This is a genomic window from Sulfurimonas sp. (assembly GCF_041583195.1).
Classification (GTDB): domain Bacteria; phylum Campylobacterota; class Campylobacteria; order Campylobacterales; family Sulfurimonadaceae; genus Sulfurimonas.
This window is the reverse complement of record NZ_JBFHGL010000006.1, coordinates 57,672-115,342: the sequence shown is the minus strand read 5'-3', so window position 1 is coordinate 115,342 and position 57,671 is coordinate 57,672. Positions and strand designations below refer to the sequence as shown.

At 30.8% G+C, this 57,671-nt stretch carries 64 protein-coding genes (1 of these 64 only partly in view); 35 read left to right on the top strand and 29 right to left on the bottom strand.

Features of this window, described 5'->3' with window-relative positions; all coding sequences use genetic code 11:
- Positions 1 to 53: 53 nt before the first annotated feature.
- A complete protein-coding gene (locus tag ABZA65_RS07385) occupies positions 54 to 398 on the bottom strand; it encodes a hypothetical protein (RefSeq protein ID WP_373072208.1) in 345 nt (114 codons plus the stop codon).
- Positions 399 to 537: 139 nt separating this feature from the next.
- On the opposite strand from ABZA65_RS07385, the gene ABZA65_RS07380 reads away from it, so the two are divergent.
- Positions 538 to 1,458, top strand: a complete 921-nt coding sequence (locus ABZA65_RS07380; RefSeq protein WP_373072206.1) for a histone deacetylase — start codon at positions 538 to 540, stop codon at positions 1,456 to 1,458.
- Positions 1,459 to 1,464: 6 nt separating this feature from the next.
- Here the strand turns inward: ABZA65_RS07380 and ABZA65_RS07375 are convergent, their stop codons facing one another.
- The 6 genes from ABZA65_RS07375 to ABZA65_RS07350 are packed head-to-tail and all read right to left on the bottom strand — an operon-like array spanning position 1,465 to position 8,744.
- Positions 1,465 to 2,130 carry an ankyrin repeat domain-containing protein gene (locus ABZA65_RS07375; RefSeq protein WP_373072204.1) on the bottom strand — a complete coding sequence of 222 codons (666 nt, stop codon included), beginning with the start codon at positions 2,128 to 2,130 and terminating at the stop codon, positions 1,465 to 1,467.
- 9 nt (positions 2,131 to 2,139) lie between these two features.
- A complete protein-coding gene (locus ABZA65_RS07370; RefSeq protein WP_373072203.1) occupies positions 2,140 to 3,066 on the bottom strand; it encodes a 5'-nucleotidase in 927 nt (308 codons plus the stop codon).
- 19 nt (positions 3,067 to 3,085) lie between these two features.
- On the bottom strand, positions 3,086 to 3,535 hold the full coding sequence (locus ABZA65_RS07365) for a hypothetical protein (protein ID WP_373072202.1): 450 nt from the start codon (positions 3,533 to 3,535) through the stop codon (positions 3,086 to 3,088).
- A gap of 55 nt (positions 3,536 to 3,590) precedes the next feature.
- Positions 3,591 to 4,919 (bottom strand): McrC family protein, encoded by a 1,329-nt coding sequence (locus ABZA65_RS07360; RefSeq protein WP_373072200.1) that lies wholly within the window; start codon positions 4,917 to 4,919, stop codon positions 3,591 to 3,593.
- A complete protein-coding gene (locus tag ABZA65_RS07355) occupies positions 4,909 to 7,269 on the bottom strand; it encodes a DUF4357 domain-containing protein (protein WP_373072198.1) in 2,361 nt (786 codons plus the stop codon). The genes ABZA65_RS07360 and ABZA65_RS07355 overlap by 11 nt, the downstream gene beginning before the upstream one ends.
- A complete protein-coding gene (locus tag ABZA65_RS07350) occupies positions 7,266 to 8,744 on the bottom strand; it encodes a DUF2779 domain-containing protein (protein WP_373072196.1) in 1,479 nt (492 codons plus the stop codon). Before ABZA65_RS07350 ends, ABZA65_RS07355 begins: the two co-directional genes overlap by 4 nt.
- A gap of 209 nt (positions 8,745 to 8,953) precedes the next feature.
- Between ABZA65_RS07350 and ABZA65_RS07345 the strand changes: the two genes are divergently transcribed.
- Positions 8,954 to 9,874, top strand: coding sequence for a helix-turn-helix transcriptional regulator (locus ABZA65_RS07345; RefSeq protein WP_373072194.1), 921 nt, complete (start codon positions 8,954 to 8,956; stop codon positions 9,872 to 9,874).
- Here ABZA65_RS07345 and ABZA65_RS07340 read toward each other — a convergent pair.
- Positions 9,871 to 10,347, bottom strand: a complete 477-nt coding sequence (locus ABZA65_RS07340) for a TM2 domain-containing protein (protein WP_373072192.1) — start codon at positions 10,345 to 10,347, stop codon at positions 9,871 to 9,873. The genes ABZA65_RS07345 and ABZA65_RS07340 overlap by 4 nt on opposite strands.
- 262 nt (positions 10,348 to 10,609) lie before the next feature.
- On the opposite strand from ABZA65_RS07340, the gene ABZA65_RS07335 reads away from it, so the two are divergent.
- Positions 10,610 to 11,077: a hypothetical protein gene (locus ABZA65_RS07335; protein WP_373072190.1), complete on the top strand. Its 468-nt coding sequence runs from the start codon at positions 10,610 to 10,612 to the stop codon at positions 11,075 to 11,077.
- A gap of 1 nt (position 11,078) precedes the next feature.
- Here ABZA65_RS07335 and ABZA65_RS07330 read toward each other — a convergent pair whose 3' ends face one another.
- On the bottom strand, positions 11,079 to 11,537 hold the full coding sequence (locus ABZA65_RS07330) for a hypothetical protein (RefSeq protein ID WP_373072188.1): 459 nt from the start codon (positions 11,535 to 11,537) through the stop codon (positions 11,079 to 11,081).
- Positions 11,534 to 11,842: a leucine-rich repeat domain-containing protein gene (locus ABZA65_RS07325; protein ID WP_373072186.1), complete on the bottom strand. Its 309-nt coding sequence runs from the start codon at positions 11,840 to 11,842 to the stop codon at positions 11,534 to 11,536. Before ABZA65_RS07325 ends, ABZA65_RS07330 begins: the two co-directional genes overlap by 4 nt.
- A 108-nt stretch (positions 11,843 to 11,950) precedes the next feature.
- Here ABZA65_RS07325 and ABZA65_RS07320 point away from each other — a divergent pair, with 108 nt between their 5' ends.
- The 20 genes from ABZA65_RS07320 to hcp all read left to right on the top strand — a co-directional run bounded on the left by ABZA65_RS07320 (position 11,951) and on the right by hcp (position 28,833).
- Positions 11,951 to 12,865, top strand: a complete 915-nt coding sequence (locus tag ABZA65_RS07320; protein ID WP_373072184.1) for a helix-turn-helix transcriptional regulator — start codon at positions 11,951 to 11,953, stop codon at positions 12,863 to 12,865.
- Positions 12,866 to 12,875: 10 nt separating this feature from the next.
- Positions 12,876 to 13,568, top strand: a complete 693-nt coding sequence (locus tag ABZA65_RS07315; protein ID WP_373072182.1) for a hypothetical protein — start codon at positions 12,876 to 12,878, stop codon at positions 13,566 to 13,568.
- A 62-nt stretch (positions 13,569 to 13,630) separates the two neighbouring features.
- A complete protein-coding gene (locus ABZA65_RS07310; RefSeq protein WP_373072180.1) occupies positions 13,631 to 13,888 on the top strand; it encodes a hypothetical protein in 258 nt (85 codons plus the stop codon).
- Positions 13,889 to 13,890: 2 nt separating this feature from the next.
- Positions 13,891 to 14,268 (top strand): hypothetical protein, encoded by a 378-nt coding sequence (locus ABZA65_RS07305; protein WP_373072178.1) that lies wholly within the window; start codon positions 13,891 to 13,893, stop codon positions 14,266 to 14,268.
- Positions 14,269 to 14,350: 82 nt separating this feature from the next.
- Positions 14,351 to 14,689, top strand: a complete 339-nt coding sequence (locus ABZA65_RS07300) for a hypothetical protein (protein WP_373072176.1) — start codon at positions 14,351 to 14,353, stop codon at positions 14,687 to 14,689.
- A 3-nt stretch (positions 14,690 to 14,692) separates the two neighbouring features.
- On the top strand, positions 14,693 to 15,088 hold the full coding sequence (locus tag ABZA65_RS07295) for a DnaB-like helicase C-terminal domain-containing protein (protein WP_373072174.1): 396 nt from the start codon (positions 14,693 to 14,695) through the stop codon (positions 15,086 to 15,088).
- Between the two features lie 524 nt (positions 15,089 to 15,612).
- Positions 15,613 to 17,586, top strand: a complete 1,974-nt coding sequence (locus ABZA65_RS07290) for a fused protease/ribonucleoside-triphosphate reductase (protein ID WP_373072172.1) — start codon at positions 15,613 to 15,615, stop codon at positions 17,584 to 17,586.
- Positions 17,587 to 17,644: 58 nt separating this feature from the next.
- On the top strand, positions 17,645 to 18,622 hold the full coding sequence (gene moaA / locus ABZA65_RS07285; protein ID WP_373072170.1) for a GTP 3',8-cyclase MoaA: 978 nt from the start codon (positions 17,645 to 17,647) through the stop codon (positions 18,620 to 18,622).
- 185 nt (positions 18,623 to 18,807) lie between these two features.
- Positions 18,808 to 21,618, top strand: a complete 2,811-nt coding sequence (napA, locus tag ABZA65_RS07280; RefSeq protein WP_373072168.1) for a nitrate reductase catalytic subunit NapA — start codon at positions 18,808 to 18,810, stop codon at positions 21,616 to 21,618.
- A gap of 50 nt (positions 21,619 to 21,668) precedes the next feature.
- Entirely contained in the window at positions 21,669 to 22,463 is a 795-nt protein-coding gene (napG, locus tag ABZA65_RS07275) for a ferredoxin-type protein NapG (RefSeq protein WP_373072166.1), read from the top strand.
- Positions 22,456 to 23,271 (top strand): quinol dehydrogenase ferredoxin subunit NapH, encoded by an 816-nt coding sequence (napH, locus tag ABZA65_RS07270; RefSeq protein ID WP_373072164.1) that lies wholly within the window; start codon positions 22,456 to 22,458, stop codon positions 23,269 to 23,271. The genes napG and napH overlap by 8 nt, the downstream gene beginning before the upstream one ends.
- Before the next feature lies 1 nt (position 23,272).
- Positions 23,273 to 23,917 carry a nitrate reductase cytochrome c-type subunit gene (locus ABZA65_RS07265; RefSeq protein ID WP_373072162.1) on the top strand — a complete coding sequence of 215 codons (645 nt, stop codon included), beginning with the start codon at positions 23,273 to 23,275 and terminating at the stop codon, positions 23,915 to 23,917.
- Between the two features lie 4 nt (positions 23,918 to 23,921).
- Positions 23,922 to 24,395, top strand: a complete 474-nt coding sequence (locus tag ABZA65_RS07260; RefSeq protein ID WP_373072160.1) for a ferredoxin-type protein NapF — start codon at positions 23,922 to 23,924, stop codon at positions 24,393 to 24,395.
- A 9-nt stretch (positions 24,396 to 24,404) separates the two neighbouring features.
- Positions 24,405 to 24,725, top strand: coding sequence for a hypothetical protein (locus ABZA65_RS07255; RefSeq protein WP_373072158.1), 321 nt, complete (start codon positions 24,405 to 24,407; stop codon positions 24,723 to 24,725).
- Complete coding sequence (locus ABZA65_RS07250) at positions 24,718 to 25,668, top strand: WD40 repeat domain-containing protein (protein ID WP_373072156.1); 951 nt, start codon at positions 24,718 to 24,720, stop codon at positions 25,666 to 25,668. The genes ABZA65_RS07255 and ABZA65_RS07250 overlap by 8 nt, the downstream gene beginning before the upstream one ends.
- A 2-nt stretch (positions 25,669 to 25,670) precedes the next feature.
- Positions 25,671 to 26,054, top strand: coding sequence for a chaperone NapD (locus tag ABZA65_RS07245; protein WP_373072154.1), 384 nt, complete (start codon positions 25,671 to 25,673; stop codon positions 26,052 to 26,054).
- Position 26,055: 1 nt separating this feature from the next.
- A complete protein-coding gene (locus ABZA65_RS07240; protein WP_373072152.1) occupies positions 26,056 to 26,502 on the top strand; it encodes a PAS domain-containing protein in 447 nt (148 codons plus the stop codon).
- Positions 26,503 to 26,514: 12 nt separating this feature from the next.
- Positions 26,515 to 26,757, top strand: coding sequence for a hypothetical protein (locus tag ABZA65_RS07235; protein ID WP_373072150.1), 243 nt, complete (start codon positions 26,515 to 26,517; stop codon positions 26,755 to 26,757).
- Between the two features lie 43 nt (positions 26,758 to 26,800).
- On the top strand, positions 26,801 to 27,436 hold the full coding sequence (locus ABZA65_RS07230) for a Crp/Fnr family transcriptional regulator (RefSeq protein WP_373072148.1): 636 nt from the start codon (positions 26,801 to 26,803) through the stop codon (positions 27,434 to 27,436).
- 71 nt (positions 27,437 to 27,507) lie between these two features.
- Complete coding sequence (gene hcp / locus ABZA65_RS07225; RefSeq protein ID WP_373072146.1) at positions 27,508 to 28,833, top strand: hydroxylamine reductase; 1,326 nt, start codon at positions 27,508 to 27,510, stop codon at positions 28,831 to 28,833.
- Between the two features lie 33 nt (positions 28,834 to 28,866).
- Here hcp and ABZA65_RS07220 read toward each other — a convergent pair whose 3' ends face one another.
- The 10 genes from ABZA65_RS07220 to ABZA65_RS07175 form a co-directional block, all read right to left on the bottom strand.
- Positions 28,867 to 29,850 (bottom strand): type IV pili methyl-accepting chemotaxis transducer N-terminal domain-containing protein, encoded by a 984-nt coding sequence (locus ABZA65_RS07220; protein WP_373072144.1) that lies wholly within the window; start codon positions 29,848 to 29,850, stop codon positions 28,867 to 28,869.
- Between the two features lies 1 nt (position 29,851).
- Positions 29,852 to 30,511, bottom strand: coding sequence for a Crp/Fnr family transcriptional regulator (locus ABZA65_RS07215; RefSeq protein WP_373072142.1), 660 nt, complete (start codon positions 30,509 to 30,511; stop codon positions 29,852 to 29,854).
- A 13-nt stretch (positions 30,512 to 30,524) separates the two neighbouring features.
- Complete coding sequence (locus ABZA65_RS07210; protein WP_373072140.1) at positions 30,525 to 30,902, bottom strand: winged helix-turn-helix domain-containing protein; 378 nt, start codon at positions 30,900 to 30,902, stop codon at positions 30,525 to 30,527.
- Positions 30,903 to 30,944: 42 nt separating this feature from the next.
- Positions 30,945 to 31,292: a nitrous oxide-stimulated promoter family protein gene (locus ABZA65_RS07205; RefSeq protein WP_373072138.1), complete on the bottom strand. Its 348-nt coding sequence runs from the start codon at positions 31,290 to 31,292 to the stop codon at positions 30,945 to 30,947.
- 12 nt (positions 31,293 to 31,304) lie between these two features.
- On the bottom strand, positions 31,305 to 31,724 hold the full coding sequence (locus ABZA65_RS07200) for a hypothetical protein (protein ID WP_373072136.1): 420 nt from the start codon (positions 31,722 to 31,724) through the stop codon (positions 31,305 to 31,307).
- On the bottom strand, positions 31,721 to 32,032 hold the full coding sequence (locus ABZA65_RS07195; RefSeq protein WP_373072134.1) for a metal-sulfur cluster assembly factor: 312 nt from the start codon (positions 32,030 to 32,032) through the stop codon (positions 31,721 to 31,723). Before ABZA65_RS07195 ends, ABZA65_RS07200 begins: the two co-directional genes overlap by 4 nt.
- Positions 32,025 to 33,272: a hypothetical protein gene (locus ABZA65_RS07190; RefSeq protein ID WP_373072132.1), complete on the bottom strand. Its 1,248-nt coding sequence runs from the start codon at positions 33,270 to 33,272 to the stop codon at positions 32,025 to 32,027. The genes ABZA65_RS07195 and ABZA65_RS07190 overlap by 8 nt, the downstream gene beginning before the upstream one ends.
- Before the next feature lie 3 nt (positions 33,273 to 33,275).
- Positions 33,276 to 33,614 (bottom strand): DUF2249 domain-containing protein, encoded by a 339-nt coding sequence (locus ABZA65_RS07185; RefSeq protein WP_373072130.1) that lies wholly within the window; start codon positions 33,612 to 33,614, stop codon positions 33,276 to 33,278.
- Between the two features lie 60 nt (positions 33,615 to 33,674).
- Positions 33,675 to 34,847, bottom strand: coding sequence for an NnrS family protein (locus ABZA65_RS07180; RefSeq protein WP_373072249.1), 1,173 nt, complete (start codon positions 34,845 to 34,847; stop codon positions 33,675 to 33,677).
- Positions 34,848 to 35,026: 179 nt separating this feature from the next.
- Complete coding sequence (locus ABZA65_RS07175; protein ID WP_373072128.1) at positions 35,027 to 35,365, bottom strand: cytochrome C; 339 nt, start codon at positions 35,363 to 35,365, stop codon at positions 35,027 to 35,029.
- 126 nt (positions 35,366 to 35,491) lie between these two features.
- Here ABZA65_RS07175 and ABZA65_RS07170 point away from each other — a divergent pair, with 126 nt between their 5' ends.
- Together ABZA65_RS07170 and ABZA65_RS07165 are read left to right on the top strand one after the other, a co-directional pair.
- Entirely contained in the window at positions 35,492 to 35,785 is a 294-nt protein-coding gene (locus ABZA65_RS07170; protein WP_373072126.1) for a cytochrome c, read from the top strand.
- Between the two features lie 140 nt (positions 35,786 to 35,925).
- Positions 35,926 to 36,339: a hypothetical protein gene (locus ABZA65_RS07165; RefSeq protein ID WP_373072124.1), complete on the top strand. Its 414-nt coding sequence runs from the start codon at positions 35,926 to 35,928 to the stop codon at positions 36,337 to 36,339.
- 176 nt (positions 36,340 to 36,515) lie between these two features.
- On the opposite strand, the gene ABZA65_RS07160 is transcribed toward ABZA65_RS07165, so the two are convergent.
- Together ABZA65_RS07160 and ABZA65_RS07155 are read right to left on the bottom strand one after the other, a co-directional pair.
- A complete protein-coding gene (locus ABZA65_RS07160) occupies positions 36,516 to 36,866 on the bottom strand; it encodes a hypothetical protein (RefSeq protein ID WP_373072123.1) in 351 nt (116 codons plus the stop codon).
- A gap of 323 nt (positions 36,867 to 37,189) precedes the next feature.
- Entirely contained in the window at positions 37,190 to 37,699 is a 510-nt protein-coding gene (locus ABZA65_RS07155) for a hypothetical protein (RefSeq protein ID WP_373072121.1), read from the bottom strand.
- A gap of 829 nt (positions 37,700 to 38,528) precedes the next feature.
- Here ABZA65_RS07155 and ABZA65_RS07150 point away from each other — a divergent pair.
- The 5 genes from ABZA65_RS07150 to ABZA65_RS07130 all read left to right on the top strand — a co-directional run bounded on the left by ABZA65_RS07150 (position 38,529) and on the right by ABZA65_RS07130 (position 43,352).
- Entirely contained in the window at positions 38,529 to 39,119 is a 591-nt protein-coding gene (locus ABZA65_RS07150; protein WP_373072119.1) for a TetR/AcrR family transcriptional regulator, read from the top strand.
- Positions 39,120 to 39,195: 76 nt separating this feature from the next.
- Positions 39,196 to 39,945 carry a hypothetical protein gene (locus ABZA65_RS07145; protein WP_373072117.1) on the top strand — a complete coding sequence of 250 codons (750 nt, stop codon included), beginning with the start codon at positions 39,196 to 39,198 and terminating at the stop codon, positions 39,943 to 39,945.
- 467 nt (positions 39,946 to 40,412) lie between these two features.
- Entirely contained in the window at positions 40,413 to 40,721 is a 309-nt protein-coding gene (locus ABZA65_RS07140) for a DNA-binding protein (RefSeq protein ID WP_373072115.1), read from the top strand.
- Between the two features lie 82 nt (positions 40,722 to 40,803).
- Positions 40,804 to 41,892 carry a tyrosine-type recombinase/integrase gene (locus ABZA65_RS07135; RefSeq protein ID WP_373072113.1) on the top strand — a complete coding sequence of 363 codons (1,089 nt, stop codon included), beginning with the start codon at positions 40,804 to 40,806 and terminating at the stop codon, positions 41,890 to 41,892.
- A gap of 290 nt (positions 41,893 to 42,182) precedes the next feature.
- Positions 42,183 to 43,352: a tyrosine-type recombinase/integrase gene (locus ABZA65_RS07130; RefSeq protein ID WP_373072111.1), complete on the top strand. Its 1,170-nt coding sequence runs from the start codon at positions 42,183 to 42,185 to the stop codon at positions 43,350 to 43,352.
- A gap of 7 nt (positions 43,353 to 43,359) precedes the next feature.
- Here ABZA65_RS07130 and ABZA65_RS07125 read toward each other — a convergent pair whose 3' ends face one another.
- On the bottom strand, positions 43,360 to 43,956 hold the full coding sequence (locus ABZA65_RS07125; protein WP_373072109.1) for a phosphoribosyltransferase: 597 nt from the start codon (positions 43,954 to 43,956) through the stop codon (positions 43,360 to 43,362).
- Positions 43,956 to 44,804 (bottom strand): DNA-processing protein DprA, encoded by an 849-nt coding sequence (locus ABZA65_RS07120; protein WP_373072107.1) that lies wholly within the window; start codon positions 44,802 to 44,804, stop codon positions 43,956 to 43,958. The genes ABZA65_RS07125 and ABZA65_RS07120 overlap by 1 nt, the downstream gene beginning before the upstream one ends.
- Positions 44,805 to 45,571: 767 nt before the next feature.
- On the opposite strand from ABZA65_RS07120, the gene ABZA65_RS07115 reads away from it, so the two are divergent.
- Positions 45,572 to 45,793 (top strand): hypothetical protein, encoded by a 222-nt coding sequence (locus ABZA65_RS07115; RefSeq protein ID WP_373072105.1) that lies wholly within the window; start codon positions 45,572 to 45,574, stop codon positions 45,791 to 45,793.
- A 199-nt stretch (positions 45,794 to 45,992) separates the two neighbouring features.
- On the opposite strand, the gene ABZA65_RS07110 is transcribed toward ABZA65_RS07115, so the two are convergent.
- From ABZA65_RS07110 to ABZA65_RS07090, 5 genes are all read right to left on the bottom strand, one after another.
- A complete protein-coding gene (locus tag ABZA65_RS07110) occupies positions 45,993 to 46,610 on the bottom strand; it encodes a hypothetical protein (protein ID WP_373072103.1) in 618 nt (205 codons plus the stop codon).
- Positions 46,611 to 46,659: 49 nt separating this feature from the next.
- Complete coding sequence (locus tag ABZA65_RS07105; protein ID WP_373072101.1) at positions 46,660 to 47,058, bottom strand: hypothetical protein; 399 nt, start codon at positions 47,056 to 47,058, stop codon at positions 46,660 to 46,662.
- Positions 47,059 to 47,061: 3 nt separating this feature from the next.
- Complete coding sequence (locus ABZA65_RS07100) at positions 47,062 to 48,561, bottom strand: GNAT family N-acetyltransferase (protein WP_373072099.1); 1,500 nt, start codon at positions 48,559 to 48,561, stop codon at positions 47,062 to 47,064.
- The gene (locus ABZA65_RS07095) at positions 48,558 to 49,781 is read right to left on the bottom strand and encodes a hypothetical protein (RefSeq protein ID WP_373072097.1); all 1,224 of its coding nucleotides are present in this window, start codon (positions 49,779 to 49,781) and stop codon (positions 48,558 to 48,560) included. The genes ABZA65_RS07100 and ABZA65_RS07095 overlap by 4 nt, the downstream gene beginning before the upstream one ends.
- Before the next feature lie 267 nt (positions 49,782 to 50,048).
- Positions 50,049 to 51,176 carry a hypothetical protein gene (locus tag ABZA65_RS07090; protein ID WP_373072095.1) on the bottom strand — a complete coding sequence of 376 codons (1,128 nt, stop codon included), beginning with the start codon at positions 51,174 to 51,176 and terminating at the stop codon, positions 50,049 to 50,051.
- A gap of 128 nt (positions 51,177 to 51,304) precedes the next feature.
- Between ABZA65_RS07090 and ABZA65_RS07085 the strand changes: the two genes are divergently transcribed.
- The 4 genes in view from ABZA65_RS07085 to ABZA65_RS07070 are tightly spaced (at most 18 nt apart) and all read left to right on the top strand, a layout consistent with a single transcriptional unit that may run on beyond the window.
- Complete coding sequence (locus ABZA65_RS07085; RefSeq protein ID WP_373072093.1) at positions 51,305 to 52,864, top strand: type I restriction-modification system subunit M; 1,560 nt, start codon at positions 51,305 to 51,307, stop codon at positions 52,862 to 52,864.
- A gap of 9 nt (positions 52,865 to 52,873) precedes the next feature.
- Positions 52,874 to 54,073: a restriction endonuclease subunit S gene (locus tag ABZA65_RS07080; protein WP_373072091.1), complete on the top strand. Its 1,200-nt coding sequence runs from the start codon at positions 52,874 to 52,876 to the stop codon at positions 54,071 to 54,073.
- A gap of 18 nt (positions 54,074 to 54,091) precedes the next feature.
- A complete protein-coding gene (locus ABZA65_RS07075) occupies positions 54,092 to 55,114 on the top strand; it encodes a hypothetical protein (protein ID WP_373072089.1) in 1,023 nt (340 codons plus the stop codon).
- Positions 55,115 to 55,116: 2 nt separating this feature from the next.
- A protein-coding gene (locus ABZA65_RS07070) for a type I restriction endonuclease subunit R (RefSeq protein ID WP_373072087.1) crosses the window boundary here: on the top strand, positions 55,117 to 57,671 show its 5' portion. Its footprint extends 307 nt past the window's final position; only the first 2,555 of its 2,862 coding nucleotides appear in the window; it begins with the start codon at positions 55,117 to 55,119; the stop codon falls past the right edge of the window.

Below are 57,671 nucleotides of genomic sequence, written 5' to 3'. Positions count from 1 at the left end.
GTATTTACTTAGAGTAATATACTCTAAGTATTACAGAAACAACTATAGAAAATTTAGTCATTTTTCACTGGTGTACAAACTGCAAAGTCTGCACTATTTTGATTCCAAATAAGTTTTACAGGTTTATCAGATGCCGAGTCAACTCTTACAATTATATTTCTATTTGAATCTGTATCCTTAACAGTTAGTGTATCAATATAACCAATTCCTTTATCATTTTCAAACTTAGTGGTTTTAACGTTTAAAATGGGTAAACTATCATTTATCTTATTTTCTTTTATTGTAATGCTAAATGGAACTTTACCATTACAAATGTATGAACCTTCATATCTAGGCATATCATTACAGCCAACTAATAAGATTGTAGCTAGTACGCTTGAAGCTATTATTTTTTTCATTTTTTCTCCTTTAATAGTTAGAAGAATTTTATTTACATAACCTGACAACTTTATGTCTGCTTTATATCATTTAACTTGACAGACATAAAGCTGTCAGGTTATGTTTTATACTTATATTATTAGTTATAAAAGGAGATATATGCGACAAACAGCATTCATATATGACGAGATGTATTTAAATCACAATACAGGTGAAAATCATCCTGAAAATGTAAATAGACTTAAATCAATTCTTAATGCAATAAAGCCAATAAAAAATAACTTATTGATCATAAAGCCAGATAAAGCACCTGTTGAGACATTAGAACTTGTTCATTCTAAAAAGCACATATATATGATTGAAGAAAAATGCAAAAAAACTGAAGAGATAGATATTGATACACAAGTGTCAAAAGAATCTTTTGATGCTGCTTTAATGGCAGTTTGTGCAGGTATTAAAGCAATAGAATTAATAAGAGAAAATAAAATAAAAAATGCTTTTTGTGCAGTTAGACCACCTGGACATCACGCAAATAGAAATAAAAGTATGGGATTTTGTTTATTTAACAATATTGCTATAGCAGCACGTTACGCACAGTCAGTAGGATATAGCAAAGTAATAATTATTGACTTTGATGCACATCATGGCAATGGTACACAAGACATTTTTTATGAAGATGATACAGTATTCTATTTTAGTACACATGAATATCTTTCTTTCCCGGGTAGTGGAAAATCAAATACTTCCGGTAAAGGACTTGGAAAAGGTTACACACGAAATTTCCCACTCAAAAGTGATACTACGGATGAAGATCTAATAGGCATTTACAAAAATAACTTAACAGAAGAGGTAAAAAGATTTCAACCACATATTATTTTAGTATCCGCAGGTTATGATTTACATATTGACGATCCTCTGACATTCTTACAAATAAGCGATTATGGAATCAAAGAGATAGTTGAAATAATTATCAATATTTCAAATGTTCCAAAAGTTTTTATGCTTGAAGGTGGTTATAATTTAGATGTATTAGGAAAATGTGTGTACAACACACTAAAAATTATGTGCACAGAAAGATAGAAGGTGTTAATTAAAAATATATCCTTTAGTTTTAGCTATATCCATGGGATTATTTCCCATTCTTGTTTCTATATGTAGGTTGGCACCGTTTTTTATTAAAAGATTTGCAATAGCTATATTATCATATTCAATAGCCAAATATAAAGGTGTCCAACCAAGATTATCTTGTAGATCCAATATAGCCCCATTTGCTATTAATATTTTTACGATATTAACGTATCCAAAATTTACAGCAACAAATAAAGGTGTTTTATTGTCTTTATATCTCTCATTTATATTTATATTATTTTTTATCAATTTGTTTAATAAATCTATATTGTTTTGCTCGATTGCAAAATACAATATAGATTTGGAATCTGAACCTTGTATATTTATATCTGCACCATTTTTGATTAATATATCTACTATTTCATTACAGTATCTATCTTTACTAGCAATAAGTAATGGTGAGTACCCACCGTTATCTACACCATTTACACCAGCTCCAGTATCTAAAAGATAAATAGTTTTTTCAATATCCTCAAAGCAAACTGCATAATGTAATAAAGTCCAGCCATATTTTGTTTGAATATCAATCAAATTGTTATCTATATAGTGCTGAATTTTCTTTTGAAAACCTACATTATCATCAATAATTCCAAATGCTTCATCTATATCTAAATAAGGTTTCATTTTGCATCTTTATGACTGCTTATTTTCATGCGAAATAATATTTTTGTTAAGAACTTTAGCACTAGGTACAACTTTGGAGGAAAGAGTTAGATGAGTATCTTGATCATCAAAAAAAATATCAGCTCCAAAAGCTTCTAAAATTTCATACTTATCACTTCCACCTAAGAAGAAGGACTCATCGATCCTTACGCCCCAAACATTAAGTGTTTTTATCACTCTCTCATGAGTAGGTGCACTTCTGGCTGTTACTAATGCTGTTCTAATAGGGGATTTTTCAGTAGGAAACTTTTCTTGCATACTTGCTATAACTAAAAGTAGTTTAGCAAATGGTCCCATTTTAAGAGGGTTATCACGGTTTTGTTTTTCATGTTCTATAAAGGCTTCTAAACCATTTTCTTTAAATATTAATTCTGACTCTTCACTAAAAAGTACTGAATCACCATCAAAAGCTATACGAACTTGTTCACCTAGGCTGTTATGTACATTATCATTAGAGTGTAATATCTTAGCGGCTGCTACACCACTCTCTATAGCATTTAGTACATCGTTATCATCTGCACTTAAAAACAGATCTACTTTAAATGCTTTTAGATAATTAGAGATACTATTTCCACTTGTCCAACCTGAGCGCACTATATCTAAACCAAGTTCATTTATAGCATTGGTTATACGTAAACTTGTCGCAGCATTGTTTTTTGAGAGAATGATTACTTCTACTTGACGCTCTTTTGTATCAAAATATTGATTGATATTTAGTAAGTTTTTTACAAGCCTATATCCTGTCCCTTTTTTTAATGGTTTAGATTCGTTTTCAAGTTGATATTTATAATACTCATCAAGACCTTTTTCTTCAAAAACTTTATTTTCCTCTTCCAAGTTAAACAAAGCTCTCGAACTTACTGCTACCACCAACTTGTCATGTAATGTGTATCCCATATCTATTAATTCTCCTTAGCTAAAACTCAGAATCGACCATCTCTTCTCTATCTTTATGGAATTTTTGCGCTTCTTCGTACTCTATTACCCACAAAACGGCATTGTTTTTTACTGGATCTTGATATGGATCTCCATACTTTTCTGCCAATGCATTATACACATCACTTCCTATATTAGTGTCAATTACATAACTACCTAAATATGGATACATTAGATAATTTGCACTAGCTAAATCAAATACTTGTTCAATAACTGTATCAGGAAACTCTGTAGACATAAAATCCAAAAAATTCTTTTGTTCTTCTAAATCAGTATATTCTTTTTTCAAGTATTTATTTAATTCATTGGGATTAAGTTTTTTGTTAAAGGCGTGAACATCATTATAGATAGTGTTAAATACTATCCACATAGTAGTTTTTTTTCTAACATTCGTAACATATTCGTCAATAGTTTTTAATAACTGAGCCATATATTTCCTTTAGTATATGTAGATAAAATTGATTATATATAATTTTTAGACAGCTTTATGTCTGGTTAATGAAACTTAGAATATTATACTTTTTATTATTAGTTTTATCATTTTCAAAAAATCTAGGCTTATCTAGTGATATATCAAAAAATAAAACATTTAAATGAAGTTCTTTTGTTAGTTTTTCAGAGCTATTAAAATTGTCAGAAAAGTATTTGTAGGAATTTCCATTTTCAATACCATCGTAAGGGTATATGAGATACATATAGTTACAATTATCATACTTTGTACCATATGCATAGAGCTGGTACATATCAGCTTGAGAGATCCCTTGATGGGTTTTGTCTTCACTTAGTAGTTTCCACTTTGTATCTGCGATTATTCCCCCGTCATTGATAACAATATCTGGTTTGAGTTGAAACTTCTTCTCTTTCCCATCCAAATAGGCTAAATGATGAGTTTTATCTTGGGCAGTAATACTATTAAAATTTCCATATCTCCTTAAGTAATCATATACATAACTCTCAAAAAGTAGATTCATATCAAACAGTAAAGCAAATGCAACATCGTTTCCTTTGTAAGGAGAAAAGGAGTTCTCTATCAAAAATGTCTTACACCATAAAAGCACTTGTTCGTAGTCTTTCATTTGACGGTTAAGTTTCACTTTGCTAAAACCTATTTTTACATCTCTACAAATAGATATTTCATCAAACACGAATAAAAATTCCCGTATGCGTTGTTGATTACGATTTGATTTAGACTTTTTATAGAGATAGTCCAATGTAGTTTTGATAAGACGGTTTTCAACTCTGTCACTCAAAAACTCTTGGTAGTCTACAAAAAAACGCTCTTTATGCACAGTATTATATTTGATCTGTTGCCCTATAAGCAACTTACCTTTTAAGAACTTGAGGTTTTCCTCTTTTGAGATATAATCGCTTTTTATCCCTTTTTGAATCAGCTTTGACAACTCTTCCAAAAACATAGTGATAAATATTTCCAACAATGGCATCTTTGAAGATTTCATATTTGCCATATTGAAGTTTTTAAAAGGAGAGTTTTTAAGAGTTTTCAGCATACGGATTAATATCTCCTTAGCTTTGTCTTCTTTTGTTTTCTCTTCCGACTTTTTATCGTCTTTTAAACTTGAAATCTTCGGCAAAATCTCTATAGTCGTACCATCTTTAGTTTGGATGACACCTACATAGTTTTGAGCTTGAAGAACTTTGCCATATCCTTTTTTTGTTGTAATCTTCAGATATTGTGCAGTTGCTTCATTCTCTAAAACAAACTTTTCTATTGCTTCAAAAGCATCGGGTTTGATATAGTTGTGTTTATCTTCTTCTTTTTTATATTGAAGAAATCCGAATTCTTTAATTGTCATTGGCTTTAGAGAACTCTTTAATTTTGCTATAGGCTTTTACTGAAAAAGGCTTATTAATAATATAATTGTTTTGTTCATCTTCTATCTCTTCGTGATCAAAGCCAAACAGTATTTTTTCCTCTGTTTTTATATTTTTTATAAACTTGTCATCATCAGAAGCTTTTTGGTCTGGATGGTCGCCTAAAACTATCTGTATTTTTTCCCAATCATCGTAAAAATATTCTTGAAGTAATGGAATAATTTTATTTCTAAAAATATTATCTAGCTCTGCTTTCGCCTCATCTCCATCTTTCCCTTTTAAGCTCATAAAATAAGCATGTCCAATAGTATGATCTCGATCATATAAGTATTCTATGCGTTTGTTGATAGTTTCGAGAAGACTTTTAATATTGATATCTCCAATATTGCCTATATCATCAAGAGTTGTAGAATCAGGCATCATCTCAGTAAACTCAAATCTTCTTCTAAGTGCTGTATCCATAAGAGCAATACTTCTATCAGCCGTATTCATAGTCCCTATGATATAAAGATTTGAAGGTACACCAAAAGGGTCATTTGAATATGGAAGTTTTACATGTAAAGCTTCTTCTGCACCAATTCTTTTACTTGGTTCAATCAGAGTGATTAGTTCTCCAAAAATCTTAGAGATATTTCCACGGTTTATTTCGTCTATTATTAAAATGTAGTTTTTGATTTCTTTAGTATCTTTACGATCTAATAAATCATTTTCAATTACAACTTCTTTCCAATCTATCAAACCATTAGACATTCTACCAAGTATTACAGAAGATGCAGCGCTTAAACTTTGAAAAATATAATCATCATCTAAAATATAGAATTCACTTTCTTCTTTTAATTTTGCTTCTTCTAAAACTTTAGTTTTTAATTCATGATAGTTGTAATTTTTGAAAGAATCAGCTTCCCCTTTTCTAATTTTTGAACCTTTCAATACTTTAAATGTATTCTCATCTTCTTGAATCAGTTCTGCTTGAATATTTAAAGATTTAGCATTTAATATAAATTTCTTTTTCTGTTTTGTCTCATCAGTATTTTTTGTCAAATAATTTTTATATGCTTTATCTGATAATTGTTTAAAGATACCATCAACAATATCATAAATCATATCATTGCCGTTTTCATTACCTTCTTTCCCTGCAGGTATTGCTTTTATTCCTTCAACAAACTCTTCATATCCATAACTTTGATGAAACGTGACAAATTCAATTTGTGTTCCTACAAAATGCTCAAAGATCCCTTTTAAAAGTTGTCTTTTATATTGTTCATCTTCTTCTTTTAATGCATCTTGATAAGTTATTTTTAATTTTGAATCAAAATCAAAATCATAAAATTCAAGATTTTTTTGACCTTCTTTTTCAAAAATAATCTCTAGTGCTTTATTAATTGTATTATATGTTTTACCTGTACCTGGAGGTCCGTAGAGGATTTGGTTTAAGGGTTGTGTTGTATCTTTTGGCATACTTGAATTTCCTTTATTGTCTTTTGTATTTTTTCTACTTGTAGATATGTCTAAATCATCTAGAGTAATACCAAAACTTGGTTTTAAAATTTTTTCTTCAAACTCCAAATAATCTTTTTCTGGAACTTCTATAAACGTTGAATTATCAGATGGTGCCCACCATTTTCCTGCATAATTTATTTGTCTACTTTTTGCTTCATGAATTTTTTCATATTTTCTTCCAAAATAATCATGTCTTAATTCATCTGTATCAAATACTTCATTATCTATAAACTTTCCTATCAATTCAATTTCATTTGAATTTTTCAGTAAGAAGAAATAGTCTCCAGTGTTTGCCTCTTTAAAATGTTCTGCTTGTGTTTTTTTACTTTGTGCTTTAGCTTTTGTATTTTTTCCTATTGTAGCAATATTTTTTGCTAAAGCTTCATTATATTTATCCCCTAGATCACTATGAGCAAGCTTCCATATTTTAACTTTTTTTACAGCTTCTAATCTGCTTCTTATTAGGTTTTCTATTTTTGTTCCATCATATGTTTTTAAGAGTTCCTCTAATTCTTGCTTATTAATTGTATTTTTAATTTGATATTCTGTTTTTTTGTCACCAGCATTTTGTCCATCATGTTCAACTAAACTATTTAAAATATCTTTTTCTTCACCTTTTCCAAATCTTTGCGACCATAAATGATCAAACGATAAACCACCTCTTTCAAAACTACCATACTGAGATAATTCTTCAATAATATCATCTCTTGAAACTGGTTCATTATATTTTACTAAAATACTTAAAATCGGCAGTTCTAAACATGCAATATTAATATCTTTTTGATAGACTTTGTCTAACCAATTTTTCAAATTCTCAATTATTCCGCTCATTTACTAGTCTCCTTTAATTTATCCAATACTTTAACCATTGCTAAAGTATCTAACTTACAATACTCCAGTAATGCATTTCTATATTCACTCTTCTGCGTATCATCCATTTTTGAAAGTCTTGCAAATGTCTGCATAGCTTCACCACCATTATGAACCAAACTTAGTTCTTTATAGGCTTTTTCCATATCTGGAACTAATGCAGGAAGCACTTTTTTTATAGAGTAGCCTCCTCTCATAGATGGTGTGTAGTAATCTTTCTTTTGAAATGGTGTCATTAAGTCTTGTATATTGTCATGTATGCACATAAGATGATGTGCAAAATCATCAAACTGTTCAGCTAGTTTTCTAATCACACCTTTTTCAAATCCCATGTTATAAGCTAGTACTGTCACATCAGTAGGTATATCTTCTACTAACTTTTTTGCAAGTTCATATCTTGGATCAAATCCATCTTTAGCTAAATGTTCTTTATGTTCTAAGTTACCGTCTTCATGTTGGACATGAACTGAGTATTGAAACGGTATTTGCATAAAAGGACTTATACCTTTCCATTCAGGAATAGCCTGTTGAAATGTTTCAAAATCAAGATGATATATAGGATAAGTTAATCCACCTAGAAAGTCTTTTATAGCTTCATTATTTATTATGGTCTTATTATTAACTTCTGATTCTATTTGGACTTGTTGAGCTGTAGAAAAGCTAGATATGTCAGCTATGTCTGTAAAGTTTATAATCCCTTGATTATATAGTTCAAACTTTTTCTTTGCATTTAGTCTAGAAATATTAAAGATACTATATTTTGGTATATGAGACCAGCAATAAGCTATTGCATCACAATCGTAAGGATTAGAACAATGTACGCCTATCTCTTTTTCAGGCTCATTTTCTTTATCATCTAAAAATGTTTTAAAGGTTCTTAGATATGTTGGTATATCTTCTTGAAGTTCTAAAACTTCTTCTGTTATATCTGCTATTGTAAAAAGTTTATCTATTTCTAACTCTTCGTCTCTAACATACTTATTGTTTATATGTATAATTGATACTTTTTTTACTTTAAAACCAAGTCCTTTTAAAACATAGTATTGAATACTTGCATCATGTTTGTACACATCTTTTACATCTGTTGAGCTTTTAACCTCATATATCTCTACACTATCATCATCGTTAATGTGTAATATATCTACTGCTACAAAAATATCATCATAATTGAAAGATGCTTCATAAATATTGTTAACACCATCATCTATTAAAGTTTTTGTAGTGTTTATCATTCCATCATAATCGGATGGATTAAACTCAATCTCTATACCGTTTGGGAAAAGTTGACAAGCCAAAGCTCCAACTTCATTACCTCTCTCAAAAATAGCTTCTGCACTAGAGTCTGGAGGAGTTAATATCTCTTTATTATATTTTTTCAGCCATAGAGACTTAACACATTGTAAACCTCTTGTATATAGTGACTTAGATAATCTCATTAATACTTCCTTATTACTTAAATATGTTATCAAATATTATCTTTTGATAAGCTTTTTACGTTCTCTTGTTTTATATCTTGAACTTCAGTTGTTCATTAGCTTATATTTTAAATAGTATATTTGACAACATTATGTCTGCTTTTTTAGTATAATTCAGACATAAAGTTGTCAATAATAAAGGTAAGAATACGCTACATGGAGATTAAACTATGGCATATAAACACGATTACGATAAAACATTAACAAGGTTAAATACGATCATAGCTCGTCTTAATGATGGTGAAGAATTATCTGTAAAAGAATTAGCAAAAGAATTTAATGTAAGTGAGAGAACAATTCAAAGAGATTTTAACAACAGGCTTGTAAGCTTGTATCCAATATATCAAGATAAGAAAAAATGGAAGATGCAGGATGGATATAAAATAGAGAAATCAACAAATAATGAAGAGCTTATAGTTTTAGACATATTGGAGAAAATGACTGATGGGCTGGGTATTAATTTTTCATCTAAAGCAAAACATCTTCTTTCTAAAATAAAAAATAATGATCTAAATCCATTCTATGCTAAATTAAATATGGAAGATATATCTACTAAATTATCTGATATAGCTATGCTTGAAAGAAGTATTAAAGAGAAACAGCAAATAGTATTTGTTTATAACTTCGGAGAGTACACAAGAGAAATAAGAGTGAAACCTTTAAAAATTGCTAACTATGAAGGATATTGGTATCTGATAGCTTTAGATTCAAGAAATGATGTATTGAAAAAATATCATCTAAAAAGTATAAATAATATTCAAATATTGGATGAAAACTTCTTAGTTTCTAAAGAGTTGGAAGAGAACCTAAATAACTCAATTAATGTTTGGTTTAATGCTGATGTTAAACCATATGATGTTGAACTATTTTTAGATAAATACGCGGCTAAAAGTTTAAAAAGAAAACCCATATCTTTAACACAGAGAGTTATCAAAGAGTACAGTGACGGCTCTATGGAAATTAGTGTAAGTGTTACAGACGATATGGAGATTATTCCTATCATTGGATACTGGGTACCTCATATAAAAATTATATCGCCAGACTCTTTAAAAGAGTCATTTTTAAAAAGGCTTCATGAATATTTAGATTAAGAATATAAAACTTTGTCATTTACCCATGATATTCTTTGTACCGATTCATTCATGTATTTAGCTTCAATAATTTTTCTCGCATCATATTGATTAATTACACCATTGATATCTTCAGTCATATCTTGTGATTTACCACTTTTAAAAATTAATATAAATCTAATACTCATTCCTGTAGCAACTTTTGCCTTACTATTAGTGTAAGCTTTTTGTTTAGGAGCACTTTTTTTTACGGTTTTTGTAGGTTCTTTCTTTTTTTGAGACTTTTTATTTTTACTAGGTTCATTTTCTTTACCTTCTGATGATGCTATTACATCATTCATGTAAATTAGATCATAAAGTGCACCTATCATGAATAAACCAGCTGAAAACAACCATATAAACCCACTTATTTTTTTACCTAAATAAAATCTATGAAATCCAAGCATACCAAAACAGCCTATAAACCAAAAAAAGATGTAATTAATTTTTTTCAACAAAATACCTTTTGTAACTATAATTTTGTAATAAACAAAATTGTAACATTATTTATATTTATTAATTTTTATTATTAATAAATATGCAATAATACTTATATATGGAACAAGAATCACTGTTATAAAACTTGCTCCTCAATGACTTGAATTGTTGAACAGTTATTTTTTCTTCTCCAAAAGCAACAGTATTCAGCACATACTTATAAACAGACATTATGTTGTCTAATTCACATTCTAAACTTCATTAATTATTGGAGTTAGAATGAAACAACTAAATAAGCACGAAATACAAAAACTAAATACACTAAATCAACAATTTATAGATATAGAACAAACAATCTATGATGTAGCATATGAGAGGATACAGGCAACTGAACTTGAGTTATCCAAAAATGAAAATAATATCATAGACTACGAAACAGAAGTTGTTTATTACTTTTATGCATGTGCTGAAAATGACGAAGATATTTCAGATGAACCATTAGCTGAATTTGAAGCTCATTTAAACCTTGAAGTGATGAAAAATGATTGGTGTGGATTAAATGATAAAAAGTGCCATAACACTACATCTGTTTATCAAAAAGATGAAGATTTAAACACTCAAAAGCATTGTTGGCTTTTACATTCTTTGTATGACAATTATTCACTAGATTGGGATGATATTTTTAAAATAAAGCGTATATTTTTTGACGTTAAAGTACAGTATGAATACGCTGTAAATATCAAATAAACTACCTAGAGTATGTATTTACATACTTTAGCTTTTCTTTTTTTGACAAAGCAAAAAAAACTGTAGCTTTTACATAGTTTACATGCAAACTATCATCATAATATATGCCAAAGAGTATGTCAGGTTCATCACCTATATTTTCACTTTCAAATTTATTGTTGATAATTTCTAGTCCATCATACAGTTTCATTGTTTTGTATGCAGAATGGATCTGAAAATATATCAATATGCCATCAACATTCATATGAGACAAATCAACCTTTTCAAAGTCAGAAACAATTGTGTATATGGTTTTATATGCAGCGTCTTTGTCTATATATTCTTTTGCTTCCATAAGCACTAAATCTTTGTTCTGTGTTATAGTTGCGATATCTTCGTCATCCAATAAAATATCATTCTTGCCATCTCCTTTTATATTGTTTAGTTCAATATATACTTGTTCCTTGGATAATACTCTCATAGCCTGTTCCAAGCATAATTTACTTCTATATTTTTAGGTAAAAAGTTAATATCCATAATATGGTTCCAAGATATATCAAGCTTTTTTAAATATTTTAGTTTTGTTATATCTTTTGGAAGTTCTTTTAAATTGTTGTGAGATAAATTCAAGCTCTCTAATGATGTAAATTCAAGTATATACGATGGTACACAATGGAGTTTTTTGTTTGATAAATCCAAACTTTTAATATTCGGTATATTGGTAGCATCTATTTGATTATCTTCTGCCCACTTTTGAAGTTCTTTAGTGTACTCACACCTATGCATTATTGCTCCTATAAAATATGTATGTTCAAATTTTAAATAGTTTAATAGACAACATTGTGTCTATTAAAAATGGACATAAAGCTGTCTAAAAATTAGATATACTTGTTTATGGCAAAACATGAATATGACAAAATACTTACAAGACTAATCAATATACTTTCTATTTTAAACGATGGAGAACAACCGACTACAAAAGAGTTAGCAGAAAGATTCAATGTTGCAGATAGAACAATTCTTAGAGATATGGAAAGATTGAGCTCATTTCCAATATATAAAGACTCTAAAAGATGGAAGATGCAGGATGGCTTTAAGCTGGAGAAAAACAACTCTTTTGAAGAAGAGGTTGTACTTGGAATTTTGGAGGAGTTTTCAAGCTCCATCGGCGGTAAATTCTCCATTAAAGCACACCAACTGTTAGATAAACTAAAAAACGATGAACTAAACCCAATCTATACAAAACTTAACATCGAAGATATAGGCGATAAGTTTGATGAGATAAAGATACTTGAAGATGCCATAAAAAATAAAAACATCCTTGAATGCATCTATGATGATGAGTTCAATGAACCGTATAAAGAGATCCTAAAGCCACTTAAAATAGTAAACTATGAAGGGTTTTGGTATCTTGTAGCACTAGATGAAGATGACTATGTAAGAAAGTTATATCTAAAAAAAGTATCCAATATAAAAGTAAAAGATGAAGTATTTAAAACAAGCACTAAGATAGATGAGATGTTAAACGATTCAATCTCAATATGGTTTCAATCTGACCGCGAGCCTTTTGATATACACTTGTATGTAGGTTCAGATATAGCAAAATACTTTAGAAGAAAACCACTTCCGACACAAAAACTGCATAGTGTGAATCAAGACGGTTCTTTGGAGATAATAGTTACTATAACTTATGAGATGGAGATAATCCCGATCGTAAAGTATTGGATGCCACATTTAAGAGTTATAGAACCTAAATGGTTGGATGATAAAATAGCTGAAGATGTTAGAGAGTTTTTGAATGAAAAATAAAGGAATAAAGATGAGTAAGCATGTAGGTGAAGTAAAATTTTTGGATGATATAAAAGATAAAGATCTTTTTCAAGCAAAAGAATTTTTGACAGAGTTATCAACAGCACTCCCAAAAAAGTGTGAAAAATATTTTAATGCAACCAAGGAACAAGTTTATATATATTCTGAAATACAGTTACACACTATATTAGCCCCTATTATTGATGATATATCAGATGCTTATTTATTAGAGTGTCCTACAGATAGAATTAAACCAGGTGATTCAAAATCAAATAGTGGATGGATTGATTACTGGGTACTGTATAAAAAAAATGTATTTTTGATGGAACTAAAGTATAGTTATTCAAATATAGAAGACTATACTACTGATAAAAAAATATTAAAAGAGTGGTCTAAAGCAAATGAACAGCTGGAAGATATACCTAAAGTTGCAGACTTTTCTGTAAATGAAGAACCTGTAATTAAAATCGCTTTACAGTTTAATCTAACGTATGATGATTCTAAACTAAATGAAGTATATTCCTTAGATAACTGCATAAAAATAGGTAAAGGTATAAAGACTTATCTAAATAATGAAGGTGATGCACCTAATTTCATTTTTAACTGGTCTGTAGATGAAAGTATGATCAAACATACATATGAAGATGGAAGTGAGCAAAATTATCCATATATCCATTTGCTAGCACGAGTATATAAAGATTAAAACTAGACATAAAGCTGTCTAAACATTTTTCTATCATTTGATAAAAATATAAGGTTGATAACTTGATAATATCTGATAGAAAGTATGTTCAGTACAATACTGAACTCATCCCAGAAAGCTATGAAGTAAAAAAGCCTAGTGTTATTAAAAAAGCTTACAGTTTAGATATTAGAAGTGAAGCATTAGAGAAGTACTACGGACATTTGAAACAAAATCCATACAATGTACCTACGTTATCACATTGGGATGTAGATAATATGATACAAGTTCAAGGACGTAGGTTTAATATCAACCCATATTCAAAGTATTTAAAAGAATGAATATGCCAGATATAAGAGCGAAATGGGAAGGTCCTTTTAGTTTAGAAGATATTGGTATCTATAAAACAAATGGTGGCTATAGGTATGAACCAAAAAAAGATATTTTAAACGATGAAAAAGAAGACTGTGGAACTTATAGTGTATATGGTAAACATCCTGAATTTGAATATGAGTTTGTAGTGCATTTTGGGGAAACTGAAGGAGAAACATTTGCAAAAGCTTTTTCTAAAATAGACTGGAAAGAGTATGAGTTTTTTAAAGATTTAAAAATTTATGTTTGCAGACTTACAGTATATGAATATCCTAAAACTATGCAAGAGTGGAAAAACTTGTCTATAATCTATTTAAACAATAATATACGCCCAAAATCCAGTTTATAAAATATCAAAAATTTAAGATTCTAGACACAAAGCTGTCCATAACATGTTCTAAACTTCTTCCACATCAAAAATAGGAGAAAAGATGAAAAAGATAGTTTTACTTGTTGGGTTATACATTTCAAGTTTGTTTGCAAACACTACTGTAGGATATGTTGATCTTTACGGAGAGATCCAAGTCAACATGGTTGTAGCTAATAAGTGTCTAGAAGAAGTTGCTTACACAAGAAGCTTGAACGGGCAACAATGTGCTGCTTATAGTCAAGCAGTCAATACAGATGTATATAAAAGACTTCTAAACAGAAGCTTTAGTGATCTTAACTCACAAAATACACATTGGACAAAAGAGGACTGGGTCATTTTGAAAAATGATATGAAAAAGCTTATCTACGTTAGTGATCTGATCAAGCAGTTTAAAAACTAATCCATGAAAGAAAATATATTAAGTAACTTCAAGAATTCTCAGGAGTTAGCCTATGAATCTATGGAGTATATTAAAGAGTTGAAAGCAGGCAAATCTGTACTCGATGATACTGATCCAAATACTAAATATTTTTTACTACATACCTTATCCCCAGCTATCAAACGGGGAAAAGGTGTTATTTTATTCTCATATAAAATGCCGGCTAAAGAGTTAGGATTAAGACTTTTATCAATTCAAACATCAATTCCACTAGAGAAACTTTGCGTCGGTGATATGGACGATAAACAATGGGAAAGGTTAGGTTATGCATTTGATAAAATGAGTGCTGCAAAACTTTTTATATATGATCAAGATGTTGACAATGCATTACAATTTTCTTTGTTTTTTACTACTGAGTAATAAAAGTTCATCCTGCTCAATATAGTTTATCTCTATATCTTTATAAAGCTCATGCTGTATATTTTGGCTTAAATATGCTCGTTTGGCTATTCTTTCATATAAAATAATCAACAATGTGTATAACAAAAACAATAATCCTGCATCTATAATATTTTGATCTATGTTTAACATTTTCATATTCCGTTTTCATAAATTTCACAGGCAAGTATATTTGGCAAATTAGACAACTTAAAGTCTATTTAACAAGTAACTTTGAAAAAAGTTTTAGCTAAATTGAGATAAAAGTGAAAAAAATATTCGTAGTTGCGCTTTCATTATCTACACTATAGGCAATATTCTCTTACTTCTGGAACAAGATTAACTGTTAGAAAACTTGCTCCATTAAGACTTAAATATTTGAACATGCTCCAAAAAGAACAGTTTGTTGAACTTCAATATCTTTCATAAATTTGACTAATGTCAAAATAAAAAACTATAAATTTAATTAAAATTTGCAAATCTTAATTCCAATCATAGGAAATGATATGCAAAATCAGAAGAACCAGTACATAATTCAAGAGAGATTTTATCTAAAGGAATCATTTTGTAATGAACTAAATCTAAAAACTCCAAACTTTGGGTTTGGTGGATTTGGTGAAGCTACGTATTACAGAACTTATAGTCGTTTAAAGGAAGATGGTTCACAAGAGCATTGGGCAGATACAGTCGTAAGGGTTGTTAATGGAATAATGTCAATACGAAAGCACCATTATATTGTCAATAAGCTTCAGTGGAAAGAGGAAGTATGGCAGCAGTTTGCATATGAGCTTGCTGTGACAATGTTTGATATGAAATGGCTACCACCTGGGCGTGGTTTATGGGTAATGGGGACTGAATATGTTTATCAAAGAGGTGCAGCCGCACTAAATAACTGTGGTGCTGTAGATACAGAAGATTTAGCAGCATCAGCAGATTGGGCAATGGACATGCTGATGTGCGGAGTTGGAGTCGGATTTAATACTGCATGGAACGGTGAAGACAGTAGTCTGCCAGATAAGTCTAGACCAATTGTTTTTACTATACCAGATAGTAGAGAGGGATGGGTTTCTTCTGTTAGACTGTTAATAGAGAGTTACACAAAGGGTGGTTCATGGTTTGATTTTGATTATTCGAAAATACGTTCTTCAGGTGAACCAATTAAAGGCTTTGGAGGTACTGCATCTGGTGCTGAACCATTAATTCAACTTCATAATAGAATAGAAAAGTTTTTAGACAGTTTTTGTGTAAATGAAATAAGTAGTACTAGATGTGTAGCTGATATATTTAATTCTATAGGTGCCTGCGTAGTTGCTGGAAATGTAAGAAGAAGTGCAGAAATATCATTAGGTTCAGTTGACGATGAAAATTTTTTGAATCTTAAAAACTATGAAAAATATCCTGAACGTGCTGAAATCGGATGGATGTCAAACAACACAGTTGTTTTGACTAAAAGTGAAGAATTTCAAAAGCTTCCTCAAATTGCAGAGCGAATACAAAATAACGGTGAACCAGGTATTATGAATTTAATCAATGTTCAAAAATTTGGCAGATATGGAGATGATTGTGAAGATAAAGCTTGGCTTGCAAATCCATGTTCTGAAATACCACTTGAAAGTTTTGAACTTTGTAATTTGGCAGAAGTATTTGCCGCACGCTGCAATAATGATGAAGAATTTTATGAGGCACTTGAGTATGCAACATTTTATGCTTCAACAGTTTCACTTCTGCCTACGCACAGAAGTGAAACAAACGCAATAGTTGTTAGAAACAGAAGAATAGGTGTAAGCCTTTCAGGTGTAGCAGATATGCTTGATGAATTTGGTGCAACAGAGTTAACACGAAAGTTAAGAATAGGATATAAAGTAGTTAAGGATACAAATGCTAAATTAGCTTCAGAAGCTGGTATTCCATCATCTATAAGACTTACTACAATTAAGCCCTCAGGAACTATTAGCCAGCTAGTTGGAGTTAGTTCTGGTATGCACTTTCCAACTTTTCAGTATGCCATAAGAAGAATGAGAGTTGGTAATACTTCACCGATTTGCGAAGTATTAAAAAAAGCAGGTATTCCAAATGAAAAAGATGAATACAGTGAAAATACTACAGTTTTTGAGTTTCCTATCGACCAAGGTAAAACACGGAAGGCAACGGATGTATCAGCATGGGAGCAGTTTTCTTTTTTAGCTATGTTGCAACGGGAGTGGAGTGATAATATGGTAAGTTGTACAATTTATTTTGATCCAAAAACTGAAGGGAAACAGATTGAACACATGCTTGCTCAATTTGCACCTATAATTAAATCTGTATCTATGCTACCTCATTCTGATAGCGGTGCATATAAGCAGATGCCATATGAAGGCATATCAAAAGAAGAATATGAAAAACGTTTAAAAGATCTACCAAAAATTGATTGGAAATTGTTTGAGGGTAGTGATGGAATGCAAAGCAAATTTTGTAGTAATGATCAATGTGAAATTTGACATAGGTCAAAGAAAAAGCATAACACTCCTAGTATAGTTTTATCATTAGGAGTTAAAGATGTTAATAGATAGCTTTGATAGAGAGGTTGAATATTTAAGAGTTTCGGTTACGCAAAGATGTAATTTTAGATGTCAATATTGTATGCCAGAAAAACCATTTGAATGGACTCCAAAAGAAAACTTGTTATCTTATGAAGAGATGTTTTCATTTATAAAAATAGCCATAGATAATGGAATTAAAAAAATAAGAATAACTGGTGGAGAGCCGTTAGTTAGAGAAAACCTTGATCAGTTTATTAAGATGATTAACACGTATAAAAGTGATATTGATTTAGCTTTGACAACCAACGGATATCTTTTAAAATCTCAGGTTGAAAAATTAAAAAAAGCAGGACTAAACAGAATTAATATATCAATAGATTCACTAGAAAAAGAAACTTTTTGGTATTTAACCAAGAAAAATGTCTTGCAAAATGTACTAGATGGTATTGATGCAGCTGTTGACGCAGGAATGATTGTAAAACTAAATAGTGTGATACTCAAAGATATCAATGAAAACGAAGTAATGTCATTATATGAATTTGCAAAAAATAGGGGAATCCAAATAAGATTTATTGAGTATATGGAAAATGAAAGTGCTTATTCAAATTTAAAAACTATGCAAAGCAAGGAAATATTAGAGATTATATCTGGGCAACAACTCATTCAAGAATTAGTAGCCAAAGAAAACTCAGCAGCAAAACTTTATGTAGATAACAGCGGATATACATTTGGAATTATAGAACCATATGATGACTCTTTTTGTAAAACATGTAATAGGATAAGACTTAGTGCTGAGGGTGATCTTATTCCATGTCTATATTATGAAGACTCACAAAGCATAAAGGGTAAAACATCTTCAAAAGATGATATGGAGCATATTCTCAAAGAGGTTATAAAAAATAAACCTGAAAAAAACAGATGGTCTCATAACAGTACTGAAACTGTAAACAATGAGAATATTTCCAGCAGGGCTTTCTATTTTACTGGTGGCTGAAAAACACCTTAGTCATCAATTTGTTTTATTAAGATTTAACTAACTATAATCAAATATAATATGTATGTTGCGATGTGAAAAGCGTTCATGAGTTTTTTTAGTTTTTGACCTAAGTCAAGAAAAAAAAGTTTTTCAATTGTTAGACTGTTAATGTTGAAAAACGGAAAAAAATTAAGGAGAGTTAAATGTCACTTTCAAGAAGAGATTTTCTTAAAAGTTCTGCAGCAGCTTCGGCAGCAGCAGCAGTAGGTATGAGCGTACCTAGTGAATTGAGTGCGGCATCTAGCGCAGCTGAGGCTGGTTGGAGATGGGATAAAGCTGCATGTAGATTCTGTGGTACTGGTTGTGGGATCATGATGGCGACTAAGAATGGTAAAATAGTTGCAGTAAAAGGTGATCCTGCTGCTCCTGTAAACAGAGGACTTAACTGTATAAAAGGTTATTTTAACGCTAAGATAATGTATGGAGCCGATAGGCTTAAGACACCACTTCTTAGAGTAAACTCTAAAGGTGAATTTGACAAAAACGGTAAATTTGCTCCTGTTTCATGGAAAAGAGCGTTTGATGAGATGGAAATCCACATTAGAAAAGCACTCAAAGCAAGTGGACCAGAGGGTGTAGGAGTATTTGCATCTGGTCAATACACTGTTATGGAAGGTTATGCAGCACAAAAAATGATGAAAGGTGGATTTAGATCTAATGCTCTTGATCCAAATGCACGTCACTGTATGGCATCTGCCGTTGTTGGTTTTTATCAGACATTCGGTATCGATGAGCCATCAGGATGTTATGATGATATTGAGCTTACAGACACTGTAGTATCTTGGGGTTCAAATATGGCAGAGATGCACCCGATCCTTTGGTCACGTGTAACTGACAGAAAACTTTCAGATCCTGAAAGAGTAAAAGTTATATCTATACAAACATACAGACATAGAACTTCCGATCTAGCTGATGAAGAGATAATCTTTACTCCAAATACCGACTTGGCTTTATGGAACTATATCGCTCACGAGATAGTTTATAACCATCCTGAAGCAATTGATTGGGATTTTGTTAAAAAGCATATAATTTTTGCAGCATCTCCTGTTAATTTAGGCTATGGTATGCGTAGAAGCGATGAGAAGTCTATAAAAGAAGGTAAATATACGGATAAAGAGATGGAAACAGTTTCTAAAGAGATGAAAAAAGTCATCTCAGCAGAAGAAGCTCCTGCACTTGCACCTTATGGATATAAAGAAGGTGATGTAATGGTTAATGAACCAGCAGGGCTTAAACACTGGGAGATCTCTTTTGAAGAGTATAAAAGATTTTTAGAGCCTTACACTCTTGATTATGTAGCTAAAATATCTAAAGGTAATCCTGATGAAGATATTAATGAGTTTAAACGCAAGCTTAAACTATTAGCAGACTTATATATAGAAAAAGGTCGTAAAGTAGTGTCTTTCTGGACTATGGGTATGAATCAACATACTCGTGGTACTTGGGTAAATACACTTTCATATAATGTTCACTTTTTACTAAATAAACAAGCTAAACCTGGTTCAGGTGCATTTTCTTTAACTGGTCAGCCATCTGCTTGTGGTACAGCACGTGAAGTTGGGACATTCTGTCACCGTTTACCTGCTGACATGATGGTTGCAAATCCTGCACATAGAAAAATCACTGAAAACAGATGGAAGCTTCCAGAAGGTACTCTAAATCCTATTGGAAATCAACATATCATGAAGATCCATAGAGATATAGAAGATGGTGTTATCAAGTTTGCATGGGTTAATGTTTGTAATCCTTATCAAGATACGGCCAGTGCTAAACACTGGATAAAAGCTGCTCGTGAGATGGACAACTTCATTGTAACTTCAGATGGATATCCTGGTATCTCTGCAAAAGTATCTGATCTGATCTTACCAAGTGCTATGATCTATGAAAAATGGGGAGCTTACGGTAATGCTGAGAGACGTACCCAACATTGGAGACAACAAGTTCTTCCTGTGGGTGATGCTATGAGTGATACATGGCAATGGGTTGAGCTTTCAAAAAGATTTACTGTAAAAGATCTGTGGGGTGGATATACCCTTAGAGATGGAACTAAGCTAGCTGATGTTAAAGCTGATGCTAAGAAGATGGGATATAACGATGACACTACTATGTTTGAAATCTTATTTGCAAATGATGAGGCTAAATCATATAAGGTAGATCTTAACGATCCTGTTCAAAAAGGCTATGATAACACAAATTCAAGCGGTGATAGTAGAAATGTTGTTGGTAGTGATGGTAAAGTGTTTAATGGTTACGGATTCTTTATAGATAAGTACCTGTTTGAAGAATACGCATGGTTTGGTAGAGGACATGCGCATGACCTTGCAGACTTTGATACTTACCACAAAGTTCGTGGTCTTAAATGGCCTGTTGTTGATGGTAAAGAGACTCAGTGGAGATTTAATACCAAATATGACCCATATGCCAAAAAGTATGGGAAAGAGACAGGGCATACAGAATTCGCATTTTATGGAACACTGGCAAAAGCACTACCATACGGAGATTTAAACGGAGTTAAAGACCAGACAAAACGTGCTCTAAAAAATAAAGCAAAAATATTTGCTAGACCATATATGGATCCACCGGAAAAACCGGATTCTGAATATGATACATGGTTATGTACAGGTCGTGTGCTCGAACACTGGCACTCTGGGACTATGACTATGCGTGTACCTGAGTTATATCGTGCAGTTCCTGAAGCCCTATGTTATATGCATCCTCAAGATGCAGAAGATAAAGGACTAAAACAGGGTGGTCTTTGCTGGGTTGAATCTCGTCGTGGCAGAGTAAAAGCTAGAGTTGAAACTCGTGGTAGAAACAGACCTAGCCGTGGATTGGTGTTTGTTCCTTGGTTTGATGAAAAAGTTTTTATAAACAAAGTATGTTTAGATGCGACTTGTCCTCAGTCAAAGCAAACAGACTTTAAAAAATGTGCGGTTAAAATTTATCAAGCATAAACAGAGGATTTGTTGTCTGAAAAGGCTTCAACTCCTAGAAGAAGAAAACAATGAAAACAGAAACGATAAGTGAAAGAAGAAAATTCTTATTAAACACTGCAAGGGCTATAGGTTTGGCTGCTCTTGGTGGCTTGGTATGGAGTGCATACCTTGACGAAGTAACTGCTTCGGAGCTTACACTAAGACCACCTGGTGCACTTGATGAAGAGGACTTTCTTGCAACTTGTATTAAGTGTGGAATGTGTGTTGAAGCATGCCCATATGATACGTTAAAACTTGCAAAACCTGGTGATAATAAACCATTGGGTACTCCTTATTTTGAGCCTAGGGATATCCCTTGCTATATGTGTACAGATATACCTTGTGTGCCTGTTTGCCCAAGTAACGCGTTAGATATAAAAAAAGTATCTACTAATAATCAGCTTGATATTAATAAAGCTGATATGGGTGTTGCTGTAGTTGATACAAAAAATTGTATCGCTTTTTGGGGTATTCAGTGTGATGCTTGTTATAGAGCTTGTCCTCTTTTAGATCAAGCTATCTATCTTGACTATGAGAAAAATGAGAGAACAGGAAAGCATGCTTTTTTAAAACCTATTGTGGATAGTGATTTTTGTACTGGTTGTGGTTTATGTGAACATGCTTGTGTTACTGAAAAAGCTGCAATTTTCGTACTTCCAAGAGAAGTTGCTCTTGGAAAAGTCGGAGATCACTACATAAAAGGCTGGGATAAGTCAGATGAAAAAAGGCTTAAAAATGCTGAAGCGCATATAACAAAAACTGAGCTTAGCAAAGAAAAAGCTATAGACACGTTAAATGATATGGGAGGACTTTTAGATGATTAAAAATAAATATTTAATACTTCGCAGAGTGTTCCAAATTGGTTTAATGACTCTATACTTTGGAGCTAATGCATGGGGTTGGACTTTTATAATAGGTAATTTAAGTTCATCTAGCATTCTTGGGACTATCCCGATGAGTGATCCTTATGCGGTATTACAGATGTTCGCAGCGGGTGCAGTTATAGCTTCTGATATTTTTATAGGTGCTTTGGTCGCTCTTTTATTTTATTCATTAGTGGGAGGTCGTGCATTTTGTTCTTGGGTATGCCCAGTAAACATTATAACAGACGCGGCCAACTACTTAAGAAGAAAGTTCGAATTTAAAAAAATTCAGAAAAAACAGCCTGCCACTAGATATATGAGATATTGGGTGATAGTTATAAGCTTGATAATTTCTTTTGGTTTTGGTGTAACAGCTTTTGAGTTTATATCACCGGTAGGTATGGTTCATAGAGGAATCATATTTGGTCTTGGTTTTGGTTGGGCTGCAATAGCTGTTATCTTTTTCTTTGATCTGTTTGTTTTAAAAAATGGTTGGTGTGGATATATTTGTCCAATAGGAGGTTTTTACTCAATAATAGGCAGGTTTAGTCTTATTCGAGTGAAGTACGATGAGGAAAAATGTACATTATGTATGAAATGTAAAGAAGTTTGTCCAGAAAGTCAGGTGCTGTTCATGGTTGGAAAATCAAGTGATCAGGTGCTTTCCGGTGAATGTACAAATTGTGCTAGATGTATAGAAGTTTGTGATGATGATGCTTTAAATTTCTCAATAAGAGATTTAATAAATAAAAAAAATAAGGAGAGTTAATATGAAACTAGTTACTAAAATCGGTCTTTGTATGACTGCAGTTTCTGTGTTGTTTTTTAATGGTTGTAATGATACTGCTCCATCAGCGAAAGTTGAAAGAACAGAAGCAGTTGTTAAGCCTACAATTAGCGAACAGTCTTTAGGATTAAGAAAAGTTGATCTTTACAGTGAAGATTCAGTAAAGCCAGAAGAAACAAAATACTCTAAAGAGTATGCTGGTAGTGGATACAAAATAAACAGAGCGTTTCAGGATGCTCCTCCTATGATTCCGCATGACGTAGAAGGAATGCTGCCTATTACAATAAATGATAATCAATGTACGAGTTGTCATATGCCGGAAGTGGCTCCAAGTATGGGTGCTACAGCAATACCTGAATCGCACTTTACAGACTTTAGACCAAAACATAAGTTTGATGGTAAAAAATTTGAAAAGTCTATAGACAACAATAAAAATGAGATCTCTATTAAAAAGATCGGTGACTTAGCTGGAGCTAGATTTAACTGTTCACAGTGTCATGCACCTCAAAGTGAAGGACAACTTGTTGAAAATACTTTTACACCTGAATATACACATAAGGATGGTGCTGAGAAATCAAGTTGGAGCGGTTCTAAACTTACAGAAGGTTTAGATACTTTAATGAAGTAAGAAAATGAAAAGAAGAGAACTTTTTAGTTCTCTTTTTTCAAATAAGAAAAAAGAGAATACTGTAGTAAGACCGCCATACTTTGATGATGAGAATTCTTTTTACAAAGAGTGTCCAGAGTGTATTGATACACCTTGTGTCACTTTTTGCGAAGAGAATATTATAATTATATCTAGTGACAAGACACCTGTTTTGAACTTTAAAGAAGGTGGATGTACATATTGTGATGAGTGTGCGGAAGCTTGTCCAAGCGATGTCTTAGAACTTGAATATAAAAAGAAGATAGATGCTGTAATTGAGATAGATGTGCTAAAATGTATGAGTTGGAGTCAAACAATGTGTTTTTCATGTAAAGACCCTTGTCTAGATGATGCAATAGAGTTCTTGGGTATGTTTAGACCAAGCATAAACGATTCTAAATGCACAAGCTGTGGTTTTTGCATAAGTGTATGCCCAACAGAAGCAATTAAAATTAAGTAAGGAAAAAATATGTCTGTAGAGTTTATATCGTATGTTGATGAAGATAGTTCTGGTAACTGGTTTATAGAATTGACAGATACATTGGCTGATAAAACAGTAGTATGTATAAATATGGCTGAATACAAAAAAAGCATAGAAGAGTTAGGGGCTGAATACGGTAACGATATAATGGTAAAGTGGACCAAGTCCAAAACACTTTCTCCAAAAAGTTATGAAGAACTAAATCAAGAGATGATGAAACTTCAAATAGAGTATGAAGATGAGATAAATCAGATAAACAATCAGAATCAATATTCACAAGAAAATCCAGGGTTTAATCCAAATGCTTAAAACTATAATTGTATTACTCGTTTTTACGAGTCTTTTTGCGATAGAGAGCTTGGAACCTAGCAAAGTATTTAAAGCAACTGGCACTGTTCAAAGTATAGTTGTGAAAAAAAACAAACTTTATGCAGGTACTGATAATGGAACTATTGAAATATTTAACACGGATACAAAGCAGAATGTTAAAACAATTAAAATACCAGATATAAAAGATTTTATGGGTGATGTTTTACCATCTAAAATATACTCAATCGACATTTTCAAAGATAAAATTTTAATTGTTTCACAGGGGATGAAAGGGTACAGAAATATATTTATATATGAAAATGAAAAGCTAAACAAAATTATAGATATAGATAAAAAATACTTTATTCAAAAAGCGTCTTTTGTGGATGATGAAAAAATAGTGTTCGCACTGCTTAGCAATCAAATAGGCGTTTATAACTATAAAACTAAAAAACTATCTTATTTGATACAAGTTAGCCCATCTTCTTTTTCACACTTTATAATAAGCGAAGATAAGAAGAAAATAGCTACAACAGATGAAAGTGGAATAGTCAGAATAATGGATATAGAGACAGCTCAAGTATTAAAACAGCCCAAGGCGATCAACCTAGATAGAGTTTATCAGCTTGATTATAAAAAAGGTGTGATCTTAACAGCAGGTCAAGATAGAAAATCTGTAGTTTATAAAGACAGTTCATCATCTTTTTTAGACTTTGACTTTTTACTATACAGCTGTGCTTTAAGCCCAAAAGCAAAATTAGGTGCTGTTGCATATAATGAGAAAAATGAAGTTTTAGTATTTGATGTGAATACCAAAAAAAAGCTATATAACTTAAAAGGGCAAAAAGCTACGCTTACACAGATACTTTTTAAAAATGAAAAAGAAGTTTTTCTCAGTAGTGATGATCCAAACATAAATTATTTTAACTTAAATAAGGAGTAGTTATGAATATTTCAAGCATTGTGGTACAAACAGTACCTAAGTATTTAGATGAAGTTGTTGAGAGTTTAAAGTCTTGTGAAGTGTGTGATTACCATATGCATGATGAAAAAGGCAGGATAATCATAACAATAGAGGGTGACGGTGTTAAGGAAGAGTTAGAAAAACTTAGAGTTATCGAAGCTATACCTCATGTAATCACTGCCGATATGCAGATGGCATATAGTGAGGATGAACTTGATGAGCACATAGAAATTATTAACAATGCAGATGCAGTACCAAAAATGTTAAATGATGACAATGTAGATGTGGATAAAATAATTTACAGAGGAGATCTAAAGAAGAAAGATCTTGAAGGATTTGCCGCTGACTTTGACAAGGTTGATTAAAATGGAATTTAATGAGAGTGAATTTTTGATTGAAACTATTGTTCCTGATCATGAGTTAATTATCTCAAGAACAGATCTCAGAGGTATAATTACTTATGCGAATGACACGTTTGCCAGTATAAGTGGTTATAGTGTAGATGAACTTATTGGTAATTCACACAATATAGTTAGACATCCAGATATGCCTAAACGTGTTTATAAAGATATGTGGACTAAGTTAAAGCAGGGCAGAAAATGGGAAGGTATAGTAAAAAATCTCCGAAAAGATAGAGGTTTCTACTGGGTACATGCAACTATAAGTGGAGTATATAAGAATAATGAGTTAATTGAATATAAATCTATTAGAGTACCTATAGATTATGTTACAAAACTTAAATACCAGAAGCTTTATGATGAGTACAGAAATACAGATAAAGAAAATATCAGAAAAGTTATTTATAGCTTATAAATAAGGATTGATGTGAAACTATTTGCAACGATATTCTTGCTTTTCACAGTAGTGTTTAGTGCAGATAATAATGAAACGAAAAAACATTTGGAAAAGCAAATGGAAAAGGAAAAAAAATATTCTGTTGAACAAAAGTTTTATGGTGTAGATGAGTATGACTTTGAAGGTGCAGAAGTAAATGATAAATCTTTAAAAAAGATACCTCCGCAACCTGATTATAATGATGATTTTGACATGGACAATGTTTATGACTAAAGTTAAATTGTATTTAGTGTAATAAAATGGATATGCTTACTCCATGAATAATAATATTAACATCGAACTTTTTGAAGAATTAAATAATGTTGAGAATAACAGACTTTATGAAATCTCACAGCTTAAAAACTATAGTAAAGGTAATATTATCTTTTATGAGGGTGATAAACCAAACAAACTAAAGCTTTTGCTGGATGGTATTATAAAAGTATATAAGGTTGATCCAAAGGGTAATGAAGTGGTTATGCACTTTTTTCAACCTCAAACATTGATAGCAGAAACAGCACATATGCAAAAGATAAACTACCCGGCTACGGCGATGTGTGAAACAGATTGTCAGCTACTTGAAATAGACTATGAGTTATTTGAAAAAGATTTTTTACGTAATCCAGATATTAGTTTTAAAATCATCGAATCATTATCTAAAAAAGTTAAAGCTCTTCAAAACGTTATTACTACAAATCTCACCATGGATACATTTAGCAGGGTATGTAAGTTTATTTATGAAAACCAAAATCATATAGATGAACTCTCACATAGAAAAATAGCTGCAATCCTAAATATAACTCCAGAAACTCTCTCTAGAAACATAGCAACCTTAAAAAAAGAAGAACTTGTCAGTGTTGAAAAAAGAAAGATTATAGTACTAGACAGTATACGACTTAGCAAGTATTGTTGATATAAATCAATGAATTTATCTGTATAACCCATTAATATTCCGCAAAACAAAAACAATTATAAAGGATATTAATGAGTATGTTTTGTTACCAGTGTGAGATGAGTACACCAAACGGTTGTGGTTCTACTGGAGCTACTGTAGGTACGTGTGGAAAAGATGAGAACCTGAGCAGACTTCAAGATACAATGATTTTCGGGCTTAAAGGGCTTAGTGCTTATCGTGAACACCTAAATGAGCTTAAACCTCAAGAGACTAAAAACGTTGATGATGTTATGAGTGAGACACTCTATTTTACCCTTACGAATGTAAATTTTAATTTTGATGATCACATAGCACAGCTAATGAAAGTAGGAAGTGCCGGTGTAGAGGTTATGGATAAGCTCTCAAACGCACATACTGGTAAGTTTGGTGTACCTACTCCTGTAATCGTTGATCAAAACAAAGTTGAAGGAAAAGCTATCCTTGTAAGTGGTCATAACCTAGAGATGATGGAAAAACTTTTAAAAGCAACAGATGGTAAAGGTATAAATGTATATACACACTCAGAGATGCTACCGGCTCACGGTTACCCTGAACTTAGAAAATATTCACACCTTAAAGGTAATGTTGGTAAGGCATGGTTTGATCAAGCAGAGCTTATGAAACGCTTTAAGGGAACATTTGTAGTAAATACAAACTGTATAGTTCCTCCAAAAAAAGATGCTGATTATGTAGATAGAGTGTTCACTTACAAGATAGTAGGTATTGAGGGTGGGACTCAGATTGTTGATGACAACTTCGATGAGCTTATAGAGAAAACACTACAGTGTGAAGATACAAATATGGATGATAATCTATCACTAGTTACAGGGCATCATTATAAAACTATTTTAACTTTAGCTCCTCAGATTCTAGAAGCGCTGCAAGCTGGAAAGATCAGACAATTTTTTGTAATTGCAGGATGTGATGCACCGGGTCGTGCAGGAGAGTATTATAGAGAGATGGCTGAGAATCTTCCTAAAGATTGTGTGATCATAACTTCAAGCTGCGGGAAGTTCCGCTTTAATGATATTGACTTTGGAAATATTCCTGGAACTGAGATTCCTCGTTATCTTGATTTAGGACAGTGTAACGATTCAAACGGTGCTGTAGAGATAGCTAAGGCTGTAAGTGAAGCTCTTGATACGCCTATAAATGATCTTCCAATTTCCATAGTCCTTTCTTGGATGGAACAAAAAGCGGTTATCATACTTCTTGCATTATTTAGTTTGGGAATAAAAGATATATACCTTGGACCAAAACCACCTCAGTTTGTAAATGAGGATATCTTTAATTTCTTGGCTGAGAATTTTAATCTACATCTTACAGGTGATGCAAAAGAAGATTTAAAAAATTTATTAATAGAAAAAGTTGCTTAAGTCACTTTTTCTATTTCTCTTCATATAAAAAGTCTAGTTCTTACAATTTTTTAGTAAAGAGTCCAGTTGTTTTTTTAATTCATTCAGTTGCTTGGTTGTCTTTAAAAGATTCTCAGAGGACTCGATAGCAATGTCTTCACTCATATCGATATTTTTCATAATTTCTGGTTTATTCTCTAAGTCTTGAATTATATTCCCAAACTCTTTTGTTAGTGCCTCAAGCTGATTTGCTGCTACTTCTGATTGTTCCAGTGCACTTTGAGAATATGTGATTACAGAATTTACTTTATCTATAAAACAGTTCATACCGTCTGCAATTTCTACAAATTCTTGCTCAGAACTTATTTCCATAGGTTCTAAGTTTGAAATTTCTGAACTGCTAATCTTTTTATATTTTTCAAAAAACTCTCTAGCATGGGATTCGATTTGTTTCAATTGGATTAGTGAATACAAGGCAAATACAAAAAGAAACGCAAAAGATACATATTGGAATTTTTTTATAAAATTTGTTTTTTCTTCTATATGCATAGTATATAATGTAACAATTTCATCAACCTCTTCAAGGAGTTCATTATTAGATTTATACATATAACTAAGAAGATAGTTAAGGTTTGCGATATCATTGTTTAAAAGTGCTGTTTTAAAGTCGTTTGTATTCTTTTCGAAAGTCTTCCAAAGTACCAAGACTTTAGATATCTGATTATTTATCTCTTGAGTTGGAGCTTCTGAGATATTCAATAAACTATTCCCATTTTTTAATGTATCCAAACCATAATTAAACTCATCTATAGCTTGATCAATCTCTTTAAAGTCATGTGACCTTGTATTATAAAGATAATAGATATTCTTTGTAATTCTTTGTGTCAGCATTCTTTGTTTTCCAGCAATATTAACTATTGTCGCATCTTTAATATTTTTTTGGTTCAAATATATTGACACACTAATAACAATGAATATTGAGAGTATTAGTAATATTCCCAAAACTTTTATAGTCTGTTTAACGCTTATACTTTTCATCTTACATTCCCATATATATATTTTTCAATTCTTCTTCTTTGTTGATCATAACAATGCCTTTATCTATAATAATTATTTCATTTCTGCTTAATCTTTTTAAAACTCTCGAAAGAGTTTCAGGTTGTATGTGAAGAAGAAGCGACACTTCATTCCTTTTTAACTGGTTAAATATTTCTAGATCATTTATTAGCATAAAAGCAACTTTACTGGTAGCATCAAAAACAAGTTCCCTATTTACTATACATTGTAGCTGCTGGTTTTTATATATCAGTTCACTTATAAACTTAAAGACCAGCTCATTTTGGAATAAAAATTCATCTTTAAACCTTTTAAAGTCTATTGATAAGAGAGTACTTTGTCTTACAAATTCACTATTAGAAAAACAGTTTATTTTATTTTCATTTAGGTTTGAGAGTTCAGATATCATGGAATTAGGATAGATATAATATAGAAAAATTTCATTATCATATTTATCTATTTTATACACTTTTAAAAGCCCGTCCACTAAAAAAAGAAGCTTATCAATAGACTCAGATTCATAATACAATACCGATCCTGCATCAAACTTTGATACATGGGACATTGATGCTATAAACTCAACTTCTTCTTCATTTAAGTGATTAAACAAAGTGATAGATTTTATTGCATCTTTTATATTCATATCAAATCCATTCTCATAAGATAATCTTAGTTAACTTTTCTTCAAAAGTTTTATTTAGCTTTTCCAAAAATACAGTATGTTCTTCTTTTAGTTGCAAATAGACCTTGATTATTTCATTTCCGTACCTTGTAACCTCGAAGTGCTCATCATTATGGTTTATTACCAACGGTTTATCAGCAACTTTATTAATAGCTATTATATTTTTAACCGCTGTTGTATAATCCATGCCCAACGATTCTGCTGCTCGTGAGATAGAACAACCCTCAGATAACTTCTCAAGCAAAGCTACTCTTCCAGGTCCCATAAAGTTCTCAGCATTTTTTTGAACCCAGATTTGTCCACCAATTTTATACTCTGTATTTTCTTGTTTTTGCATATAAGAATATATCATATAGTTTCTTAATATGAATTTGTTCATTATCACTAGTACTTCTTATCTTAACAGTTCTGTTAATTTATTTTTTATTTTTATATAGCCTAATTTTATACCACTATATTTCATTAACTTTGCTAAGGTTTTCCACTGAGGCTTTTCATAACATGGGCTAGGACATTTTCTGCATTTTGGTTTTATGTCGTGAGGACATTCTTTCAGTTTTTGTAATGAGTAGTTTAGAAGGTTATGACACTCTACACAAAGATTTGTTTGGAAGTAGTATTCTTCTGATTTGTATTTAAATACATAATTCTTTTTTATTTGATGCTTATGATTGTCATTACAAAAAATAGGAAAAAAACTTTTCAATACTTCAACATCTTCTTCAAACTTTTGAGTTGTCATAATATTTTCCTTTTAAACGCTCCACATAACTTGTGAGAGTAGGACAATTAATATTACCAATAAAAAAGGCAATTTATGACTTTTAAACACAAGTGGCTGGATACCAAAAAACACTTGCAGTATACCCCTTGTCCCAAGCCATAACCCTAACAATGCTTTTATTGTTAATACGATCTGAAAGTTTGATAAACCAGTATCATTTATTGGGCCAAAAGCTGTATGGACTAAATACAGACCGCTTATAACTGCAACAACGAGAGCTTTTGGAACTATGACTTTTGTAAAGTCCTTAAAGTAAGCTCTTACTTCTTCATATCTGTTTTTGGAAAGAGTCTTTTGCATTCTCATTAATATAAGATTATCAGTAAATAAAAAACCGCCATAGATAAGAACTGAAAAGATATGCAATAGTTTCATAGTGAGGTAAATCATATTATTTTACCTCCTAACCTTTGCTTGACTTCATCCGTTGCCATAGATATATTCCATACAGGTTCCCATACTAGCTCAACTTTGGCAAGATCTGCATCTGGAAGTTCTCTAAGTACAGCTTCCTCTACCCATTGAACTAACATCTGATGAAGTGGGCAGGCTTTTGTACTTAGTGTCATAGTGACAGTGACTTCCATATCTTTGTTGCACATAGCATCATATACAAGCCCCATATCCACAAGATTGAATCCAACTTCCGGATCAACTACTGATGACACTGCTTTAAATATCTCATCTTTACTATACATCTAAGCCTCCTTTGAAACTTATCATAGATAATACATCTTTAAATAGAAATATTGCACCCATACTTAAAAAACTTAATCCGCTTTTATAAACAACTTCATTGCCAGTTAGTATGCTAATTAATACACAAAGAACTCCTATGCTGCTAAATATAAACTGCATATTGGCGCTATTAACTGGAATCATGTCTGCTAACATTGGAACTTGTTTCTTACCTACATAAGGAGAAAACTTTTCATACCAAACTAAAAAAGGGATAATTTTATAAAGATGTCCTATTATTATATGGGTAATGAAGCCTAAAAATACCATCCAGAATGTCGCCAAAAGAACTTCCTGTTTTTGTGTAAGAAAATAAAATATTCCAAGTATCAAGGCTATAAATAAACTGATAGATGAAAAAAGAATACTTTTAAAGTATATATCTGTTTCAACTCTAACTCTTTTTTTATATATGACATAAATGTTGTATGAATACAGAGAAAAGGATATTATCGTCAAACCGTAAGCTGATATGTTTAAAGTATTTATACAAGTCAAAGATCCTATAAAGATCAATATAACTGCAATTGACAAGGTTAACAGTGCTATTTTTGCGTATTTCCAAGAAAAACCATGACTCAACCAAAACATAGGAATAAGTACTAAACCAATTCCCATTATCGTAATAGACACATATCCCACAAGCACAAGATAAACATGACTTCTAAGTAAACCATTTAGATCTACATCCATCAGTCCACTGTACCCTAGAGCCATAACAATCCCTACTATTAATCCAAGTAGTAAAAATATATTTGCAATTATCATACTTCCTATTACAAAGCTCATTTTTTTTACTTTTTTTATAGTTAAAAATGTTTCAAACAGAAATATACCAAATGCTATCAATGCAATAGTGCCTCCAAAAGGCAACAATACAGGGAAGCCATAAAAACCAACGGCCATTAATGAAGTTCCTATAAGAAGTAAAGGATAGACTGCATAATACAGCTCGATTGCAAAATGCTCAACTTCAAGTACTACCGGTACTAACTGCGCCATTGCTCCAAATATTATCATCATCATAAACCCAAGTAAAAAAACATGAACCCAAGCTAGAGTAAGATTGTTTAAATAGTGTAAAGTACCTATATCAAAACTAAACAAACTAAGTACACTAGCAACATAAACACTTATTCCAACAATAAAAAAAGGTGCAATCAATTTAAATGGTGGCGAAAATTGTTGTGAAATATTCATTTTTTAATGACTGCACCTTCCACCGCTACAACTGTTTTGTGTGAAGTCAGTTGTACTGTCTGCATCAACTTTTCGTCTAAACACTATCTTCACCTTACCATCCTCAAGTATACTTTCCTCATAGTTGAACTCCTGCTCTATTTTTGGGAAAAGTCCACCTGGAGAATGATGGTTTATCATTATAAGAGACGAATTTTCATCAAGTAACTGCAACCCTGCCATCGCATTTACCATTGGTTCTGGTGGTGCACACCTGCTTGAGTCAAATTGATATGTTGTGATACCATCATTAGTATCTTTAAAAAAATCTACCGTTGCCCCTAAAACTTCTATTTTTTCCATCTAATTTTCCTTTTTTACTTTTTAAAAGTTTATCAGTATAAATAGATTTTTTTATTGATCTTAATCAACATAACCCTTTATTAAAATAGATATAAATTTGTAAGCCCATAAGATAAATAATATTAACCACGCAGTAATTGATATATCAAATAAAAACTCAAAACTCCAAGAAAAACCTAAGTTTAAACTGTATAAAAATCTTGAAAGTACTACAAGTTGTGTAAAGTAAAATAAGTACAAAACCAGTCCACTTGCCTGAGGTACTTGTCCAGAATGTCCATAAGTTACTCTTGTACCAAAACCTATTAGGATGGTTGTCAAAAAACCAAGTGCTATAAGATGTAATCCTAAAAATGAAAAAGATGTCTCTAAAAACATTTCAGCCACTAATGCCAAAGCATCTATAAAAAAAGCAACTGGAAGCCAAAATAATCCCAAATGCAAGATCCACAAAATTGGGGCTGCTTTGATCTCAAAAAGATTCCATCTTAAAAACTCTTTCATTAGGAACATGCACAAAATAAGATCTACTAAAATTTCCATAGATTTAAGATAGTTGTTAGTATCAAATGCAAAAAACAAAGTCTTAAATATAAAAAGTATAAATATTGTTTTAACTAAGTATGGATTTTTTTGGCTCATGCTATGTGAGAAAAAAGGGATCATTCTTTGACCTACGGCAAAAGTTAAAAAAATACAAAACATAAAAAAAGACACTGCAATAGCAATATTTTGCAAGGGTTGAATAAAAAGTGAAATAATCATAAGAATATTGGCCGCAATAGATATTTGAAATGATCTTAATATCCAAAAAGCATCTTCAAGATCATCCAGTGGAGAACTTTTATAAATATTTTGAAGCACAATAGTACTTTTATAGTTTGCATAGGCTATTATAAACATTGCAACTAAAGATATCCATATAGATATATATGTACCTAGTAAAAAAATAACCGATCCTAAAAGCATGCTAAAAAAAATACGAGAATATATACCTTGACTAATTGGTTCAACGGCAGCGAATCTGGGATATGTGGTAAAAATAAAACCTAAAAAAAAGTTTATAAATACAGTAAAAACAGTTGTATATACATGAATGAACAATGGGTCTAATTCCACGCTAAACAAACCTTTGTAAGCAAAGGCAAAAAATGCCATCATAATAACAGCATTTGCTACTCCTAGTATAAAAAAAGGTCTATGCGGTTGAGATAAAAATGATGATTTAAAAATTACAACTCCTTTTGGTTTTTCCTTATGTATTCTACTAAAAGCAAAACCTTCAAGGCTTGATCTAAGTCACAGAATTTATATTGAAATGTATATACAATTATGAAAGTTAAAAATCGAAATTTTATTGTTTTCTTCTCCGATATAACTACACTCGATTCAAAGCTTTTCGATTTTTAGCTTTACAAATCTGTTTCATAAATATATTCAACAATCTTCTCTAGAGTATCTCTATCATATGCCAACTCAGGCATAAGTTCATACTCATCGATCATATCGTGCATTATAGAAGTTTCTTTATTTGGTTTTAGTACCCACTCAGACATAAAAGAGACAAAATCTTTTTTTTGTGGGAAAGCTGATAAATATTTTTGTTTAATTATTTTCATAGCAGGTGCTGAAATACTTTTATCCATGTGATGGCAAGTGGTACAGTTACCACGTAACAACAACCCTCCATAATTATCTGCATTTAAACTAAATGATAATATAAACAACCATAATGTAAAGAATTTTATCATTTACGTATCCATGTATTTTATATTTACTATTTTACTACATCTTTCAAGCTATTGCTTGACTCAAGTCAAATACAAAAATAATTTTTTTAAATAAACTTTCAATGTAAAATCAATTAAGGATTGAGTATGAAAAAATTGTTAATGGCTGTAATGACTTTAGGATTGACATCAGGTGTTTTAGTAGCTAATGAGATTAATGCATATAAAAAGTGTGCAGGGTGTCATGGTGTTAAAGGTGAAAAGCCAGCTCTTGGAAAAAGTAAAGTTATTAAAGATATGACAAAAAAAGAGATAGTTGATGCTATGGTAGGTTATCAAAATGGTTCGTATGGTGGTCCTATGAAAGGTTTGATGATGGGGCAAGCTAAACAATTAAGTAAAGATGATATTGAAGCTATAGCAAACAACATAGGCAAATAACCACTCCCTTTAATAAAAGCAAGTGTTTGCTTGCTTTTTCATTTTCTATATTTTTTATAATCAAAAATACTTGATTAATATCAATGTATATTTTTCTTACTTAAAGTAGAATATTGCTCAAAATTATATGAAGGATTAATATGAAAAATATTACTTTTACACTTCTACTTTCACCTATTTTACTTTTGGCATCATCTGATGGTTATGAGGTTTATAAAAACAATTGTTCAGCGTGTCATATAGAAAATATTTCTAGGAGTGAGTTTGTAAAAAATATTTCTACTATGAAAGCACCTCCTATGGTTGAAGTTTCTAGTCAGCTAAAAAGTTATATATCTATAAAAGGAGATGATGAAGATGTCCACCGTCAGTTAGTGATTTTGTTTATTAAAAATTATATTGACAATCCACAACTTGACTACAGCTTATGTAATCCTGGTGCACTTGAGCGTTTCGGTGTAATGCCTTCGCAAAAAGGAAAACTAAATGAAGCCGAAAAACAAGCAGTTGCGGAATGGATATATGATAGATATGATGGAGTAGAATTTAAATAGTATTCATGTTTTACTATCCTTTGGAACACAAAACACTAAAATTAGATTAACGTGTTCCAAAAAGTGTTCAGAAAATGAATATATCTAATTTCCTAAAATTCTATATAGTTTTGGAGCATTAAAGATACATAGAATTTTATAGATAATTGAAATAAATATTACCCATAAAAAATACTTTATTTAATAATAAGTTTTTTAGCGTCAATCGAAACTAATCTCCTTGGAAACAGCCTTTTTTGTACAGATTTTTTCAATATTTCTCGTGGCACACATATGTAATTTATATACGCACTATACTCTCCTCCTCCTATTTTTATATATAGAATCTCATTCAAATCAGTTTCATCTCCACTTTGTATTTCTTGGTATGATATAAGGTCCAAAATTTTTGTCACAGACTCTATAGTAGAGTTTTCAATTATATTGATAATTGCAGCTTCAGCCCTTTTGGCTTTTGTACCATACTTTTGATTGAGATCAAGCACATTATCCTTAATATATTTTTCTATCATTTTTTCTGTTTTCATAATTATCCTCCACCGGATGTAAACTAAGATATCTCAGATAGTTATTGCATTACTGCACATATCTTTTACAACGAGTGGTATAGCACTTAAAAACAATTGTTGAAAAAATTCAATATATTTATTAAATCTACTTTTTAAGAGCTTTATCACTGCCAATTTTAGAACCGCACGTGATAGCTTAAAATTCAAAATAATACAATGGATGCAGAAAAAATGGACGAACTAAAACAGAACAATCAACTTGAAATTTGTATTGGTGTATAATTCATAAAAAAAATTTATGGAATGTCTTCTCTTAACTAGACATTTACTAACTCAATAATTTATATAATACGTGCAAATCTAAAAAAAGGATTTTCTTTATCGTAAAAAACACTATTGATTTTATCTTTTGAATCAGACGTAAAAATATATACAGTGTATTGATTTTGCTGGAAGTGTCCTCGTAATAATCCAAATAACCAATCTTCTTCCATAGTTAAAACATTTGTAAAGCTATCCATCCATATCGTTATGTTTTCATGTATAGTTTCTGCTTGTTCAAAAAGTTCTAAAATATAATCTAAAGCCGTATAATCATCTGAAGATAGTTTTATATCTATATTATTATCAATATGTAGTTTATATTGTTCAATTAGTTTAGTAGCTAATTCTCTTGTGGAATGTATATTTTTAAAGTCTATATACACAAATATTGTTTTGGATTGTAGATCTTTTTTTAAATCATCTAGTAAGTTAGTTGTAATGTCATCTTCTACAAGAGCAACACTCTGCTTAAACTTATAAATATAATTATAAAGTTTTTTGTACTTTTTATCGTGTTCAAGAGACATCTACTTAACTCCTAAATGTTTAATAGTCAATTATATCATTGAGAGGCTGCATATCATCATGAAGTTTATAGTTTTTTATATTTTTTGTAGAGATTATTAAAGCAAATAAAATTAATTATTAAAAAGTTATATAGTCAATCACTAAATTTTAATAGCCGCAAAAATAGCCGCAATATTTTAATGATTTTCAAAATTCATAATGCTGTATAACATCACATTATATGGATATATTGACAATATATACAGTCGCAATAATAGCCGCAAAAATAGTCGCAATTTATTTCTTTAAAATCTACTATTAGGTTAGCTCAATTAATATATAATACGGTCAGGGATAACTTCTGCTATAATAACAACTACAATAAATAGCCAACTGGTCATTGGAAATTTATTTATTCAACCTAGTAAATCAGGTTAATGCCAGAGCAAAGGCAACAAAAATCTACTAATCAGCTCGAATAATATAAATTATTATATAGTTTGGGCTCTACTTATACCCTCAGTTACATAATAAATACCCACTTATACAGTGAGTTACATAACAAAAAGTGCACTTATACCCTCAGTTACATAACAGATGTGCCATTTTTCACATATTATGTTTGTCAAATTAGGTGAAAATACTGCTAAATACAACTAAAGTTTATATAAAATGGGTTATTAATCTGTTATGTCAAACAACGGACGGTTAAGTGTTATAAATTAGATGGTGAATATTCATCTAATTTATAACTATTTAACTAGCATTTACTAATCAAAAAATATATCAATAATGGATAATCCATAGTTATTAATAAAAATAAAATCAATATCTATGTAAAATCTATTTATGAATAAGACTAAAAAGCTACTAATAGATATTACATTTGACTTGCTATATAAAAAAGGTTATTGTGCTACAAGTATGTCTGATATTTTAGATATCGCCAAACTTACAAAAGGTGCGATGTATTATCATTTCTCTACAAAAGACGTACTTATTTTAGCAACTATGGAGCACTATTTAGAACCTATCCTAACTTCTGGATGGATAGAGCCTCTAAAACAAAGTGAAAAGCCATTAGAGACCATAACAAAACAGATAGATGAATTTTACGCTATGTATGCAGATAAGAGTAGTTTTTTGTCTATAAAGCATGGATGCCCTCTTAATAATTTCATAATAGATATGAGTGATAAAAATGAAGAGTTCTTTACCTATTTAAAAAGTGTTTATAAAAGATGGGAAGATTCTGTTACAGAAGCGCTTCAATATGCACAGGACTTAAACCAAACAAAAACCAAGTTTGATGCAAAGAGTAAATCTCTTTTTATCATATCATCAATTGAGGGTTCAATAGGCACTGCTAAAGCATATAACGATTTGGATGCTCTAAGGAAAAGTTTTGATGTGCTAAATTCATATATTTTAGAACTTTAAAATAAAATACAAACCGTTCGGTATAATTTGGAATACTCATTGCTTAATATTTTTAATAAAATATTAGGAGAATATTATGAATGTTACTTCCGCAATACAAATCCAATACCACAGTACCAATAAAACAGCTCAATCAAAACAACAAAATATCAATGTTGATGATGTTAAAGTTGATACTCTTGATGATAAAGCAAATGAAATACTTAATCAGCTTTTAGTCGGTATGTCTGACAAAGACAAAGGTGCTATAAAATTATCTCTTAGTTTCAGCATGAGTATAAAAAATGAAAGTTTCTCAGATGGTAAACTTCAGATTGAAAGAGAATATAAAACTGATAGACAATCGATTTTAGATAATCTAGATGACAAAATAAACAATCCTGATAACAGTGGTTATTTATCTGATGAGATAAAAAGAGTAGCTAGAGAATTAAAAGAACAATATGCAAAAGAAACAGCTAGTGCTAGTATAGCAGATCAAGAGAATTCTGTAGTTGATGAATTTTTAGAAAATCTATATTCTAAAGACTTATCTGGAGTTAAATCTAGCATTGTTAAAGAAGAAATAAAAAACAGAATAGATGAATATGCTCAAATTATGATGCAAGAACGAGGTGAACGACCTGAATCAGAGCTGGAAGCTTCCAAGCTACTTAACGAGTATAAAAATGAACTACTGAAAGAATATAAAGAAAGCATAGAAAACTCAACAAATACAGTTATGAGTTCTGAGCAACAAGCAATTATAAAAGTACTAATGGAGGAAAATTCAGAAGAGATTAGCTCGCTGGAGAAACTATTGGTTTCTAAGACAGAAATAGTGTAGATACAAAAAGATCTGCGAAGTAAGATTTAAGACATCTCAAAATTCAAATAATAATCTATATATATTTGACAACACTTATATAGTTTAAGAAGCGGAAAAAACAGTATCATATTTAAGAAGCGGAAAAAATGATCTTAATTAAATTACAAATATATCATTTTAAATTTTATAAACTACTCAATCTAACCTTAACAAAATTCACTTTTCTACTTTTTTCAATTAATGCTATACCTCACCATAATATATCTAATAGGAGAGAAACTATTTTAATAAATGAGATGTAGATTCATGCACAATCTATTTTTTCAATAAAAAAATTAATGTGCTATACCCCTCACTATAAAATATCTAAAAGTAGCACTCAAATAAACATACAGTTAGGCTCACCTGCATGTTCATCAACTAATTTCTTTCGAGAACTTATATCAGCTTCTTTAGCTGAAATTACTTTTTATAAAGGAGTTTTCGTGGAAATAAAATATGAAAACTTAGAGAAGATTGATGAGCTTGTACTTAAAGTTAATCAACTCTTAGAAAATACAAATCCTGAAAAGAGATGGTTAAACATCAACGAAGCAGCTTATTATCTTGGATATTCAAAAGACCATCTGCACAAACTAAAAAATGATGAGCTTATTCAAGGCAAGCACTATTATAAAAAAGGGAAGCTACTATTCGACAAATATGCGCTTGATGAATGGGTTACTACTTATAAATCAAATGACATTAATACTTCTGAAATAGTGTCTGATATTTTAGAGGATATAGCATGTTAAACTATTTGATTAAAATCAACAAAAACAGTAAAATATCCCTGTTGTTAGAAAAGTCGTTTATGGGTTATGCTAAGGAGACAGCATGATACATAATATGACACAACCAAAGCTTTTTACACGTGGTAATAAGCTTTGGATTAGGTTTAGTTTTAATGGAAAGGTTATAAAAAGGCCTTTACATCTTGATAATTCTAAAACAAATGTAAAGATAGCAAATTTACAGATAATTCCACAGTTGATTCTTAAAGTAACAAGTGGAGAGTTCTTTGAAAATGAAAAAGCTAAAATTCCGACTGTTGATGAGTATGCAGAGATTTCTTTTACAGCTCATGAAGCTGAAAGAAAACCAACTACCACAGTTGACTATCGAAATATATACAGAAAACATATCCAACCATATTTTGGAAATGTAACGTTAGATAAAATAAAAGCAAGTGAAGTCAGTGTTTGGAAAAATAAACTATATAAAAATGGGCTCTCTTCAAGACGTGTAAATGCAATTAAAAAAGTGTTTGGCACCATAGTGCAAGATGCCGTAGATGATGAAGTAGTTCTATCAAATCCAGTTAGAAAATCTAAAGCACTTCCTCCTCATATTGAAAAAAGTATTATTCCCTTTTCATTAGATGAAGTTGGTAAGATACTTGAAGCTGCTGAAGGTCAAGACAAAAACTTGATTGCGACTCTCTTTATGACTGGAGTAAGAACCGGTGAACTGATCGCTTTAAAATGGGAAAATGTGGATCTTGATAATCGTACTATTGATATAGTTGCTACGATAGGAAGAGGACTTGAAGGTCTTCCAAAGACAAAATCTAGTGTCAGAACTATTCCCATACTTGATTCATTGTATGATTATCTTGTAGATCAGTATGCAATTACTGGACAGAAGAAAAGTTATGTATTCTTAAATCCTAATGATTCACATTTTTTTGACAGTAAAAATCTGAGAAATGGTTTATGGAAGAAAGTTCTTAAAAAAGCAGATATTAAATATAGGACTATATACCAGACACGTCATACATTTTGTAGTTTACACTTACAAGATGGTTCTAATTTAGCTTGGGTATCAAAAGTAATGGGACATAAAAATTCAAAAATTACTCTGGAAAAATACTCTAAATTCGTTCCCTCAGATTCTAAAATATCAACAGTGTTTGACAAGCTGTAAAAAGGAGTTGGAACATCATTGGCACAATTTTGGCACAATCAGATTTTTGAACTCTTGAAATGACTTATTTTAGGGGTTTATTAAGGGATGGTGCGGATGAGAGGACTCGAACCTCCACACCTTGCGGCACCAGATCCTAAGTCTGACTTATATATGTTATATCAAGTAATACTGTGTTATATATAGCCTATTTTTTGGGCTTTTATTAATTTCTTTATGATACCATTTTATATAGTTTTATATCTAAAACCGTACCCAAACCGTACCCTTAAATCAAAATAGGAATTTTAATGGCTCTTAATGATTCTCTTAAAAAAATCAATATACCTGTACTAGATACAAAAGGATTATATCTAAAGGATAGTTCAAATCTCTTTTCAAAAAAAGAACTAAATAAGAATGATCTAAAAAAATTAGACTACGAAAATATTAGTATAGTACTAAAATTCTATTTTCGAAATAAACAAATCAAGAAAACTATCTCTTTCAATAGCATAACTGGCTTACAAGCTATAAAAAAGGCTATTTCTAAAAGAACTGAATTAAAAGAAGAGCTTGAGGAACACGGTCTTATTAAGAAGAAAGACTTTAAAACATTAAATGAATATTGGGATGAATATGTGACTTATAAAGCTTCAATTTGGGATCCAAATACAAAAATAACAAATACAACTTTTTATGATAAGTGGATAAGAGATAAAGCTGGAGAAATTAATTTTGAAAAAGTAACTACAAGAGACTTACAAGATATAGTCAACTTAATTTTAAAAAGTACTAACCCATTAACTAAAAAAATTTATTCACCACGCACTGCTTTAAGTGTAAAACAGCAAATTAGATCCTTATACAATTATTATATGAAACAAAATGTTATTGATAAAAATCCTGCTACAAATATTGAAATTCCAAAATTTGACAACACTGTTAACTTTGAACTTAGTGACGAAGAACGTCTAAAACTATTTGAGGCAATAAAATCATATCCTATACAAAAGTATAAAGGGGTCATGCTCTTTATATATGCCGGTAGACGTTTAAATGAAGTACTGACTCTTGATTGGAGAAATATTAATTTTAACTCTAAGACATACAATATAGAAGGTATTTATGCTAAGAATAGACGAAACCAGGAATTTCCACTTAATCCACTTCTTGAAAAATTTTTATTATCTTATGATCAAAAAAGCTCAGGTTTAATATTTACTGCACATAAAGATAGAACCAAACCATTAAGTCAAGAAACATTTCGTAGACACTGGAAAAAACTTATTGATAGTTTAGGCATTAATATGAGAATACACGATTCAAGACATTTACTTGGAAATACAATGATAAACAAAGGATATAGTTTAGAAGCGATAGGAAAAACGATGGGACATAGTTCTGTACATGTAACAAAACGCTATGCTAAAACTGATTTAAATACTGCAAATGATGTTTTGAGTGATTATTTAAATTGAACAATTTCTATCTCCATGTATATAAAGCTAAAAATAATCCTATGACTCTTTTAACTGTCGGTTCCTTTGATAAGATCATATCTTTCCATGCTCTATAATGAGCACCGGTTGTTAATACATCATCTACAATGACTACAGTTTCGGCTTTTGTATTAAACCCTAACCATTCAGTATTATTTTGAATATCCTCTACCTTTCTTGTCCCTCCATTATGTGACTCTTGAACATCAATTTTGGTATCAAATGGAATTTCTATTACTACATTAGGACATTTCAGCTTTAGCTTTCTTACCGTCTCATCAATTCTATCATTAAATAATTCAGAACTTCTATTTTTAGAAGTTGCTGCAGGAATCACTACCATTACATTGTTATTAAAACTTTCTATTTTAGACAAATATTTTGCAAATTTGTCAACCGCTTTATCCCTATAATACCATTCTGCTTTACCTTTTTTTTCTATCGGTTTTTTAAAATTAAACAATAAATCATTCACTTTAGAGCCTTTATAACCTTCATTAGTTGCCTCAAAGAAATAATAGCACTCATCACTATCAAGCAAATTCAATCTATTATGTAATTTATGGTCATATTTTGTTAACATTAAAGATTATCCACTATATCTTTTATACTCTTTACTCTAATAGCACCATGTTCTAGATATTTTTTTGGCCATGTTATAGATGAATTTTCAAAACATGAATCAAGTATAAATAATTTTCTTCCCATATTTATACATGCTCTAGCTTGGGTTAGAGAACCACTCGTGTCAGAAGCTTCAACTATAATTGTGGCATCAGATATAGCTGCCATTACTGTATTTCTTTGTGGAAAATAAAATTTTTTGCTATTAAATGGTTCTTTAGAATATTTATAAATTGGTACATGACTAATTAAAAGATGCTTGTTAGCTATTTCATCTTGTAGAGACTTATTTTCTTTTGGATAATATTGATTTATTGGTGTTCCAATTACACCTATTACTTTGCCACCAACATCAATTGTAGCTTCCATTGCACTTGTATCTATTCCTGCAGCTAAACCAGAAACGATTACATAACCTTGCTTTACTAATAATCTAGCTATTTTAGCAGCTCTTCTTCTTCCTTCTTCACTTGTTTTTCTTGCACCAACAATAGATATTCTTTTTTCTGCCTCTAGTAATCCTAAATCACCTTTATAGTAAAATAGCTTAATTTGATGTTTTGGATCTTTTAATGATTGCGGATATTGTGCACTTTCTGCTGTAATAACTGAAAAATCTTTTGGTATTTGAGAAAAAAAACCTTCAACTTCTTCTTTTTTAGTCATATCACTTAAATCAAATGATGCTTTAGAAGGAATAGAAACATTTTTTAAAAAAGTTGCTATCTTAGCTAATGTCGAACTTTGTCTTGCCCACAAAGTTTCATAAGCAATTAGTTCTTCATAAGGTGAAACAGCGCTAATCATTAAAACTCTCCATAAAATTGTTTTCGTTATACTTATATTACTAGTTAGTATATCAAAAACATTATAATATTATTATAATACAACATATTAAAATAAGGTTTTAAAACATATGCCTGAGTCACATATATTATTACTAGAATTTATCTCCACAATATTTTTTAGCATAGAGTATTTTCTTTATAAAAAAGAAATTAACTATATAAATAATCTTATAAATATTAACATCAATAGAAGCTTCTATAGCAGTAAAAGACATTATATTATTCAAAAGTTTAAATTAAAAAAAAATATTAAATACTATATAATAAGGATATTTATATCAATTACAATTTTAATTATTATATATAAGATTATGCTCTTATACAAAGTCTACACAATGAATGAGATTATGCTCTTATCTACATTATTAATTCTTTCTATAATTTACGTTGCATATGCTTTTTACCATTTTATTTTTCATACTTCAGGATGGTTAAGAGTAGTTTTATTTGCTACTTTTAAAAAGTTTTTGTATATTGTCAAAAAAGGAGCTTTAGTAGCCATAGGTCTAATTCTGTTGCTTTTATCTTTTGTAGGTAAGTTCCTTAACATGTATGGTTACAAGTTTGACATAATTGAATTAGTTTCATACATATCTATCAGTGTCAGTATTTTAGTTTTATTATTTTTTTTGTCAAGTCATATTAAATTAAAGAATAAAATAGATATATATTAGTATCCATTTACACTTATTACTATAATACTCAACGGTAATTAAAAGGTATAAAATGCTGATAATTAAAAAATATAATATGGCCATAAATTTAGATAAAGATAAGAAAAGTGTATTATCTTTCGATTCAAAAGAAAATGGAATCAACATCCAAAGTGAATGTATTTTAAATAGTGTTAACAGTGATATTGCAGCTTCAATAAAAGAACACTTTAAAATTAATTTGTCAGCTTATGGTGTTGAGATAGAAAACAAAGTAATTGAGATTAACATATGAATGAAAAAACATTTTATAAATACTTTATTGTATGTGTATATATCAGCGCATTTATTTTACTTGTATATAGTTTATATAAACAAAGTACTTTTGGTATATTCGTAAGTATTGGTATAGGCTTTATAATTTTGGGATATGTCCATAGTGAGTCTTTTAGAAAGGCTCTTAATAAGTTTTTTTAGTTTTATTAAATAAATATTTACTTTTTTAATACACATTGCAATAGTTCAACTATATCTTTCAAAAATGGCAGATGTTCTCCAAATAACATTAAAAGAGTATACACGATTATAAATATTGTATAAGATATTGATATTCTTTTTTCTTTAACTACGTATATTTTAAGCTTATTATATCTATACCAAAATACACCCATAACTATTAACAAATAAGCATTGAAACCAAAATAGGTAAAGTATGTACTTGGATTAACAAGCTTTAAATTAGGTATATTTACTAAAAATAATATGACCTTTGAAATTGAAAAGAGAAGTACATAATATAATGGTAAAATATTTAATTCTTTGCTTATACCAATTTGATTAATCATAGATACATCTTCTAAAATATTGTTATCATTTTTTACATTATAAATAATTTTTTCATTTTGATCAAACAAATATTTAATCATATAAAGTATGTATATTGAAAAGAGTACATATACTCCCAAATAATATGAACCAAACCATTTAATATCCTTAACACAAACAAAATAATTCTCAACTATTAAATATGCAAATGTCAATAACGCCCAAAGCAGCGCAAAAAACCAATTATTTTTATATATATTTTCTGCATATGGTAGATGGATTTTCATATTTTTCCTTTTTGTAGGGCTTTAGAAAATAGTTCAATAAAACTAGACTTCATCTGACACTACATAACTCTAAGTCTTTATCTGTATATAGGAAAGATTGCGGGGCCTTAAAATTTCTTATGACTGATTGTGCTATGATAGGCTCTTTAAAAATTTTTAGATTTGTAATTTTAATTGCATATCCAATTGATTTACCAGAGTAATATTTATCATATTCATTAGAACTAATACCAGCATATTTAGAGCATCGCTCCCATAGTTTGCTAGGTTCATCCATAATAACATCTTGTATGTTAAATGAAGCTACTATACGCATTGTTGGAGCTGAGGCATAAATATATACTTTGTTCACTTCTTTTTTAAATATTTTTTTTCTAAATTCAAACTTTTTACTACCGTCCAATATATGTTTAACGTATTTCGGTTTAATTGAGATGATGACATTCATATATTAGTATTCATCCCTATAGTTGAAATATTGGTAATTGTCATGTTTTAAAATTTTTCTAAAAGATGTATCATCTATCTCAGTAATAGCTTGCCAATTCTTATATTGTGTATTTGATAATAGCCACTCTCTTGTAAGTGGAGTATTAAAATGACTAATAATTCTAAATAAAACTATGAGTGTGTCTTTTTTAGAATACTCTTTAATCTGCTCATAGTTGTAAACAGACCTTTTTATTGAATATTCCAAGACTTTATTAAAATCATTAGCTTTAGCATTTTTTATATGTTCTACAATACCGAGTGTAGTGATAGCTTTACGATCTTCTGAACGATAAAATAATACGATATCTCCTGAAGACATTTTAGTATACTTAGAATGAGATAGGTATATTTTTTTGATTGTATTTCCAGCTTGTAGATTATTATAAAAAAACTGTTGTTGTTTTTCGATTTCTGGGAAAAGAATTCTATGAAAAGATGGTTGAATTGGTATAAAATGTTTCTTTGTTCTATGAGCATCAAAATATGGAAAAAACTTTTTATGATATTCAAAGCTATCAAGCTGACGGTTATATGGTGCTGAAGAAGGTATCTCTTTTACATATACTATATCTCTTTGTTTTGTACATAATTCAAATTCTTTAAATCCAAAGTCTTCAATAAGATTAATAAGATATTCTTGCTTATTCTTTTTAGTTGTTAAGTAAATATTTTTATAATCATTTTTAAGTGCAAAACTAAATATTTTTTTTAAAAAAAGCTCTCCTATCTTTTTACCTTGCTCTTGTTCGGAAACTTTTAATGTTGATATCTTAAGTGTTTTACCTTCTAATATCTCTCCGTTATGTGTAATAACAGGATTCATCTCATCTTTATAAATAATTAATCCACCCAAAGAGTTATCATGCCCATTATATATCCAACAATCTCTTGCCTCTTGACTTATCCTTTTAAACCATATGCTGAACTCAGGATAGTCAAGCTTTAAAGAATCGAAGAATGGTTCATTAATATTTAGATTATATACTTTGTTATTTATAATATTAGGATATCGGTGATCTTCAATAGTATGCAAGAGTTCCAAAGCATGTAGGGCTTGCTTTAAAAAAAGGACTCTTGTATCCAATCCTAAATACTTTGCTTTTTTATGTATCCCAACATCTTCAGTAATTAATATACCGACCGTTTCTTTAACTAATGCGAATAAAATAATATTGTCTACTTCATCGTTCCTAGTTGATGAATTTAATCCTAAATCATTTAACTCTGTTTGCGTAGGGATTGGTGGATATTCAAGAGCTTGATATCTTTTAACTTTTGAAAGGCTAATACTTTTCCTAACAGGATCTTTGTCTTGCAGTATATCTTCAATAGAATATGGATGTACAACTATCTGATGTTTATACAGAGAACATAATCTTAGGAATTTTGAATAGCTTTCATCCATGACTTTATTATCTTCAAAGTGAATGAAGATATTTGTGTCAATTAATATCCTCATTTTTGTTTTTCCTTGATAAGTGTGTGGCTATCTTTTTTAACAGATAAAACATCTCGTTTACCCTGTTTATTGTGTGTAATTTCTTTTAGTGGTTTTGTATTAACACCATCATTTTTGAAAGTATTTAAATCATCTTTAATGGAGAGTAAAGTATCTGAACCTGCATTAACTAAATTCTTCACAATATGGAGCTCATTGTTTATAGATACTATCGATTTATTGTTATCTAAGGCAATATGTTCTAACCCCTTAATCTTGGTCAGTTCAATTGATTCTGAATGAGCATTATAATAGTTAAAACCATATGTAACGATAATACTTGACAATAATCCAATTGCGGTTAAGAATATGAATGCTTTACTCTTTATAAATTGAGTCGCTTTAACTTGCTCAAACTTACTAAAAATGGTGAAGTCATGGAATAATTTCCTTGTAGTTTCTCCATTATCCGTCTCTAGAATTTCTTTCTTATATTGATACGCAAGATAGCGGTCATTATTTTGTACTTCCATATACCGCTTCCATTGTTCTGCATCCTCAAGGGTTCTTGTCTTTGGTCTTTCAGTATGAGTTGAAAATATAGGAGTAAGATCTATATCTGCTATTAAGAACATATTGATTCTATTAAATATACTCTTAGATTGATGTATCTTCGTCTTCAATGTAGTACACAGTTTCCGAAATTGATTTATATTAATTTCAATGTTGATATGATCCTCATTGATACCAGTTAAAGCAGAAACTTGCCTCTCACTCCTTTTAAATATTTTACCATCAGAAATATTTTTCAATCTAAATCTAAAATAAGTGAGTTTTTCTTTTGTATCGCCTAAGATATTAAAAGTTAATAATGTACCATTTTGGTAATTAGGTTCATGTTCTATTTCTGATAAACAAAAACTAAAGACATCTCCATTCTCACGAGTATAAAATTTACAATTTGGGGCAGTGCTTAATCTCTCATCTGCATAAACTTCCTCGTTAAAAATGATAGATCTAATTGATTCGTCTGTTTGTATTATCTTTGTTAAATTAATAACATTTTCTTCTTTAATCTGAAAAGGCACATAAAAGTATACTGTATCATTTTGCACTGCTTTTGATAACATTAAACCAAAGTCTATAGCATCATGCCCTTTTCCAAAAATCCAGCAATTTATATGTAAATCCATATTTATATCTGTATTTTCAGACCATATAGCGAAGGAAGAATTTGTCAAAAGAGCTCCTAGAAAAGTGATATAAGATAATATCAATATTTTAATTAATGTCCTATTTAATATGATGTTTGTTTCGGTTATAATTAATGGGCGCAATGAAATCAGAACTCATAGGAGGAAGAATGTTTCTCGTAAATTTTAAGATTGCATCACATTCTAGTGTCTCACAACCTGTAATTTTTGGAACAAGAAAGGCATTAGTATAATTATTTGTGTAGAGAGTGTTGCAGAGCATGAAATCATCTTACAATAGCAAGTCATTAAACCTTAGACTATATCTTCAAAACTTATTATATCTTCTGAAGTTCTATAAGTTGGTAAACCATCTTTAAGTGGATTTCTATTATCAAGATGACGCCTTGCCCATTCTAACCATTTCATAGTCTCTAATGGTATCTCTTCATTATTTACTTTAGCTTTCTCTTCTACTGCTGATATGTAGTTTTGAAGCTGCATAGTAAAATGCCAATCTTTGACTTGCTGTTCTAGTTCTTTAACCTTCTCCTGTTCAAGGATTTCACATTTCTCTTTATACACTCTTTCTAGCCTAGCTTTTTCTTGGTCTTTCTCTTCTTGTTCCCGTAAGAGTCTATTTTCTTTTTTTACAGCTGCATACTTAAAAATAGCCTCTATAAAACTTGGTAATAGTTCCTCTAGTGTATAGAGTTTTCCAGCTGACCATGTTTGCCTCATATTTCCAACATAGCTTTTAATCATTAAAGATACTTTTCCACTTGGAGTATATTCTCGAATAGTCTGGTCCCAATATCCATTATTTACAATGGTTGTTTTTGTAATATTTGATTTTTCTTCTACTGCTATTTGTATCTCTTCACCATCAACCTGAACATATGTACCATATCTATTGAAAACATCTACGGTATATCCTTCTTTCTCAAACCATTTTATTAATGCATCTAGTACTCTGAGTACATGTATAGATTGTTTTTGAGATATCCTCATATCAAAACCACCATTTCCTGAATGCAGCATTCCATACTCATCTGGTTTTCTAGACTTTAGTTGGTCTCGAGTTTTAGCGATTATTAGATGTGGTCTTGAAAGTGTTTTTTTGACAGTGATTTCATACTTTTTAGAAAGAGGTTCTATTGAACTTTTTACTTTTATAGCTAATTTATTTGTAATATTTTTCAAGTCTCTATTATTCTGAACAACCAACAAAGTTAAAGTATTATATTTTGGAAGTATAGGAGTCTTTATATTATGACCAAAAGCTATCCTTTGCCAATGCCCTTGTTTAGGTAAAGGTATTAAAAACTTATTACACAACTTCCTTAGTTCAGTAGCTGATACATTGTGTTTAGGAGCAAGCTTAGTAAATGGTTCACTCCACACTTGTTTATAGAGTTGCTCTCTGTTAATAAACTTAATCATCATATATCCAATAATAAAAATTAATACTCAGTATATGCTATAAAAGAAAACACTATTGCTCTTAACAGTACTTCAATAAAATTTAGATATTATCCATACGAATATTAATATAATGGAACAACTATTTAATGAGCGAAGAAGCAAAGAAACTATTAGAACAACAACTATGGAATATAGCAAACACACTTAGAGGTAAGATGGATGCTGATGAGTTTAGAGATTACATATTAGGTTTTATTTTTTACAAGTACTTATCAGAGAAGATGGAAGATTATGCAAACGAGATACTTGTAGAAGACAACATCACTTACTTTGACATCATAGGCTCAGATGATGAAGAGGACTACATAGAGGCTATCAAAGAAGAGGCTATAGAAAAGCTAGGTTACTTCCTAAGACCTGAAGAGCTATTCTCCGAGGTTGCTAAAAGGGGTAATGGTTTAGAAAACAACTTTATCTTAGAAGACCTTACATCTATCCTTAGAAACATAGAACAAACAACTATGGGAACAGAGTCTGAAGATGACTTTGTACACCTTTTTGAAGACCTTGACTTAGCTTCAACTAAACTAGGTAAATCTGTAGAACAAAGAAACAAGCTTATAGTTCAGGTTCTTACACACCTAGATAAAATCAACTTTGAACTTAAAAACCACGACAGAGATGTTCTAGGTGATGCCTATGAGTATCTTATAGCTCAGTTCGCCGCAGGTGCAGGTAAAAAAGCAGGAGAGTTCTATACTCCTCAACAGGTATCTAAAGTATTAGCAAAGATAGTAACAAATGGTAAATCAAAACTAAAATCAGTTTATGACCCAACTTGTGGTTCAGGTTCACTTCTTTTACGTGTTGCTAAAGAGGTTGAAGATGTATCTGCTTTTTATGGTCAAGAGCTTAACCGTACTACATACAACTTAGCTAGAATGAATATGATTATGCACGATGTTCACTACAGAAAGTTTGACATCAAACAAGATGACACACTAGAACATCCACAACACTTAGAAGAGAGATTTGAAGCTATAGTTGCTAATCCTCCTTTTAGTGCTAAATGGTCTGCTAATGACTTGTTTTTGAGTGATGATAGATTCTCACAGTACGGTAAACTAGCCCCATCTAGTAAAGCCGATTTTGCTTTTGTACAACACATGATACACCATTTAGATGAGAATGGTACTATGGCTATTGTCCTACCTCACGGGGTACTGTTTAGAGGTTCAGCAGAAGGTCACATAAGAAAGTACCTTATAGAAGATAGAAACTTCCTTGATGCTGTCATAGGTCTACCTGCAAATATCTTCTATGGTACAGGTATTCCTACTTGTATCTTGGTATTTAAAAAATGTAGAGAAGATAGTGATAATATACTTTTCATAGATGCTTCAAACGATTACAAGAAAGTAAAGACTCAAAACTATCTTACAGAAGAAAATGTAGCTAAGATAGTTAATACTTATGCTTCAAGGACTGAAATAGAGAAATACTCTCACCTAGCTTCAATGGATGAAATCAAAGAAAATGACTACAACCTAAACATCCCTAGATATGTAGATACTTTTGAAGAGGAAGAGCCTATTGATTTAGATGATGTTAGTTTTGAACTAAAAGCTCTTGAAGTTGATATGGCTAATACAGATGAAACCATAGCTAAGTTCTGCGATGAGCTAGGCATAGCTAAACCATTTTAGGGATTTATGATGAGTAATGTACCTAAGTTAAGATTTAAAGAGTTTAGTGAAGAATGGGAAGAAAAGTCACTTAAAGATTTAACTAAAATAAATCAAGGACTTCAAATACAAATATCTGATAGATTTACAGAACAAGTTGAAAATAGCTATTTTTATATAACAAATGAGTTTTTGAAAGAGACTTCAAGTAATAAGTATTTTATTAAAAATCCTCCTGAGTCAGTATTATGTACCGAAAGTGATGTTTTAATGACTAGAACAGGTAACACAGGACAAGTAGTTACAAATGTAAATGGTGCTTTTCATAACAACTTCTTTAAAATAAAGTATTCTGATGACTTAAATAAAGACTTTTTAGTAGAGTTTTTAAGGTTAAGAGATACTCAAAATATGATATTAAGATACGCTGGTACTTCAACAATACCTGATTTAAACCATGGTGACTTTTATAGACTTAAAATAAATCTACCATCAAAACAAGAACAAGAAAAGATAGCTTCATTTCTTACTTCAGTAGATACCAAAATAGAACAGCTAACAAAAAAAGAGGAGCTTTTAAAGCAGTATAAAAAAGGTGTAATGCAACAAATCTTCTCTCAAGAGATTAGGTTCCAAGCTAATGATGGTAGTGAGTTTGAGGATTGGTATGAGAAGAAGTTAGGGGATATACTTATAAGCTCAAGATTAGGTGGAAATTATGCTAACTCTGAAAAAGAAAACTCTACTCCTTTAATTAAAATGGGTAATCTTGATAGAGGTAAAATATTGTTAAATAAGATTGAGTACATCGAACAGAATGAAACCATTGATGATAAAGATTTAATTCAATACGGAGACTTATTCTTTAATACAAGAAATACTCTAGATTTAGTTGGTAAAGTGGCAGCATGGAGAAATGAACTACCAATAGCTTACTATAACTCAAATCTAATGTTGATGAAGTTTGAAAATAACTTCTTTATGAACTATAGGCTTAACTCATTTGATGGTATAAAAGCTTTAAGAAGGATAGCAACTGGAACAACTAGTGTCGCAGCTATCTACACTAAAGATTTATTAAAAGTTACTCTATCAATACCTTCTCTAGAAGAACAAACTAAGATAGCAAACTTCATATCATCTATAGACTCTAAAATAGAGCAAGTGTCAGCACAACTAGACTCAACAAAAGAGTTTAAAAAAGCATTGCTACAGCAGATGTTTGTGTAAAAACTTAAAGGTAAAATATTGAAAATAATAAAAGATATTGAAAATAAAGTAATTACGGCGTTAGATGGAGAAAAAGTTTCTACATTTAGATTATTAATATTTCAATATGCAGATTATTTCATTAAGAATAAAATCAATGGTGCAGTATTTATAAAAAACACTTCTACTCTTTCTAAAGGTTATGAGAAAGAATTTAATAAACATATTAATTTTTATAAATATTGCCAAAAATATCATTTGTATAATTTAACTCCATGTAATATATGTCAGAAAATGATAGATTTATCATATGATACATGGGAGAGAGTTAAGTTTATAAGAAAAAGTAGTCTCCCTTTAAAAATTAATGAAGTTACAATAACTGAGAACCTGCTATTTGAATTGAATAAGTACTTAGAAACTTGTATTACTAGAACAATAGAACTCTTTGAAGCTGTAAGCGAAACAAGGAATGGGAATGATATTGAGTTTTTTGTTCAACAACCAAATGGTCAATATGTTTTTTATCCTATGCAAGCAAAGATTTTATATCCCAGTCTAAAGTATGAAAAAATACCATACACTACAACAGGTTCAACTGTAAGTCAAACTGATAAGTTAATCAATTATGCAAAAAAAACAAATGGAATACCGTTATATTTACTGTACAACTATAGTCCAGTATATGATTCAAAGCTTAATAACTATGGATGTTCTATTGTAGATGCAAACTACATAAAAAAGCATCATTATAAAAAAAATCCAACTTTTAATGATTTCCATGTAAACTCTACAGGTGGTCAAATCGTTGCTAGTCCATGGTATATACTGGTTTGCCCTGAATTTGAAGATGATTCTCTAACAAGAACGATAATAGGTACACCACATACAAAAAGTTACACTAAAAAAGAGCTGTTAGATAATAATGAATGGAAAAAACTCTCATTCAATGAAGCACTTACACTAGATAAAGAACCCTATGGTGATTTTGTAGAGCAAGAAAACTTCTCACCTAAATATAGAATAGTTATAAACAATAAAAATGAAGACAGGTTAGATTAATTATGAGTAGACAAAGTGAAGCAGTATTAGAAGAGAACCTTGTAAAGCAGTTAGCTAGTGGTGGTTATGAGAGAGTATCTATCAATGATGAAGCAGACCTATTAGCTAACCTAAAGAAGCAACTAGAGAAGCATAACAAGACTACTCTAAGCGACACTGAGTTTGACAGAATAATTAACCATCTAAACAAAGGTAATGTCTTTGAAAAAGCTAAGATACTTAGAGATAAGTTTGCTCTTATTAAAGATGATGGAGAGACTTCATATATAGAGTTCTTAGACTCAGAGCACTGGTGTCAAAATCTATTTCAAGTAACGCAACAGGTTACAATAGATGGAAAGTACAAGAACAGATATGATGTAACGCTACTTATTAACGGCTTACCTTTAGTGCAGATAGAGCTAAAAAGAAGAGGCTTAGAGCTAAAAGAAGCCTTCAATCAAATCAACAGATACCAAAGGCACTCTTATGGCTTTAACAGTGCTTTATTTCACTATGTTCAAATCTTTGTTATCTCTAACGGTGTAAATACTAAGTACTACTCAAACAACAAAAAGCAGACATTTAAGCAGACATTCTTTTGGGCAGATAAGGACAATAAGAACATCACAAACCTAGAAGAGTTTACAAGTGTCTTTTTGGAGCGATGTCACATTTCTAAGATGATATGTAAGTACATAGTACTAGCTGAGACTCTAAAGATACTTATGGTTCTTAGACCTTATCAGTACTATGCAGTTGAAGCTATAGTTGATAGGATTAAAAACACCAACAAAAACGGCTATATATGGCATACAACAGGTTCAGGTAAGACTCTTACATCATTTAAAGCCTCTCAGATACTCACTAAACTTCCTGAAGTTGACAAGGTGGTGTTTGTAGTAGATAGAAAAGATTTAGACTATCAGACATCCAAAGAGTTTAACAGCTTCTCAGATGGCTCTGTGGATGGTACTGACAACACTAAGGTACTGGTAAATCAGTTCTTAGGTCAACACAAAGATAAAAAAGGTGTACTAAAAGACTCTGACCTTATCATCACCACTATTCAGAAGCTAAACACTGCTATAAGTAAACCTCATTATCTAAAAGATATGGAAGCTTTAAGAGATAAGAATATAGTCTTTATCTTCGATGAGTGTCACAGGTCACAGTTTGGGGAAACTCACAAGAACATTACAAGCTTCTTTACCAATGCTCAGCTCATAGGTTTTACAGGAACACCTATCTTCCCTGAGAATGCTGTAGGTAACAAGTATGGTAAAAGAACTACGGCAGAGCTGTTTGATGAGATACTCCATAGGTATGTTATTACAGATGCTATTAGCGATGATAATGTTCTAAAATTCTCTGTAGAGTATGTAGGTAGATACAAAGAAAAAGAAGATAGTGCAACTGCAATAGACATAGAAGTTGAAAACATAGACATCAAAGAGCTACTAGAGAGTGATGAGAGAATAGACAAGATAGTTGATTATATCATAGCTAACCACGATAGAAAAACTCATTCTAAAGAGTTTACAGCTATGATGTGTGTGAGCAGTGTAGATGTTCTTACTAAGTACTATGAGTTCTTTAAGCTCAAGAACCATAATCTTAAAATAGCTACTATCTTTAGTTATTCTGCTAATGAGGACGATAAAGATGCTAATGGTATCTATGAACTTGATGAGAGTGACGGTGCACATATAGATGAGTCTCACATCAATAAGCATTCAAGGGATAAGCTTGAAGAGTACATACAAGATTATAATGCTATGTTTGGCTCTAAGTTTACAACACGTGACTCTCAGAGCTTCTACAACTACTACAATGACATCTCTAAGAAGGTAAAAAACAGAGATATAGATATACTGCTAGTAGTCAATATGTTCCTCACAGGATTTGACTCTCCTAGCCTTAATACTCTTTATGTAGATAAGAACTTGAAGTATCACGGGCTTATACAAGCTTATAGTAGAACAAACAGAATATTAGGTGAGAAGAAGTCTCAGGGTAACATCGTTTGCTTTAGAAACCTAAAGAAGAACACAGATGACGCTATAGCACTGTTCTCAAACAAAGAAGCTAAAGACATAATCCTAATGCAACCTTATGATGAGTATGTAAGTAGGTTTAATGAAGATGTTAAAAAGTTAAAAGCTATAGCTCCAACAGTTTCAAGTGTGGATGAGCTTGTAGATGAGAATGCAGAGCTAGAGTTTGTTCAAGCCTTTAGAGCTTTAATGAGAACAAAGAACATCTTAGATGGCTTTAGTAACTTCAAGTGGTCTGATTTGGATATGTCTGAGCAGGAATATGAAGACTATAAGTCTAAGTATCTTGATTTATATGACAAGATGAAAGGTCAAGGAGCAGGTGAAGGTGATAAGGTCTCTATTCTAGAAGATGTAGACTTTGAGCTAGAGCTAATACACAAAGATGAGATTAATGTAGCTTACATCTTGAAACTCTTAGCAAAATACACAGAAGCAGGTAGCCCTGAAGAGAAGAAAAAACAAAGAGAGAACATCACAAACATCCTTAACTCTAATCCACAGCTTAGAAGTAAACGTGA

Excerpts from the sequence above, each read along its gene's own strand:
- ABZA65_RS07385 (WP_373072208.1), bottom strand. The coding sequence starts at position 398 with ATGAAAAAAATAATAGCTTCAAGCGTACTAGCTACAATCTTATTAGTT.
- ABZA65_RS07380 (WP_373072206.1), top strand. The coding sequence starts at position 538 with ATGCGACAAACAGCATTCATATATGACGAGATGTATTTAAATCACAAT.
- ABZA65_RS07375 (WP_373072204.1), bottom strand. The coding sequence starts at position 2,130 with ATGAAACCTTATTTAGATATAGATGAAGCATTTGGAATTATTGATGAT.
- ABZA65_RS07370 (WP_373072203.1), bottom strand. The coding sequence starts at position 3,066 with ATGGGATACACATTACATGACAAGTTGGTGGTAGCAGTAAGTTCGAGA.
- ABZA65_RS07365 (WP_373072202.1), bottom strand. The coding sequence starts at position 3,535 with ATGGCTCAGTTATTAAAAACTATTGACGAATATGTTACGAATGTTAGA.
- ABZA65_RS07360 (WP_373072200.1), bottom strand. The coding sequence starts at position 4,919 with ATGACAATTAAAGAATTCGGATTTCTTCAATATAAAAAAGAAGAAGAT.
- ABZA65_RS07355 (WP_373072198.1), bottom strand. The coding sequence starts at position 7,269 with ATGAGCGGAATAATTGAGAATTTGAAAAATTGGTTAGACAAAGTCTAT.
- ABZA65_RS07350 (WP_373072196.1), bottom strand. The coding sequence starts at position 8,744 with ATGAGATTATCTAAGTCACTATATACAAGAGGTTTACAATGTGTTAAG.
- ABZA65_RS07345 (WP_373072194.1), top strand. The coding sequence starts at position 8,954 with ATGGCATATAAACACGATTACGATAAAACATTAACAAGGTTAAATACG.
- ABZA65_RS07335 (WP_373072190.1), top strand. The coding sequence starts at position 10,610 with ATGAAACAACTAAATAAGCACGAAATACAAAAACTAAATACACTAAAT.
- ABZA65_RS07330 (WP_373072188.1), bottom strand. The coding sequence starts at position 11,537 with ATGAGAGTATTATCCAAGGAACAAGTATATATTGAACTAAACAATATA.
- ABZA65_RS07325 (WP_373072186.1), bottom strand. The coding sequence starts at position 11,842 with ATGCATAGGTGTGAGTACACTAAAGAACTTCAAAAGTGGGCAGAAGAT.
- ABZA65_RS07320 (WP_373072184.1), top strand. The coding sequence starts at position 11,951 with ATGGCAAAACATGAATATGACAAAATACTTACAAGACTAATCAATATA.
- ABZA65_RS07315 (WP_373072182.1), top strand. The coding sequence starts at position 12,876 with ATGAGTAAGCATGTAGGTGAAGTAAAATTTTTGGATGATATAAAAGAT.
- ABZA65_RS07305 (WP_373072178.1), top strand. The coding sequence starts at position 13,891 with ATGCCAGATATAAGAGCGAAATGGGAAGGTCCTTTTAGTTTAGAAGAT.
- ABZA65_RS07300 (WP_373072176.1), top strand. The coding sequence starts at position 14,351 with ATGAAAAAGATAGTTTTACTTGTTGGGTTATACATTTCAAGTTTGTTT.
- ABZA65_RS07295 (WP_373072174.1), top strand. The coding sequence starts at position 14,693 with ATGAAAGAAAATATATTAAGTAACTTCAAGAATTCTCAGGAGTTAGCC.
- ABZA65_RS07290 (WP_373072172.1), top strand. The coding sequence starts at position 15,613 with ATGCAAAATCAGAAGAACCAGTACATAATTCAAGAGAGATTTTATCTA.
- moaA (WP_373072170.1), top strand. The coding sequence starts at position 17,645 with ATGTTAATAGATAGCTTTGATAGAGAGGTTGAATATTTAAGAGTTTCG.
- napA (WP_373072168.1), top strand. The coding sequence starts at position 18,808 with ATGTCACTTTCAAGAAGAGATTTTCTTAAAAGTTCTGCAGCAGCTTCG.
- napG (WP_373072166.1), top strand. The coding sequence starts at position 21,669 with ATGAAAACAGAAACGATAAGTGAAAGAAGAAAATTCTTATTAAACACT.
- napH (WP_373072164.1), top strand. The coding sequence starts at position 22,456 with ATGATTAAAAATAAATATTTAATACTTCGCAGAGTGTTCCAAATTGGT.
- ABZA65_RS07265 (WP_373072162.1), top strand. The coding sequence starts at position 23,273 with ATGAAACTAGTTACTAAAATCGGTCTTTGTATGACTGCAGTTTCTGTG.
- ABZA65_RS07260 (WP_373072160.1), top strand. The coding sequence starts at position 23,922 with ATGAAAAGAAGAGAACTTTTTAGTTCTCTTTTTTCAAATAAGAAAAAA.
- ABZA65_RS07255 (WP_373072158.1), top strand. The coding sequence starts at position 24,405 with ATGTCTGTAGAGTTTATATCGTATGTTGATGAAGATAGTTCTGGTAAC.
- ABZA65_RS07250 (WP_373072156.1), top strand. The coding sequence starts at position 24,718 with ATGCTTAAAACTATAATTGTATTACTCGTTTTTACGAGTCTTTTTGCG.
- ABZA65_RS07245 (WP_373072154.1), top strand. The coding sequence starts at position 25,671 with ATGAATATTTCAAGCATTGTGGTACAAACAGTACCTAAGTATTTAGAT.
- ABZA65_RS07240 (WP_373072152.1), top strand. The coding sequence starts at position 26,056 with ATGGAATTTAATGAGAGTGAATTTTTGATTGAAACTATTGTTCCTGAT.
- ABZA65_RS07230 (WP_373072148.1), top strand. The coding sequence starts at position 26,801 with ATGAATAATAATATTAACATCGAACTTTTTGAAGAATTAAATAATGTT.
- hcp (WP_373072146.1), top strand. The coding sequence starts at position 27,508 with ATGAGTATGTTTTGTTACCAGTGTGAGATGAGTACACCAAACGGTTGT.
- ABZA65_RS07220 (WP_373072144.1), bottom strand. The coding sequence starts at position 29,850 with ATGAAAAGTATAAGCGTTAAACAGACTATAAAAGTTTTGGGAATATTA.
- ABZA65_RS07215 (WP_373072142.1), bottom strand. The coding sequence starts at position 30,511 with ATGAATATAAAAGATGCAATAAAATCTATCACTTTGTTTAATCACTTA.
- ABZA65_RS07210 (WP_373072140.1), bottom strand. The coding sequence starts at position 30,902 with ATGATATATTCTTATATGCAAAAACAAGAAAATACAGAGTATAAAATT.
- ABZA65_RS07205 (WP_373072138.1), bottom strand. The coding sequence starts at position 31,292 with ATGACAACTCAAAAGTTTGAAGAAGATGTTGAAGTATTGAAAAGTTTT.
- ABZA65_RS07200 (WP_373072136.1), bottom strand. The coding sequence starts at position 31,724 with ATGATTTACCTCACTATGAAACTATTGCATATCTTTTCAGTTCTTATC.
- ABZA65_RS07195 (WP_373072134.1), bottom strand. The coding sequence starts at position 32,032 with ATGTATAGTAAAGATGAGATATTTAAAGCAGTGTCATCAGTAGTTGAT.
- ABZA65_RS07190 (WP_373072132.1), bottom strand. The coding sequence starts at position 33,272 with ATGAATATTTCACAACAATTTTCGCCACCATTTAAATTGATTGCACCT.
- ABZA65_RS07185 (WP_373072130.1), bottom strand. The coding sequence starts at position 33,614 with ATGGAAAAAATAGAAGTTTTAGGGGCAACGGTAGATTTTTTTAAAGAT.
- ABZA65_RS07175 (WP_373072128.1), bottom strand. The coding sequence starts at position 35,365 with ATGATAAAATTCTTTACATTATGGTTGTTTATATTATCATTTAGTTTA.
- ABZA65_RS07170 (WP_373072126.1), top strand. The coding sequence starts at position 35,492 with ATGAAAAAATTGTTAATGGCTGTAATGACTTTAGGATTGACATCAGGT.
- ABZA65_RS07165 (WP_373072124.1), top strand. The coding sequence starts at position 35,926 with ATGAAAAATATTACTTTTACACTTCTACTTTCACCTATTTTACTTTTG.
- ABZA65_RS07160 (WP_373072123.1), bottom strand. The coding sequence starts at position 36,866 with ATGAAAACAGAAAAAATGATAGAAAAATATATTAAGGATAATGTGCTT.
- ABZA65_RS07155 (WP_373072121.1), bottom strand. The coding sequence starts at position 37,699 with ATGTCTCTTGAACACGATAAAAAGTACAAAAAACTTTATAATTATATT.
- ABZA65_RS07150 (WP_373072119.1), top strand. The coding sequence starts at position 38,529 with ATGAATAAGACTAAAAAGCTACTAATAGATATTACATTTGACTTGCTA.
- ABZA65_RS07145 (WP_373072117.1), top strand. The coding sequence starts at position 39,196 with ATGAATGTTACTTCCGCAATACAAATCCAATACCACAGTACCAATAAA.
- ABZA65_RS07135 (WP_373072113.1), top strand. The coding sequence starts at position 40,804 with ATGATACATAATATGACACAACCAAAGCTTTTTACACGTGGTAATAAG.
- ABZA65_RS07130 (WP_373072111.1), top strand. The coding sequence starts at position 42,183 with ATGGCTCTTAATGATTCTCTTAAAAAAATCAATATACCTGTACTAGAT.
- ABZA65_RS07125 (WP_373072109.1), bottom strand. The coding sequence starts at position 43,956 with ATGTTAACAAAATATGACCATAAATTACATAATAGATTGAATTTGCTT.
- ABZA65_RS07120 (WP_373072107.1), bottom strand. The coding sequence starts at position 44,804 with ATGATTAGCGCTGTTTCACCTTATGAAGAACTAATTGCTTATGAAACT.
- ABZA65_RS07115 (WP_373072105.1), top strand. The coding sequence starts at position 45,572 with ATGCTGATAATTAAAAAATATAATATGGCCATAAATTTAGATAAAGAT.
- ABZA65_RS07110 (WP_373072103.1), bottom strand. The coding sequence starts at position 46,610 with ATGAAAATCCATCTACCATATGCAGAAAATATATATAAAAATAATTGG.
- ABZA65_RS07105 (WP_373072101.1), bottom strand. The coding sequence starts at position 47,058 with ATGAATGTCATCATCTCAATTAAACCGAAATACGTTAAACATATATTG.
- ABZA65_RS07100 (WP_373072099.1), bottom strand. The coding sequence starts at position 48,561 with ATGAGGATATTAATTGACACAAATATCTTCATTCACTTTGAAGATAAT.
- ABZA65_RS07090 (WP_373072095.1), bottom strand. The coding sequence starts at position 51,176 with ATGATTAAGTTTATTAACAGAGAGCAACTCTATAAACAAGTGTGGAGT.
- ABZA65_RS07085 (WP_373072093.1), top strand. The coding sequence starts at position 51,305 with ATGAGCGAAGAAGCAAAGAAACTATTAGAACAACAACTATGGAATATA.
- ABZA65_RS07080 (WP_373072091.1), top strand. The coding sequence starts at position 52,874 with ATGAGTAATGTACCTAAGTTAAGATTTAAAGAGTTTAGTGAAGAATGG.